Below are 57,671 nucleotides of genomic sequence, written 5' to 3' on the forward strand. Positions count from 1 at the left end.
CTGAGTCACTACCGCCACCATTAATGATTGGTAAAATCTTATCTAAATCTTCTCCGAATGCTTCTGAGACAAATTGCTTCTCTCTAGCACGCATCCAGTTCACATTACCGCGCATCGTATTGATTTCCCCATTATGAATTAAATAACGATTTGGGTGTGCTCTTTCCCATGATGGGAACGTGTTCGTACTAAAGCGAGAGTGTACAAGTGAAAAAGCAGAAACAAAGTCTTCTTGTTGTAAATCTATATAGAATTTATCTACTTGGTCAGGTGTTAAGAGCCCTTTATACACGATCGTTCTATTTGAAAGACTTGGGAAATAAAAACGAAGCCCTTGTTCTTTTGCCCAGTTCTCTGCTTGTTTACGAATAATATATAATTTTCTCTCAAAAGATAGGTCATCTGTTAATTCATCATTTGCTTCAATAAACACTTGATGAACAGTTGGCAATGTTTCCACAGCACCTTTACCAATATGAGAGGAATCAGTAGGTACGTCTCTCCATCCGATCAACTTTTGACCTTCTTGTTCGATTAATTGATTAATTTTTTCTTTCGCTTGTTGTTGTTCGTTCTCGTCTTGCGATAAAAATAACATCCCAACGCCGTATCGACCGACATATGGAAGTTGAAAGTCATTACATACTCTTCTAAAATATTGATCAGGGATCTGTACCATTAAGCCAGAGCCATCACCAGTAAGTGGATCGCTCCCTTGTCCACCACGGTGTTCTAATTTACATAACATATCTAATGCTTTCGTTACAATTTCGTGTGTTTGTTTCCCCTTTATATGCGCATACAAACCGATACCACAAGCATCAGATTCAAAATCTGGATTATATAAACCTTGGGCACTCGGTAAATCTTGATATGTCATATATGTCGTCCCCCATTCTATATATTTTTAAGGTGTCTGTTTCTATTGTAAGTTTTCTTATTAATCGAAACAATATATAATAAATATAATATCATTCTATTATTGATATAAATTAATGAGGTGAGAAAATATGGAATTACGTCAATTGCGTTATTTTGTAGAAGTAGCTGAACGGGAGCATGTCTCTGCGGCAGCTGTAGAGTTACACGTAGCACAGTCTGCTATTAGTAGACAGATAGGAAATTTAGAGGATGAGCTCGGTGTGGAACTTTTCGAGAGAGAAGGAAGAAATGTTCGTTTAACCCATATAGGACGAATATTTTTAACTCATACTAAAACGGCATTAAAAGCAATCGATCACGCCAAAAAACAAGTAGATGAATATATTGATCCAGAAAGAGGTTCAATAAAAATCGGATTTCCAACAAGTATTGCTAGTAACCTGTTGCCGACAGTTGTTTCAGAGTTTAAGAAAAAACACCCTAAAATCGGTTTTCAACTAAGACAAGGTTCTTATAATTTTTTGATTGAATCGGTAAAAAATCGTGAACTAGATGTAGCTTTTTTAGGTCCTGTACCAATGGATCATCCAGACTTAATAGGTGATGTATTATTTAGAGAAAACTTCTATGCATTAGTACCTAAAACCCATCCACTTTCAGGGAAAAGCAGTGTAGACTTATCTGAGTTGCATGATGAAACATTTGTGGTATTTCCAGAAGGATTTATCTTACACCAACTGGTCATTGATGGTTGTTTAAAAGCTGGTTTTACACCTAATATTTCGTCTCAGGGGGAAGACTTAGATGCAATCAAAGGTTTGGTTGCAGCAGGTATCGGTGTTACTTTATTGCCGGAGAGTGCATTTAATGAGTTGAATCCTCATTATACAGCGAAAGTTGGTATTCAATACCCTGAATTAGAACGAACAGTGGGGATTATTATTCCCAAAAACAGACGACTAGCACCTTCTGAACAAGTATTCTATGAATTTATTAAAGAATTTTTTGCTAATATACAACAGGCTTGATGAATCGAGATGTGGGAGGTAACTACCTTTCACATCTTCCATAACTGTACGAATGGTTCGTAAGCAGACAATATCATTTGCTTATACCTCTGTTACTCATTCGCACCATTATCAAGAGCAGAGTTCGCTATATCTATCGCTTCATCTATGGTGAATTCATATCCATTATCTTGATTCTCGCCGTACTTTGTTAAAACTACATGGTGTAGTAAGTCCTTCTTAGTGGGGTTTTCCCATTGTACTAACTTGTCTAACCCTTCATCTCTATAATAAGCATGCATATTCTGTTTTAACATAATAGGATGCATTTTGCGAAAGGTAGTTTTTTCCTCCGGATATTTCCATACATTCACGCTTACATAATTACTATTTCCCATATAACTTAATCGAGCACTAGGTAAGTTTTGATCTCCACTCTCTTTATATGTAAGAGATATTTCTTCAACCTCAAAGGGAATATTTTCTAAACTAGGCACCACTATTTCTTCTTTAATTTCCTCTGGTATCTGATTATATTCTTTTTCTATTTCCGGATACAGATGAAATAATCGATCTAACTCAGACTCATCATTCTGACTTTCAGGCTGATCATATTGAAGTTCGTTATCGTTACAAGCAGTTATAAATACAATCATACTCAAAAATATTAACAGAAGGTATTTTTTGCTCATGTTTTTACACCCCAATCTTTGTAGTGATTTCCAATTAAAATCCATATTAACACACTATAACCAAGCGAGGTAGGAGAAAATAAGTTTTCTAGTGTTTGACTAACTGTTCTTCCCAGTTAGGTGATTATATCCTAAAGTTTACCCGTATCTCTCGAAGCACCTAAAAAAGCAACCCCTTCATCATATGTTGAAGGAATTGCTTCTTATCCTTATACGGTGTTTCTAATGATAGTTACCGAACCAAGTGAACTCGCTCAATCAGTTATTTCTTCAGCTAATTTAGCTAACCATCTATCTGGATGGGTAAATTCTAATTCATCGATTAAATAAGATTTTATTGTAGTAAAATCTTTATTCCACTCAGCTGTATCGATTGAGAATGTAAGTGGCACTTCTGTGTAGATAGCAGCTAGCTTGCGAGATATGTCTAAATCTTCAGCATACTGATCCAACTTTTTCTGCATACCTTTTGTTAGATTCTCTTTATCTGCTAACATATTATCAATTGTTTCATATTGCATCAGTAATTTTAAGGCTGTTTTCTCGCCTACACCTTTTACACCTGGGTAGTTATCTGCTGAATCTCCCATCAAGCCTTTTAGATCGATAATTTGCTTAGGCGTTAAACCTTTCTTTTCATAGAAATTATCTGAATTAAATACATCATAATTACCTTGACCTTTTTTCATAATGGCAATATTAATGTTATCGTCTACTAGTTGTAATAAGTCTTGATCACCTGTTACGACTGTTACTTCATGATCTTCATGTAATTCTCTTGCTAATGTACCAATGCAATCATCTGCTTCATAACCTGTCACACCAACATTCGGTACTTGGAACGCAGTAACGATTTCTTTTGCTAAATCAAATTGCGGAACAAGTTGTTCTGGCGGAGCATCACGATTTGATTTGTATCCATCATACATGTCATTCCGGAACGTTTTACTTCCCATATCCCAACAACAAATGACGTGTGTTGGTTCAAATGTTTCAACCGCATTCGTAAAATAGTTTAGAAATCCGAACAATCCGTTACGAGGTATTCCTTTACTATTTTCCATAAACTTACCTGTAAAGGCGGTTGCGAAAAAACCTCTAAATAATAATGCCATACCGTCAACGATAAGGACATGTGATCTATTTGTCATATTTACACCCTCTAAGTTAAATTGATTTACTTCTTTACACATAACTTGTATATTAAATGCTACAAGAGGAATTTGCAACATAAAGGAGAAACAAATCTAATGAAAAAATTTGAAAAAGCAACATTTGCAGGAGGTTGTTTCTGGTGTATGGTTAAGCCGTTCGACCAATGGGATGGTGTTGAAAGTGTCATTTCTGGTTATACAGGCGGAAACACAGAAAATCCAATTTACGAGGAAGTAAAAACTGGTACGACAGGTCATTTTGAATCAGTAGAAATTACGTATGAGCCGGAAAAAATTTCTTATCAACAAATATTAGATTTATACTGGCCACAAATTGACCCAACAGATGATGGTGGTCAATTCCATGATCGAGGTTCACAATACCGAACAGCGATCTTCTACCATAATGATGAGCAAAAGCAATTAGCGCTTGATTCATTAAAGAAAGTAGCAGATTCAGGTCGTTTCAAGAAAGAGATTGTGACACAAATCTTGCCTGCTACCACTTTCTATCCTGCAGAGGAATATCATCAAGACTTTTATAAAAAGAATGAAGATGAGTACTTAGAGGATCGCGAAAAATCAGGTAGAGACCAATTTATTGAAGAACACTGGGAACAAACAAAATAATTATGACAAAGAACAGCCCTTATTTTGTAGGCTGTTCTTTTTTCATGGGTTATTCATTGTACCCTACATTCCATTCCTGTAAGTAAATATCTCTTTATGCTTGACGTCTTCGCTCTTTTATCTGAGCTCTTAGATTTAGATAGATAGCATAGCCTCCTGCTACGCTTAGCAATATTTGTGCAAAACCGACATTCAGATTAAATTGATATGGAAATAATATGAAGAAGATAACCAAAATGAAGATGATAACAGCAATGTTTCGTATATATTTAGACATTTTTAAGCCTCCTTATATTATATATAATAGTTTGAAAACGTTTCTATTATAGTGAAACATCATTGGCCCTGAATTCGTACTTGTAAATTTATTAAAGAGAGAACACTAGCATACATACTCCATTTTTAAAAATTCAAATGTGCTGCCATTGGTATTCTGAATAAAAGTATGAACACTTTTAAAACCTAATTTTCTATATACCTTTATCGCCCTTTGGTTAAAGGTTGCTACAGATAATGTTAGCTTTTCTGGTTTATATTCATTTTTCACAAACTCGATGCCTGCATTAAAAAATTCAAATCCCTTCCCTTTACCAGTCAGATCTGGTCTCATGCCCACTCCAATATCGTACGTTTTATCATCTACTTTAGTAACGCTAACAAAACCAATTAATTCATTCTTATTAATAACACTATACATAGAGTCTCCCCGATTTTCAGGGTCTACAAACTCTTCTAAATCTTCTTTATCTGCTTCCATATCGTAAAATGAATATTCTCCGTCATAGTGCCAATTATACGCAATATCTTCTGCTTGTTCTTGCGTCATAACCTTAAATTCATAAGTCATAAAATATCTCCTTCATAAACCTAGTCAGCCAAAGCCTTTCAACTTCAATGTTTTGTTAAAAATTAGACTTTTAGGTTTGTTATTTCATCAAAGCATCTATTAGTGCACCATTACTATTGTTTTAATCTACCTTCTTAAAAAATAGAACTCTATCTTGATTAGAGCCATCATAATTAGAAAATACTGACACTCCATCATCTTCTTTGTTGCCCTTTTCAATCTGAAATCCCATTTTTGTATGATAAGCAATGGAAACCTTATTCACTGGTGAAGTTACAGCACGAACAACATTTCTATTATTCTTTTTTGCTACTGTAAAAAATTCATTATAAAGTTGTTTTCCAATTTGTTTTTTACGTTGTTTAGGATTTACACCAACAAAATGTATGTATGCTACTTCCTGTTGTGACTGAGACATAAAACCGATTAAAAAACCAATTATTTCTCCTTCTTGTTCGGCAACGAAACTTGTGTTGTTAAAATGATCGAAAAATAATTTAGGCAACATATCGGACATTTGCCTGCCTCCCCACCACTCGTTAATCAAAGGTGAAATGACATAATAATCAGAACTTTCCACATTTCGTATTTCCATTATTAAACTCCCTTTCTATATTACGATTTAATTATGTATACTATCGACTTTGTTACTAAAATATCTAGATATTGAAGCTATTAATGATTCAGCTCTATTCGTTACTAGATGTTCCTTGCATCCATACATCATTTCCAAAGCTTTCTATTGCATCCCTCTTTATTCATGATGGTTGTAGAAACAAAATAGATGAGATCATTCCTAGTTAAACCATACTTTAGATAATAACTTTATTCCTTCTTCAATCTCTGATTCTGTTAATCCACCAAAACCTAACAAAACCATTGGAGTTTGGTCTTTTTCATGCTTATTATAATAAATTGAAGTTGGATAGACTTTAACTTTTTGCTTTTTAGCAGTCTTGATCAGCTCTGTCTCTGACATATTGTTTTGTACTTTTAGCAAAATATGAAGTCCTGATTCCTCACCGATAATAGCAATTTTATCAGCCATGTGCTGCTTGATAGCTGATACCAGTACTTTTTGTTTCTTACGATATACAACTCTCATTTTGTTTAAGTGACTTTTCCAGTAACCTTTCTGCATAAATTGACTAAGTGTGTGTTGATGTAGTCGAGAAACAGTCTGCTTGTAGATATTGAAATGATCATCGTACTTTGCTAACAAAGTTCTCGGCAAGACAATATAACTTAGACGCATAGAAGGTATAAATGATTTAGAAAATGTACCTAAATAAATCACTCTCCCCTCAGAATCCAACCCTTGTAAAGAGGGAATAGGCTTTCCTTTATATCTGAATTCACCATCATAATCATCTTCAATTATATAGCCACTGTTTTGTTCAGCCCACTTCAATAACTCTGTACGGCGAGCAATTGGCATTATTTTTCCCGTTGGAAACTGATGAGATGGAGTTACATACACTACTCTTGCATTACTTTCTTTTAGCGATTTAATGCTAATTCCATCGACATCAAGAGGTATTTGAGTTATTTTAACATTTTGATCGTTAAATACAATTCTTGTACGATGAAATCCTGGGTCTTCCATAGCATATATAGGTTCGTTACCGATTAGTTTACATAACAATTCTATTAAATATTGTGTACCAGCTCCTATAATAATTTGGTCTGGTGAACTCCTTACTCCTCTTGATTGAAATAGGTATTTTGTGATCTCTTCTCGAAGTTCAAACTCACCTTTTGAATCACCATTTAAAAATAATTGACTATTATCGTAATACAGTGATTGAACAGTTAATTTCTTCCAACTTGAATATGGAAAATGTTCTAAATCCACCTTTCCATGACTAAAATCGATTTTATAAGGTTTCCCTTTTTTTTAACATTGTGTTTGTTGTGAGATAAATTGTAATTGACATAAGGATATAAATCACTCTCTAATTTCTTAACGAAAACTCCTTTTCTTAGCTCGGTTTCGACATATCCTTCAGCGCTTAATTGGTGATAAGCAGTTTCGATTGTGTTTTCGCTAATTCCAAGATGGGAAGATAATTTTCTCTTCGAAGGAAGCTTGATGCCTGGTTTAATTCTTCCACTCTGTATCTCATCTTTGATGTATCTATAAAGTTGAATATATAAAGGCTCTTTTTTTGCATGATCCAACATTGGCGTTATTTCTATCATTAAAGTTCATCCTCCTTACACAAACTGACCCCTATAATTTTATCACATCTGACACTTTTAATAGAATCAGTTTATGAATATAATTTAAATTAATTTATACAAGGAGGAGATAATATGACTGAAAACAAATCAATGTACATTAAGGAATTAACAACGATAAAAGAATGGACAGAGGCATTTCCGGTTATGAATCAATTACGCACACACCTTAATCTTAATACCTATCTAGAATTACTAACAGAAGCACAAGAAAAAGAGAATTATAAAATAAATGCTCTATACAATAAAGGAGACATTGTTGCAATTATAGGATTCATGCCTATGACCACCTTGTATTATGGTCGATTTATCTGGGTTTGTGATCTAGTAACTGATAGCGCTAAACGTTCAAGAGGATATGGTGAGCAACTTCTTACATATACTTATGAATGGGCAAAGGAAAATGGGTATGAATGTGTTGCTCTGTCATCTGGACTTCAACGGAAGGAAGCTCACCGTTTTTACGAAGGAAAAATGAATTACAAAAAAGGAAGTTACGTTTTTAAAAAGAATATTAATCATTAAGAAGACAGGACTTAATTAAATAGGAAGAACGAGAGTCTGAACAATTCTAAACTAAATGTAGGCAAAAAACATATAATTTTGCAGGGATAACACGATTTTCAGATAACTGTATGAAGCCTTTCTCTTCACACAGTTACCTGAAATCGTGCCTGAGAAAAGCGAAGTATTCTACTGAAATGCTATGTGTAGTCATATTTGAATGTTTGGATTTTCCTTGTTTAATTAATCTATTGTCATCCCTTAAATTTCTTCTATCTTTCTACATTTCGAGTGATAATATTTACAAGTTCAAGTATTGGTAATGTTCCATCCACAACAATATCTGAATTTGGTTTTATTGTTTGTAACATATTAAGATAACCTCGTCTTCCTCTTAATACATAATTATTCATATCTGCTAATATTTCTTTTACTGAACTATTTTTAAAATCTCTGGTAATCCTACGAACTATTGCAATATCTAAAGGAACATCAATAAACACTGTAAAATCAATGAACTCACTTATTTTAGAGTGCTTATAGGCAAATGGATAATCTAACAATATATAATCCAATGGTTCGTTACGTAATATGTCTAAATCCCTAATAAGTGGGAGTAACTTCCATTCATCAGGATTACCACCACTATCGATCCATTTTATGATGTCATCTGGACCCTCAAAGTCGTAATCATCAAAATAGAGAGCTTTAGCTTTTTGTAACTTTGCATGTAATTGTGAAGTGATGGTTGTTTTTCCTCCGCCGGAAACTGCAGAAATTGCAATTACCATCGGATACTTTCCTTTTTCCATAGAAACCTCCCATTTTCGACTTCTTTTCTTAAGAAAATGACACACCCTCATTCATTAAATCTAGCCAACAGTAAGGTATTATAGTAATTCCCATCTGATAATAACTTATCTTTCTTTAATACCCCTTCTTTTTCGAAACCATATTTTTTATATAGCGTTACGGCTTTTTCGTTGGTTTCGAGTACATTTAATGTTATTTTCTTGATTTGGTTTGTGTCAGCCCAACTTATTGTTTCTTTTAACAAATGTGTACCAATGCTATATCCCCAGAAATCCTTTAATACACAAACACCGAATTCAACTTTATGAGCCATTCTTCTCAGCAGACTGCCTTCACACCTTGAAAAACCAACAATATTTCCATTTGTTTCACAAACTAAAAACAGATTATGAGCAGCTTCAGTATCTTCTTTGATTATTTGTTTAAAACTTAATTCGTCTATGTATGCTTCACCTTTTTCTCTATCCATATATTCCGTTTCACCGTCTATTTGTATTCTTACTTTAGACAAAGTGTTTGCATCATTCTCAGTTGCTGATCTTATTGTATAAGCTAAATCACGTACATGAAAATTCTTTTCATCAATCCTCATTATAAGCACCCTTTTAAATTATCTTCTTAACATTCCAAGTTATTAATATAATACGTTTTACAAAAATAGCGTTAGTTCTTCTTGAATTAACGTATTATATAGTTGAATAGGCATTAATTAATCACCAAAAACATCAATTACTTTATTTCCGAATTCCCTTAAGTAATGAAGATAATTGTCGCCATTGTCGCCTCCGTAGTTATACATTTTGTTGTACATTTTTGCAACAACAAGATTATACTTAGGAATTACTAATAAAGTAGGTCCTGTTATCCCTAAAATTTGATATGAACCTTCAGGAACTCTTTCCCCAATTTCACTTCTCAATGATGGTTTATCTTGAACATACCAGAATAGTCCGTTTTTTGGTAAATTGTTATCTTTATAACTGGGACTTTGAATTGTTGTAGCCAATCGTATAACTTCCTTGGGAACAATTTGTTTCCCATTTATTAATCCATTATTTAAATGAAGGTTACCCCAAAAAGCAAATTCGCGAGTTGAGGTGTGTAAATTGGGTTCATTCCCATCAGTTGCTTTACCGAGTTTAAATGATGCAATCACCTCAGGATTTTCAATTACTTGAACCAATTGCTCATTGGGTTTCTCTTGCCAAAAAGTTTCCTTGAATCCAAGTTTTAAAAACACCCGTTCTTTAAGTAATAGAGGAAAACTTTTGCCATAAAGTTTGTTGATAAGCTTAGACATCATTAAGACGTTAATCGCTCTGTAAGCCCAATTTTCACCCGGATTAAATTCTCGGTAAATTGTTCCGTCTTCTTTCTGATTTAACCCATGGGAGTGCGTTACCAGATGTCTTATCTTTGTTTCACCCAGCAATTCCTCATCAAACTCTTCAAAATAATCAATTGCAAAATCGTCAATATTTTTTATTTTACCTTCAAATAAGGCGTAAGCCACTGATAAACCTAAGTAACTTTTCCGAGCGGATGCAATATTAAATTGCGAACTTTTAGTAATTGGGGCAGAACCCATTGAATTAGAATGATAACCACTATAGTGTTCTAATACAATTTTGTTATCCTTGAGTATTACTAATGAAGAAGCACTACTATTGTTCCGTTCTTTGATATCTTCAACATACGAAATTAATTGTTGATAATTGTAACACACGTTCTCCCCAACCCTTTCTCATCTAGACTTCCTCTTCTATTTCTAAACTGTTGTGAATTAATCCTTCTTCAACAAAACTGTTAACTAGCACAGGTTAAATGCGTATCTTTTCCAGAGATTTAAATGCTTTTAGCAAATCTTTCAAGTCACAAAATCCTCTTAATTAGATTAACACTTTCCCCATTATTACTTGTAAATGTTCCTTCGAAATAACAGGGGCATTATTCTTGATAATTTCCCATCCTTTCTTTCTATATAAATTAATGGCGGGATTATTCTCAATACTAGTTGTTAATACAGCGGTTTTAAGATTAACGTTCTTCAATAAATTATCGTGCAATTTACTTGCGATACCAAGACACTTATAAGAAGGATGTACTGCTAATTCAACCAATTCAAAACAATGGAATAACCAAGTACCTATTTCTACTTTTGATAATCGATTAGCAATTTTTTCTCTATAAAATTGTTCCGGTAAACTGGTGTATCCATATGTAAAGCCGATTATATCCCCTTTGTTATCTTTAGCTTTTAAACCGATAAATCCCTGATAATTTGTGTGCTTTTTTATATTTTTTATAGCATTTTCTTTATCTTTAATTGAAAAATTATCTGGTAAAAAAGTCACACAATATAGTTCTCCGATTTTTTCGATGTCAGGGTCATTACAGTAAAAATCAACTATTTCTATGTTTTCCATATTTAATCTACTCCAGTAAATGTACGCTTATGTTTCGTTATTCTAAAAAAAATAGCATTAATCTTTTCTGAATTAATCCTACTATTTGCTCCATAACTTACGGTTTAGTCTTCATTAGCCAATTCTTAATGCTATCAATCAATCTCTCAGAATCTCGATATGCTTTAGAAGAAGGTAAATTATCTTCAATTACTCTTGCATTACATTCTATATTCTCAGCTTCTATTAGTTGTACAAATTGTAGTTCCAATTGATTGAGAGCTTCATAATATCTTTGATGTGGCTCAATAATATCTATGTGTGTCTCAAAATTTCTCCGTTTTCTTGTCTTATCATTCTCTTTACGTTTCTTAAGATTATTTATACTTGTGTACAAATAAAAATATCTATCCGGGAACATTATTTTCCCTTTTCTTATCTCTGCTTGATAGAACTCGTAAATTGCATCTAAACTTTGTTCATATATTTTGAAATCAAAGCACCAGTTGTAACTTAATGGCTGAAATATATCGCCATCAAGAATTACTAATTCATAATCCTTTTGTTTTTCTCGTGCAATTTTCCAACGTTCTACTTGACGTTCTAAGTACCATGTATTTGTTGCAAATGTAGGACGTTCAAAAAGAAGGTTCACTTCAGGAACAATATATGTATTTCTCATTCTAGTCAGTTCATTAGATGTTGATGTTTTACCGACTGCGCTTGCTCCTTCCAAACAAATTATTGTCATATTACACCTCTTGTAACTTGATACTTATTTAACTAAACTGCTTGTTAGTTCAATATCTTTTATCCGCAAAAATTACCAAAGAGGAAAAGTTCAATTAATAATAGTCTTGTTCAATTCCTACATCCGCTTATTGTAGATGAAACCTCAATTTTTTTGTTTATTTTTGATATTAACAGGGATACGTGAAAGTAAATATTAGAAGCAACAATGCCGTATATTGAAAATAAAATTACTTCTACTTGATAAATATTTTGAATAAAAACAACAAGAAAAATAACACCAACAAGTGAACCAACTAATGAATATAAACCCAATCCGATAAAGTATTTTGGGCATCTTGTCTTTTCTGTAGATTTCTTAATTAATTTATCTATAAAGATTGAAAGTGGTAATCCGACCAGAAAATAAACTGGACCAGTATAAATAACCACAAAAGCAAACGTTTCTAAAAAAACAAAATAATAAACATTAGGTTCTCTTTGAGAACTTGGTACATAAGAAATCCAAGAGAAAACAGTCGCAAATATAATCACAGATAGTACTACTGTTAAAAACTTTGCCATCATTTCACACCCTTTATGCTGTTGAACTAAACTGCTCATTTATAAAAGAAAGCAACTGCCTTATTAAACAATCGTTCCATTTAGCTGAGCAATAAAGAGCTGCTTTCACAGCTAAATAAAATTTTTATTTCCTACTTACTATGATTAAGCTGTATTTAACTCAGTCTTATTTCTCTTAAATGTATCTTGTTGTCCCCTTGAAGATAGCTCATATACAAAAATCATACATTCTTTTAAAGTTAAAGCTTTCGTATATTTTAACAGAAATTAAAGATAATATAAGGTAAGCATCGTTCAAACTTTGTAGCATTATTCAGTCTCTTAACAATACCATAAATAAAGAACAAACCATTTACGTTTTAATGTAATTGAACAAAATTCAAGCCATGTTACATTAAACACACTTACGGAAGAAGCGCTTAATAATTACGATCCAAGGTATTGCAAGAAGCTTCTTTTTGTCGTCTATAATGCCGCTAACAGGCTAATGCAATACGTAATTGAAGCGGACAACACTATTAAAAATGATGAAGGATGTGATAAAAGATGACCAAAAATCGTAAAGGGCCGAAACAGCAGGAACAACCTAATTTACCTAAAAGTGTACAACAGCCTTACGGTGAACCATTAGCGGGATCTCATAAAGTGAAAAACAAAAATCATACCAGACAAAAACATGATGCATCACATGACATGTGAGAAGCCTATTCAATATACGGTCCTCTAATCGAAAATAGCTTCTCTTTTCCACTGCTCCGTTTCAGTAGATTTTTTTACTAAGATATTTATATTTTAACATAAATATCCAAAGATTATTTCATGTAAATACAGATATTTTTCTAATTTTAAAAAGGGAATCCAAATTATATAGAATTGGATTCCCTTCTTGTTATTTAACTATTATTTTTCCTTCTAACTACTATAATTGTTCCGCCAATCAGTAGCAGAAGCATACCTATTCCTAGGTAATTATAAAGATTTGTTGCTGTATTTGGAAGCTCATCATCACTAGGGTGCTCATCCTCTTTTCCTGAATTCTGCGTTTCGTTAGTACGATCCATTTCATTCTCATCTTCAGATGTTTCTTGATTTCTTGATTCTGATAATTCTTCACGTTCAGATTCAGGTGTTTCTTCATCCTGATCCTCTGTAGTATCTTCACTTTCTGGTTTGCCGTTATCATCAGATCCGGATTTGTCATTGTTCTCATCGTCTTGATTAGGTGGATCATCTTGTTCAGGTGTCACCTCATCACCATCCACTACTAGTGAGATATCACTAAATGTAATATCTGCATTTCGTGCAACGAACATACCTACATACACATAATCTGAATCAACTTGAGTAAGTTTAAAGTCAAACCCACCTGTGATCATTTCTTCGTCTCCGAACTTAACAGCATATCCATCAGAGTTACTTGTAATTGAAAGGTCCACCTTATCTCCCTTAGTAATTGCATGTTCTGCTTCTCCACCTTTGACAAGTGCTCCATTCTTTCGAGCAAAGCTATTCCAATACTCTCCTGTCTCAGCACCAGTAAGCATCAATGGTGCTGCTGCAACATAATCCCCCATAGGCGTTTTCATGTTAACATCGATATACATATCATCTCTTGCCATTAAACCGAAGGAAACTTGGTTATTTACATCAAAATGATTTATTTTAGCTTTAGCAGTTAAACTAAATGTACTGTCTGCCGGTACTTTGTAGTAGTACATTGCAATACCATCTTCTGCGCTAGCTATTTTTCCTTTATTGTTAGCTACTGCAATATGCATATTACCATCACTATCTGTTTCAACAGTGTGATTTGAGGTGCTTGGAGTACCACCAACAGAACCAAACACTGTACCTTTCCAAATACCGTGATCGTTCCATAAAGTACTTGGAGGTAAATCATTATCATATGTTGGTTCCTCATACTCTGGATTCACCACTAAAGTATCCTCTTTAGTTGGGGCTTCGCCACTTATTACATATTTAGCAAGCCCCTTCACCCCTAAATCTTTGATGGTTTTCGTAATAAGGTATGCATTATATGTCGCGCCCCAAATATTCGTGTGTGTATTATCTACCGTTACTGGATCAGAAGAGGTTCTTGCGTGCAAATTCAAGGTTTCTTCATGCCCTAGCTGATCATATAATTCTTTCGTTAACGTAGTCATATCGACAACCGGAAGTTGCAGTGTATCACCCAAATCTCGAATAGCTTGCGCATAATCTCCTCCATCATAACCGTCTGAATCTCCTGTAATATGAAGTTGGGAGTTACTCCACTTGTCTGTAGCTGTTCTTCTAACAATAGGAGTTGTAAGAATTACTTCTGTTCCTACCGCTTGAGCTGGTTTAATATAATTCTCATACAGCGAATGCGCAAAAGAGCCTTCATCCAAATAGCTTCCATTAGGATTAGTATATCTTTCTAACTCTCGTTTCTCATCATTGTGACCGAAACCGATTAATAAGTAATCTCCATCCTCCATACCTTCGATCAATGTCTGGTACTCAGGATCTCTTGTGTAGCTTTTTGAACTTCTTCCCGATAAAGCAATATTTTTTATCGTGAATGGTCCATCAATATAGTTCTCAATCTTAGTACCCCATCCGTATCTTGGATAATAATAACTATCATTAAATGAACTTACCGTTGAGTCTCCAACAATCCAAATCGTTGCGTCATCTGATTCAGCCGGTAAAAGGCTATCAATTGCTGCTTGTGTTTCATTTGTCCAATAATCATCTAATTCGCTAGTATAAACACCATTCTCATCAGAAACATACACACTTACGTTACTTTGTGAATCGACCTCAAATATTACATTGTTTGTACTATCTAATCCACCTACTCTTACTGGTGGAATAACGTAGTTCGAGATATTATAGTCAAGCTCCTGAATTTCTTTTGCAATTAAAGCACCATTATAAAAGCCACCAATTTTATTATTGTGTGTGGAATCTCCTTGATTCATGATTGCCCTTGCTATAGTAGAGTTTCCGTCACTTGCTGTATCATCATTCTGATAGGCTCTTTCATAAGTAGCTTTTGTTGCTTCAAGCATATCGATCACTTGAACATCCTGCTCCTCACCTAATTGTTCAACAGCTGTTACATAGGCATTATCAGAGCTTGTAACCGCTCCTGTTGTAGCATCTGTCGCGTCATGGTGAGGTTTTATTGTACCATCAGCATTAAAATATTGCCTTGCGATAGGTGTCACTAAAATAGGAGTTGCTCCTGCATCTTTCGCCACATCAATATATTGCTGTAAATACCACTTAAATGTACCACTTGTATATGGGTAAAAGTCTTCCCCATATTTTGTCGTGAGCACTTCAGGAGTTGTGTCTTTAACCGCTATATTTGAAGGATATATACCTTTTTTATCCGGTTCTCCCAATGAAACAAATCGTTCTGTCAGATATCCTTGTGAATTAGACGAATCATTATGACCAAATTGAATCAATAAATAGTCTCCGGCGTTTATGTCGGAAGCAATTTTATCCAGGCTTCCCTCATTGATAAAGCTTCTAGCACTTCTACCACCATTCGCATAATTAACAACATTTATTTTATTCGGCTGGAAAAAGTTTTGTAAATATTCTCCCCAACCGGCAGTATCTGAGGATGACCCATATGTCTTAACAGTTGAGTCACCTGCAACAAAAATATTGACACGTTGACCATCTGGAATTTCGTTATCATTGCCTGATGACCCTGCTTGAACTAGATTATCAAGCTTAATCGATTTCGGCGTACCCTTTAAACCATTAGTCGTTTCAGGTGTTACGACTGCTTTAATATAATGACCTACATCTTCTTTAGTAAGTTTATACGTTTTCGAAAGATGTGCGGACGTTGCTTTAATCAATGTTTCGCTTCCATCTGGACTGACTCTATACCACTGGATTAGTGAACTATCGTTTTGATTATCATCATCCAGCTCATAACCTAAACTAATAGTGTTACCTGTGTATGGTATATCATCATCGGTCGTGAAGGAAGGCTCTGTTTTAAATGTAGGCACTACTTCACTGTCAGCCGTATAATAGGACGGTGTCCAATCTCCAAAATAATCTTTCACATTAATTGCTGCAGCTTCTGCATCTGTTAAAACAGGAGCTCTTCTTTCCGACGTATCCACTACCTCACCGTTATACGTCGTATTGTATTCTGCATAATTCGCCTTTTCGGGTGGACCAGACATATCATGCCAACCACTTGGATCAATGATGTCATCATGCTCCAACTTTGTATTCAAAAATGTAACGGTTGCTTCAGCTCCCCATGGCCTTCCAAAATAACCTGGCGCACTTAATGCATCACTGCTGGTAGTGATTGTACTATTCCTAAATAGGTATCCGTGAGCTGCTTCATCCTTGCTAGCTGTAATATAACCACCTACTGCATTATCACTATACCCAGCAAAATTCAACGTTACGTTATCAAATACGACATTTCCATCACCGAAAATATAATCTGTATTACCTTCTATAAAAGAATTTTTAAAAAAGCTTCTATTCGTGCCATCTCCACCTGTATAAAGGGTGTCTTGACTCCCAAGAAAGTGACAATTAATAAATTCAGCCTTATCTGCCTCAATTAGAATAGCAGCCGCTCTTTCTGTTGCTTCTTTTGACGTAACGTCAGTAAAAATCTTTCTCTCTACATTTATATTGCTTCCATTAACATTCGCAAGCTCCACACCATCTGCTAACTCTTCTTCTGTAACATACTTGTTGAAGGAATTTTCAAAAGTGATACCGTCAGCCTTGAAATCTGTAGCATTACTCGTCAGATAAACGGTACCTCCCCATTTACTTGCTGTATTCTTTTCGTACTTATCAAATGCACGCTCTTCATCATAAAATCCATCTGCTCCAACACTATAATATTGATATCCAATACCATAATACCAAGTGATTTTCACTTGTGTACTAGGATCACTAGTTGGGGTGGGATGAGCATTTTTTAATGTAATGTATGGTGTATCGATGATAACCTGCTCTCTATATACACCTGGTGATATATGAATTGTAATCCGTTGTTCTTCATTTGAAGGATTCATTCTTTGTGCTGCATCGATTGCTTCATTCATGGTATCGTAATGGTGTTCTTTAGAATCATCCCCTACATATATATCAGGTACCCATTCTAAAGATTCTGGTTCCGTATTATTCGTAAACAAAATATCTTTCGTAGTGTTCTCTCCATCAATGACGACATTAGAACTTGTGTTGTAACCTTCCGTTGCGTCTGCACTAATACTGTATGCACCATCTCTAAGACTTACCGTATACTCGCCATCTGAAACTGTACCAGAATAAGTATAGTCATCATCAACATTAGTAAATGTAATATTCGACACTTCTGCTGTCGACGATAGTCCTAATAGCTTACCTGTTGCAGTATAAACTTCTTTTTTAGCAACTTTTATATCGTGTTCTGCGTCTTCTGTTAATTTCATGTTGCCTCCTTCTGCGATTTCATAGTCATTCACACCAGAAATAACGGTTGTATATTCTACTCCATCTTGCAAATCAGCTGTATAGGTCATTGTTTCCGTATCTACAGTAGCTGTAACTGCTGGCGCAAGGCTATCCTCCGGAGGAATAAATTCTACTTGTAACTCACTCGTTTTGTAATCGTTATCAAAACCGTCGATAGTACCTTTAAGAGTGACAAGTTGGTTTGCCACCACATCTAGGCTAATCTCTTTTCCTGATGGAATGTCAGCAACAGATGTACTAACAACCTTTGTTTCATCAGAAAATCTACTATCTGCTAAATCTTTAAAGGTTGCGATATATTCATAACCAGTTGCAAGAATAGTATCAAATGAATGGTCTTCATCTATTTCAACGGTTGTTTTATCACCTGTACGTTGATTAGTGAATTGAATGGTTTCACCTGGAGATATTTTACCGTCTTCCGCATCCACTTTACCAGTTACCTTTACCCCTGGTGTTCTCACTACTCGATGGAAACGAGGTTTTCCACCAGAATTAGCTGTTACATAAATTTGATAAGAACCAGAATATTGTGCAATAAAATCTATTTTTTGGTTAGTCGTCGTGAAAGGAGCTGAACTATCCTGTACCTCTTGTTCATCTGGGGCTACTGTTACCTTTTCGTCATCTATACTGACAGATGCGTGAACAAAGTGAATCGATTCATCTCCGTTATCTGTTCCACCATAAATACTGATTTTATCGCCGGCAGGTACATGATCAATAGTCAAAAACCTTCGATCAGTCCCACCTGTACCATTGGCATAATAAACACCATTAGCATGGTAGCCATCTTCATATCCATGATTCATACCACCCCAACTTCCAGAAGAATTTTCACCTGGGGTCGTACCATCCTCCTCATAGTAGTAGGAACGGTCGTTTGCATTAGGATTTCCTACGGTTAAATCGCCATATGTTGTATTATCAAAATTACCGGTAGTAATCGTAGTCTTACTGTTCAAAATATCCGTCGTAATATGATTATTATATAATTCCCCTGATTCTTGAATACCACCAAAATCCCAAATATCGATTTTTTGACTATTAGACGTCTCACTAGCATAAGCTGATATATCACCAATATGGTAAAATAATATGGTGAAAAGCATTATGTAAGTGAATTGTTTTCTTGTCGCTTTTTTTGACCTTCGATTCACTTTTACACTCCTCTCCACTAGATACATGTTTTGCCACACCTAATCAATGAGCCACAGGTAGAGAGTGAATGTATCATTACAACCTTTCCTCCCTTTTTTTCATTTTGTCTCCCTCTACAATTGTTAGTATAAAGGTTGACGTTATGTCACAGTCAATAAAGCGTTTACATTTTACAAATTGGAACACTTACTAAAATGTGCTGCATGTCTTGATTCTCTTCTACTACATTCGCAATGACAATACCGATAATATCACCTGCTAGTTTCCAGTTATGTTCTTTCATATATTGGAATGGTTCTTTTAACAGGGTTTCTTTCAAATTGATAGAAAGCTTATTTTTTTCTAGATTTACCGGTAGTTTAGCGAAGCTTAAAACGGATGTTTGTTCTTCATATCTTTCCGTATATGCACTATCATGCATATTAAACCGTTCTAAATCAGCCATTTTTATAGCCCAACCGGCGTTTAACGTGATTTGACCCTTTTCTACATCTTCTTGTCGGATTATATAAATTCTCTGTACTTCAGGTGAACGATATAAATAAGCTTGTACAGTAGCAAGTCGTTCTGGTTCATTTAATATTTCCTCACCACTTTGGTAGAGAACATATGAAAAAGCTACACTATTTCTTATATAACATTGCTGCGAGGAGCGGGCTACTTTTTTCATTAAGACTAAATCATCTTTCATTCTATGACTTAAGCCAGTTAAATAATCTATCTGCTCATCAATCTCTTTTGTTCTCGCTTCAAATGCTGAGATGAAACCTAACATATCGCTATTTTTCATACAAGCTATATCGGTATGGGTAAATCCGTACTTTCGTAGTAATCTTATGTTCATAAACTTTGCTATATCGGCTTCTCGATAATACCGATAATTATTTTTGGATCTTTTTGGTGTAATATAACCCATTTTCTCATATCTTCTGATTGTATTCGTTGAAACGTTGAGAAGAGTAGATAGTTCACTAATCGTATATTTCATAAGATCCTCCCACCTATATTTCGATTACTTTACGTTTTTTATATTATAGCTTTCATTTTAGTAAGTTGAAATAGGCGGTAAGTCGCTATTGTTAGCTTTATTTTAGCAGATGAATGGCTACTAATTCATGAACATTTAAGCCCATTACCTAAATAAATTTTATAAGAGAGACGATCTGGGCATTATGCGTCTTTTTTACTTACTAATCGGTTCCATAATTAATAAACAGTATCTTTGTACTATCAGCAAATAATAATAATTGTTCCTTTACGAATTAAAATTTCTAAAGTTAGAATCGGTTAGTGACAGGCGGCATCAAAACCATAACTTATGAAGGTAAGCTGCTATTAGTAGCTTTTTACCTTTATTAAAACTGTTTAGTTTCGATCTTTAAAAGAAGACGACAGCTAGTCCTATCGTCTTCTCCATAATCACTATTAATACCCGACTGCAGCTCCATCTCCACGTGGATCAGCTCCATCATGCTTAACTCCTGTATTTGGATCAATTAAAATAGCTCCAGCATGTCCCATTGTATCTGTGTAATCCTCCAGTTTGTTCACTGGATGACCGCGGTCGATTAAATCATTTAGAACGGTATCGTGAATTCTCCCTTCCATCTTAAGATCATTGGAGGAAGCACCCCATGTACGTCCGTGTAACCATCTAGGTGCTTCAATTGCATCTTGAACACTCATACCAAAGTCGATTATTCGAGTTGCGATTGCTGCTTGCGTTTGAGGCTGTCCTTCTCCTCCCATTGTTCCATAGACAAGATAAGGTTTTTCATCCTTAAATATCATTGCTGGAATTAAAGTATGGAAAGTACGTTTTCCAGGCTGTAAATGGTTAATATGCTCCTCATCTAATGAAAAGAAGCTTCCACGATTTTGAAGTAGTACCCCTGTATCTTTTGCAACAATTCCTGAACCATAATCGTGATAAATACTCTGGATAATAGAAACTGCATTACCCTCTTTATCAACAACACCGAACCAAACCGTGTCCCCTTTGGGATCAAGTGGTTTAACTTCTGTTGCCGCGACTTCCATGTCAATACGAGCTGCTAATTCCTCACCATGCTCTTTAGAGAGTAACTCACCTACAGGAATATCGACAAACTCTGGATCAGTTAACCACTCATCGCGATCTGCAAAAGCTTGCTTCGTTGCCTCAACTAGTAGGTGGTAATAATCCGCCGTTCCCTCTCCTAAGTTTTGAACATCATAATTGTTTAAGATATTTAATATAGAAAGAGCTGCAAATCCTTGTGTATTCGGAGGGAAATTGTATGCAGTATGGCCACGATAATCAACTGAAATAGGATCTACCCAGTCAGCTGTATGATTTTTAAAATCATCCATAGTCAATATTCCTTCGTTTTCTTCTAGGTCGGCTATAATATTTTCTGCAATTTGCCCTTTATAAAACTCATCAGCCCCGTTCTCAGCAATTATCTTCAAGGTTTTAGCGAGGTCAGACTGTGTAAGAACCTCTCCTTCCTGGTAAGATTCACCATTTTCTTTTAAGTAGATGTTAGAAAATTCATCAAAACGTTGAAGATTTCTGAATTCTTCATCATCTGGATCAATATTAATATTCGTCCAGTATTGTTGACTTGGTGTAACCGGAAAGCCTTCTTCTGCATATTTAATGGAATCTTCTAGCGCTCTTTCCCAAGAAAGACTGTTACTCATCGTAGATTGAGCATATTGGTAAGCCTGATCCCATCCCGAAATAGCCCCTGGAACCGTATTAGCCCCTAGATATCCTCTTGATGGGATTGATTCAAATCCTTGTTCTCTATAAAAATTAATCGTAGCTTTCTCACCAGCACGTCCACTTGCATTTAATGCTTGTAACTCCTCCGTTTCAGCATTATAGATTAACCAAAAATTGTCCCCTCCAATTCCGTTCATATGAGGATAGACAACCGCTAATGTTGACGCTGCCGCTACGGCCGCTTCAACCGCATTTCCTCCATCTTGCAATACATCTAATGCTGCTTGTGATGCTAAATAATGAGGTGTTGTCACCATGCCATCAACTCCCATTGTCGTTGGGCGCTTGGCAGAATCACTTGCTACAGAAACTTCCTCTCCCTCTTTAACCTCAACAGGTTCTGCGATAGTTTCTTCTTGATTCGTACAACCAACCAGTCCAAATACTACCAATAAAATTAATAAACATACTGTAATACACTTTTGCATTTCACTCATACGTAGCCTCTCCTCTGTGACAAGTTTTTACATTTTTATCCATCTAGATAAATTTGATTATAGTAAAATTTGAAAAAGTGAACATCTACCACGTGAGATTTTCTGACAAACTTTTTCTACAGATAGAAAGATACTAAAATCTTCGAGGAAGGATGTTTGGCTGAGATATGGATATAGACTGTATATTTTGTCGGAATATTACTTTGAAAGTAATCAGCTCTTAGATAGGTATTTTTTCAACAGTATATTTGTACTGAGCAGCAACTGGGTCTGTTGTTTTCCTTTTCTTATGGACTGGTATAAGGTGACCGATATAGTCTATATAATAGATGGTGATAATTCTCCTCAGCATGTTCAGGACTTTTTAGTAGAAATCGGGGAGCTAAATGTACCGCTAGTTAAATACGTCGTTATTACGCATGCACATTGGGACCATTTCCTAGGAATGAATTTGATACAATAATTATAGTTAATAGTCAAACAAACAAATTGATAAAAAATAGCAATGTCTATCCTATGACGATAGTTCACTACAAAAGTATGTGACTACTAATCAGATGAGCGCTATGTGTGTGGATTATACAAACTGATATGCCTAACAGGGACAGTTTTAAGTTGAAATTTCCGAATGTAATCTTTGAAAATAAATTAACTATTGATTTAGATAATATAGTTTGCATTCTTGAAAGTATCAATAGTACTTATACAGAAGACTCTACTATCATCTATATTCCTGATGAAAAAAGTTGTTTTTTTGAGTGATTGTGCATATGGTACAACCACAAATTCTTTATTTCATTACAAGCAATCACTGTTATTGCCTATGATTAAAGACATTCAAAAATATGATAATGAATTATTTTTCATAAAAGCATTTGTTAATGACCATATTATTCAGTCTCTATAATTCTATAGAATACATCATTCAAATATAAACAGTAGCCATCTCATTTAAATTTAAAATGAGATGGCTTTTAATTGCTTGATAAAGCTCTGTGTTTTTTAGTAAAATGCCTAGTTTTATTGTTCAAATACGCTCTAGAAACTCGCCTTCTTTTGTTCAACTAACCTGCCCATTCAATATCTTCACCATTAGATTTTAACATCATATTCCAATTACTCATCTACAAAAAAGACCACCAAATTTTAATAATAGTTTTGTTCAACTTTTGCATTCGTTAGCTTACAAGAAAAATAACAAGCACCCTGTTTCGGATGTCTACTACTATCATAAAACTTTGCCGAATATTTGTTCAACCCACTCAAGATTTTCTTCAATTTTCACTTTTTCACATAAACTTTTATGTACTTTTTTAAATTCAGGGACAATTTTTTTATTACCTCCATAATTTCACTCGGCTCTCTATTGCTTTGCCAATCTGCTAAAAGTGAAAGTTGCCAACTCTCCAACTTACTGCTCTTACCTTCATATTTTGCCCAGTCTCCAAATGTATTAGGTTGTAATCCTTTATCCATATACCAAGCAGTCACCATAGACATTCTTACATTATCCAAGCAACTTAGAGCATAATACAGTTCTTCTCTATTTACCCTCCGATAAACTTCATGAACATATGCAAAAAATTTAGTTCTCCATAAATCAACTTCTTGCACATTTGGACTATAATAAAGTTTCTTTGATTTTTCTAAAACTTCTTTCATAAATCCAGTCTTATCATAAATGATACTAATACTTTGTAACCATACAGATGGTTGAATATCTTTTGTTTTGTAATAAAATGTATCAACCTTTATAAAGGTATCATAATGAGCAACACTATAAGTTGTCGAAGGAAAATCTTCAAAATACAAAACTTCCCCCCATCTCTTAGCTCTCTCTTTTTTGTTCAACCTATATTCCTCAAACACTCCGTCTTTAACGATAATACGCAAATCAATATCAGAATATAAATCTGTATTTTGATTTGCTATCGACCCTCCATAAAAAACAGCTAATACATTTTTATCATTTAATAAGTCTTTTTCAATTTCCTTTAACATTACTTTACGATACTCAGGAAGTTGTATATCCCTCTCATAATGTTTATTTGGTAATCCCACACATAAAGACACCCACTCCTTTAATAAGTTTTGTCATAAGTGTAAAACCTTTTCTTCAATTCTACTGACCGTTAGTTTAAACGAATAACTTCATATTATCTCAAACCTCCATACTAAAATCATATCAGATGATAACGAATTATCGTTCATATTTTACACAATTATGAAAATTTTAGATTCGTAGTGATGGTCAATTAATCATCTTCTAGATGTTTATATTATTATAAGTACTCTTTAAGTGCCTTTCACTGGCAAACCTAACATATCAATCTCCTTTTAACCATTTAATCAGCTACAATCGGTAAATCCGCCCCATTCTTTAAAAACAACGGTATTCGTTCCAAAGGAGCTTCAACGGTGATATATTTTCCACCTTCATACGTTTGTCCAGAATACGGATCTATCCACTCTGCATCGCTTGGTAAATATACACTACGATTTCTTTGCCCTTCACTCAATACAGGAGCGACTAAGATATCTGGACCAAACATATATTGATCATCAACATCCCATGCTTGCTGATCGTTTGGAAAATCATAGAATAATGGGCGCATTGGAGGCGTTCCTTTTTCATGTGCTTGCTGCATTAGCTCTGAAATATAAGGACGAAGACGCTCACGTAAGTGTAAATACTCCTTAAAAATTTCGTATGCCTCTTCTCCGTAACTCCATACTTCGTTCGCCGCACCACTATGACATTGACCTCCACCAGTAGTTCCGATCGGTTTCTGCATGGGCATTCTATCGCCATGTAATCGGAATACAGGACAAAATACTCCATATTGGAACCAACGAACAATACATTCACGGAAAGAAGGGTCATCAGGATTCCCTCCATGGAAGCCTCCAATATCCGTTGTCCACCATGGGATACCTGCAATAGCCATATTTAACCCTGCGCGAACCTGATTACTTAGAACCTTAAAACTAGAGTGAATGTCACCAGACCAAGCAAGAGCGCCATAACGTTGGCTACCAGCCCATACGCAACGAACGAGATTCATAATATTTTCTTGACCTTCCGCCTTCATTCCATCATAGAATGTCTGGCTGTATTTACTAGGATAAATATTACCTACTTGTATGCTAGAGCCAAGATGATAACGATAAATATCGTGGTCATATACGGTAAACTCTGGTTCTGCCTCATCTAACCAGAATACTTTTATTCCTTTATCATAATAATTTTGTTTAATCTTACTCCATAAATATTTACGAGCTTCCGGGTTAGTTGCATCGAATATTGCATTTTGCCCTAAGAATTGAAATTGAGTGCGAACACCTCGATCCGAACGAACAAGATATCCTTTTTCAATCATTTCCTGATAATTTTCACTTTCAGTTTGCACTGTTGGCCATACGGATATCATCAGTTCAATCTCCATCTCCTTAAGCTCTTTTACCATTCCTTCTACGTCAGGCCAATATTCAGGGTCAAACTTCCAATCGCCTTGGTTTGTCCAGTGGAAGAAATCAACGACAATAACAGAGATAGGAAGTTTTCTTCTTTTATACTCTCGTGCAACTTCCAGTAACTCTTCTTGTGTTTGGTATCTCAATTTACATTGCCAGAAACCCATCCCATAGTCAGGCATCATAGGTACAGTTCCGGTAACAGATGCATATGATTCTTCTATTTCTGCTGGTGTATCTCCTGCGGTAATCCAATAATCCAATTGCTTAGTGGAATGTGCTGTCCATTCTGTAACATTTAGATTAAAGTTTACACGTCCCACTGCAGGATTATGCCAAAGCATACCATATCCTAAGCTAGACATAACAAATGGTACACTTGCTTGACTATTTCGGTGTGTTAACTCTAACATACAACCTTTAAGATTAAGAAAAGGCTGTTGGTATTGCCCCATTCCATATAGCTTTTCCTTTGGATCAGACTCCAGACGAAGCGTTAGTCGATAGTCGCTACTTCCTGGGTGTGGAATTAATTCCCTACCACCGTACTTTAATTGGTAAGTGTTTTCTGTTTCTCTTAATAACACTTTACCGTTTTGATTATAAAAAGTCACTTGACCATTACGCTTTATTTCTGCTTTTATTTTGCCATTTACAATCGTTGAAGCATCCTCATCAATCGTAATTTCTGTTTTTATGCCATCTGTAGGCAAAAGCGCCCAATCGGAATCTTCTATTGTCGTGTATGATGCACGTACTCGTAGAGAATTCTCTCCCCACGGCTCAATCCATAATTTTTCTGAATCAAATTCTCTAACAAGCCGATTTCCATTTACTTTGAACATAATACCATTCTCCTTCCTGACAAATAAGTATGTTTACTCCGAATGAAAAGCATATTACAATTTAATTATACTTAGCATAAAATGAATTATATACATAGGAGATTCTGAAATACTCGTACAATATTACGATTTTGGGGAGATTAAACAATGGAGTTTACATTATCAAAGAAAGAGCATACAGAAATACCTGACCAAATTTTTCCTATAAATATTTTTTATATTCATTATACTGGCCCTCATATCGTTCCACTTCATTGGCATGAACATCTAGAATGGATAATTATCGCTAAAGGATCGTTCCGTGTTCAAGTAGGTTCAACATTCGAGGACTTACAGGAAGGGGATCTCACCTTTATAAACAAAAAACAAATACATTCAGCTTTTCCAAAATCATCGGATAGTGAGCTATATGCAATCGTTTTTAATGAAGCATTGATTAGAAACACCGGGTTAGACAACACAGAAAATAAATACATATCCCCCTTGCTAACCAACGATGTAAGCATCCGCACCTATTTCAAAGCGGATGAACCTGAATCAGACATCATAAGAGAGTGTTTAATGAAATTAAAGAATGCCTATTCGGAAGGGCCATTCGGTTATGAATTGTTAGTGAAGGCAAGTCTACTGGAATCCATAGCCTATATTTTTCATAAGGCGGAACAAACTCCCCTTCTGAACCGGAATCAGGACAGAGGATCTATTGAACCGGTTCTCGTACATTTGAGCAATCATTTCCATGAGCCTCTTTCCGTTAAACAAGCAGCAAGCATGTGTTGTATTAGTCCTAATTACTTTTGTTCTCTCTTTAAGAAGGCGACTGGCAAAACATTAATAGAATACATGAACATGCTACGTATTCAAGAAGCAGAACGTTTACTTCGGACGCATAATTACACGGTGCAACAAGTAGCCTTCGCAGTTGGATATACAAACTTAACTTATTTTGGAAGGGTCTTTAAAAAATTGAAAAATGTATCCCCTAGCAATTATTTAAAAAACAATTGAAATGGGGTCTAACCTCGATATAGACATTAATCCATATAGAGTGTCAGACCCCATAGTTTACTTTGCTAAGCCTTTTTTAAAGAATTTCCCTACCTCTTCATGCGACATGACCTAAAAGTACCCTTGTCCCCAAATGACAATTGTTGCTTTGTAAGAAGATTTATTGTTGTTTATTTTCTGCTTCTTCAGTAATCACCTTAATAGCTAAACTATCTCCGAGTACAATGTATATATGTCAATGACAATATGTACATTTTTGATTGTTTTATAATGTACAATCCCCTCAGATATAAACTATCAATTATGCATTAGCTTTCCTTCTCATTTTCTAAATAGGGAGGGGAATGTTCCAATCCTAATAGTATAGATTCTTGCTAATATAGTCATTCGTGTTTTTTGACCAAAAGACTTCAATCTTACATTCTACGGTGCGTACTAGCTCAAGAAGACAATGTTCTTTGTATTAAAGCTATCCGAATTCATTCTACAATTTTAGTTGTCTTGGGTGTCCATCTATCATCAGGAAGCGGCTTACCAAAGATAGGATTCCCTTTATCGTCCCACTCGACTTTTTGCGCTCTTGCTTGACGGTTCGGATCGAATAAAGGTTCTCCAACCAATTCTGTATAGTTACGTGAATGATACACTAAAATTGTATCTTTACCATCTTCAGATTCTGTAAAGGAATTGTGTCCTGGCCCGTATTGTTCATTTTCAGGAGCACTTCGGAAAACAGGCTCCTGACTTTTTGACCAAGAGTTGGGATCTAATAAGTCACCATCAGCATCTGCAGTTAAAATTCCCATACAATAGTCTACACCAGTAGAACTACCTGAGAAGGTAATAAAAACCTTCTCACCTTTAGCTAAAAAGGCAGGACCTTCATTGACCCAATACCCCTTAATTTCCCAGGGTAATTCAGGTTTTGTCAGCATTACTGGCTGCGTTAATAGCGTCCATGGATTTTTCATTTTTGCAATGTACAAGTTTGAATGTCCCCTGATTTCTAAGTCTTGTTGAGCCCAGACATAGTATTGCTCTCCCTTGTGATTGAAGGTCGTAGCATCCAATGCGAACGTTGACATTCCAGTCTTTATTTCACCTTTTTCTGTCCATGTTCCTTCTAATGGATTATCTGATTCATTTTCGATCACATACATTCTATGATTAAACGTATTATCATCAATATTTCTATCAGGAGCTGCAGCAAAATAAATATACCATTTACCATCTATACGGTGGAGTTCAGGAGCCCAAATCAATTCACTTAATGGTCCTGTTTCATGTTTCCACCAAATTGTAACTTCTTCAGCATCATGCAATTCGTTTAGTGTTTTAGCTCTTCTCAACACAAGACGATCAAATAAGGGGTAAGAGCCCGTGAAATAGTAGTAACCGTCCGTATGTTTATGAATGAATGGGTCTGCTCGTTGTAATACAATTGGATTTAATATTTTTTCTGTCATATTAATACACTCTCCTTTTGTTTTTTAGTGACTGTTGTGATTTATACTAGTTTTGATACAGTTTTAATACTAATTAAACCATTAAACGCCTTTCTTCAGTCTGTAATTTTGCTATTCGTAAAGCTAAATTAGTTGCACAGCTCCTCACTAAGTTGGGGACTTACAATAAGGTTACTCGTGCTAGTTCCCTAATCCACTACTCACAATATAATTATCCATCACATATTCACCTCCTTAAAGAAAAAAGGCGCTTTAAATTAATCCCCACTTTAGGTAAGGATCAATTCAAAGCGCCATTGCTTTGTTTACTTATAAACTTGTCGTTTAGCGTGATAGAATAGTTTCAGCTAGTTTTATAAGAGGGATATGCCTTTCCATGCTTTCCCTCTGCATTTTACGATAGGCCTGTTCTTCTGTACAATCCAATTTTACCATTAAGATACCTTTTGCTTTTTCAATAACTTTCCGTTCGGTGATTTTCGATTCTAGTTTTCCAATTCTATCATGCAATTGTAACTCTTGTATTCGTTGGTTTAATGCAATTTCAACAGCTGGAATTAATTCTCTTTCCTTTAATGGTTTCAGGATAAATGCATTTATACCAAATTCCTTTGCATTTTGAATAATTTCATCATGACTATATGCAGTCAATAAAAGTATCGAACAGCTGGAGAATCCTCTTATAACTGAAGATGCTTTCAAGCCATCAACATTAGGCATTTTAACGTCCATAATAATTAAATCAGGATTTAGTTTGTATGCCCTTTCGATAGCCTCTTCGCCATTTCTAGCCTCTCCTACAACATGATAGTTTTTTTCGCACAATATCTCTTTAATATCTAATCTAGTAATGGGTTCATCATCAACTACTAAAATTTTAGGTTGATTCATTTTATCACCTTGCCTATTGGAAACGTTAGCGATATCTTTGTTCCTCGATTCGAATGAAATACAGAAATAATACCATCTAATTCTTCTTCTATTAAAGACTTCACAAGTTGTAATCCAAGGGAGGATGATTGGTTTGAAAATAAATTAGCGTCCATCCCACTTCCATTATCTGAAATAATCAAGTAAGCCATTTGTTTCCTACTTTTTATTATAATTTCAATCATCCCGTCATTACGAGAATGAAAAGCATGCTTTATACAATTTTGAATTAGTTCGCTTACTATAAGCGCAAGAGATGTTGCCTTATCAGATTGCAAGAATAGTGATTCACCCTCGACAGAGAAATGAATTCGTTGACTTTGTTGACTGGACAAAGAAATTAGTAGCCTAGCAATTTGCCCCATTACAAATTTAGCATCTACCTCTTCCAATCCATCTTTAGCCAAATAATCGTGTACCATTGCCATACTTGAAATCCTTGATAGGCTATCATTAATCACTTCCTTCACCTCGTTTGACGAAGAGCGCCTCATCTGCAAGCGAAGTAAGCTAGAAATAACCTGTAAATTATTTTTCACTCTATGATGTATTTCTTGTATCAAAAGTGACTGAATCAGTTTTTGTTTCTCCTTATTACCCTCGGGTTCCATAAGCGATTTTATCTTATGTTCATTTCGGATAATCTGTGAGATATCTTGCTCTTTGACTAATACAGCTATTGTTTTCCCTAACTTATCTGTGATCGGAACAATATCTTGCTGCATCACAATATTTTCCTGCGAAATCCCTCTAGAACCAATTACAGATTTGTTGTTTTTTAGACTGAATAAAACACCGGGTTCCGTTTCTTCAGATATAATCTGGCCTAATACACTTTGTTTATAGAGAGAAGCTGCCTCACCCGGATGTGCTTCTGCAACTACTATTGCTTTACCTTCAGGTAATAGACAATCAATGAATATATCTGCTTGAGAAATATCAGCTATTTTTTGTAAGTTTCTAACCATATCCAGAATGATATCGTAATGTTCTTGAGAGAGGTTAGAAACCGGATTCAAATTAAATGAAATCATATATTGGTTCCTCTCTTTATCTAAGAGATTAATACCTAATCTAATAACTTACTATAATAATAACACATTTAATTTATTTATTCAATACATTAAACAAAAATATAATGTAATTAATGAATTTATTAATGTTACACCAAACACAAATGGTTCCAGTACTCCGATAACAATAAAAACAAGAGGAAAATTCAGTCTTTAATGTTTCCATCTACCCAATTATAAATGACATTCAATTAACATTTACATTAATAAATGATGTAGAATGTCATTATTCCCTTATTTAATATTCTTTAGTTCAAGAGACTTTTATTTTCTTCACCTGTGAACAAAATAAAAATCCCTATCTTAACTATAGTAGATTGCTATTGCTATGTCTTCAGCCTTCTTTTTTCTTTTGCTAGACTTTTATCTACATTCTTCTGATTGTCTAGCACAGTAAGCGACAAATACATTGAAGACAATCTAATTAAAAAGAATTATCTGCGTAATTTTCAATAGTATTTTATACTACACATCAACAGACAGAGCTTGCTCAACCCATGCTCCCGTTAATTTAACTACATTCTTTCATAAAATTAGTACGATTGATATGTTTTAATACGCAGTATCTTTGTACTATGCAGCAAAAGATCAGCTGCATAGGATAGTTTTTCTTCAACTAAAGCCCCTGTTACTTTAAGTACAATTCTTCACAATGAGTAATAACTTGAAAAAGAAATGGGTGATACCTTTTCGAAGTATCACCCATAGCTTTATTATTATTTTAAAGCGATGTTCCACGCTTCATAAAATTCTTTAACAGTTGAGTAACGATTATCTCGCTCTTTTTCGACAGCTTTAATTGCTACCTCATATAATTTCTTGTCAGCTTCCCACTTTGAAAATGAGTGATCTATTTCGCCACCTAACAACCCAAATGCTATTGCTCCCATTGTAAAAACATTGGTCTTTGAATCAATAGGACTTCCTAGAGTAAACTCTTCTGGAGATTTAGATCTTGTAGCACCCCAAAAATGCTCCCCTAAATCATTTACAGAAGGTGTTTTACGATAAAAATCTATATCACATATTTTTGTTTGATGATTTTTAAAATCGTATAAAATACTTCCATCATAAAAATCTACGGCAACATATCCTTGTGATTCTACATAAATATGAAAAGCAAAAATTGTATTAAGGGCATCAATTCGTTTTTTAATTTCAAGATTCTTAAAACGATAGAACGGTGACTGTGGGTGAGTATATTTAGGTATTTCAGCAAAAGACCAGTGAGAATGCAGGCATTCACCTTCAAACCATTCAAATACTGCTGCATATCCATTTTCAATGGGGAAATGGTCAATTAGTTTTATTAAATTTGGATGTTCCAATTTTTTATAAACTGGTATTGCCTTTATCAAACGGTCAACTGCATCTTTTGGATTACCAGAAAAGTCCATTGGTTTTGCTCCAGCATATTTGACGAAGAACTTTTTGTTGTTTTTTTCTAATCCGAAACTAATATTTCCTGAATCTTGTTCATCGAATACGCAAAAAACATCCCCTAAACTATTTACTTTGTCGATTGCAATTGTAATTAAATTCTTTTGCTCTACATTTTCCACGATTATGATCCTCCTATTGATAGGGATCGCGTAGTTTATAGGGGCAATGATACGTTCACCCTTTTAATTGAATGCAACCCATTAAGTATCATTGTCTTTTTCATAAAACAACGCCTCCTTCCAATCGCTTAAAGTAAATTATACCATTTTTTAGTCATATGTAGTTTAGATTATTAAGTAAATTCAATCTATTGCAATTCTTTTCTTATTAAGCTAACCTGCCTCGTTGAAGTGAATAAATTCACAATGTCACATATCTTCACTCTTAAATCATACCAGAAGATAAAGAGTAATTCTTCTGATTTCCAATTTTGTTGGAAATACTTACTTTATTGCGCAGTATAGGTCAAATATGAAAGACGACCACCCAAAAAGTGATCAAGATTCACCGATTAGATTTAATTACTGTAAGACACACATTTATTACTATGTTCTGTAGAAAAGCATTCCTTTAAGAAAGCTTTAGAATTTTTACCATGTGATTAAAAATAAGGAAAATTCAATAAAATGGATAATATGTTAAAAAAGTTACATCATACTATATCAATCCAATAGATTTTTTGTTACAATAATAATGTAAGCGATTTAATTTTATTTATAAGGAGGTGAATCTAGTTTTATCATAACAAATTAAAACGGAGGGAAGGATAATGATGAAAAAATGGGTTAGACAATTTTTTGTGTTGACGTTTATTATTTCTATTTTCGTTGTGGGAATTCCAATTGTCAGTGCTGCTACACCATCTGTTCAAAACGCAGATTTTAACACACCGTTGGGATATGCCTCAATGAATGGGGGTACAACAGGTGGACAAGGTGGTAGAGTGGAATATGCTAGGACGGGTTCACAGCTTCAACAAATCATTGATAATCGTAGTAGAAGTAGTAACCCAGATGAACCTCTTACCATCTATGTAACAGATACGATTACGTTACAAAACTCTTCGATGGATAAAATCGAAGTGAAAAATCATCGTGGGCAAGCTCATCCAATACGTAATATTTCTATTATTGGACAAGGAACAAGTGGAGAATTTGATGGTATTGGTCTCAGATTAATCAATGCTCATAATGTCATTGTTCAAAATTTAAATATACACCATGTACTTACAAGTTCAGGAGAAGGAACAGCTATTGAGGTTACAGAAGGTAGTAGAAATATATGGATTGACCATAATGAGTTTCATAGTGAAATTGACGGCAATAACAATCGAGATTTATACGATGGGCTTGTTGATATCAAACGAAATTCTGAATACATTACTGTATCTTGGAATAAATTTGAGAATCACTGGAAAACAATGCTTGTTGGTCACACGGATAGCTCATCACTAGCACCAGATAAAATCACCTACCACCACAACTTTTTCCATAATCTTAATTCTAGGGTGCCACTAATACGCTTTGCTGATGTTCATATGGTAAATAATTACTTTAAAGATATTCGTGATTCAGCGATCAATAGTCGTATGGGGGCAAGAGTGTTTGTGGAGAATAACTATTTTGACAATGTTGGCTCTGGTCAAACAGACCCTACTACAGGGCATATCAAGACAGCTGTTGGCTGGTTTTATGGTAGTCCACAGACTGGTTATTGGAATTTAAGTGGCAACCAATATGTTAACACGCCTAACAGTCATCTAACTTCTACAACAAATTTTGTACCTTCTTATCACTTCAATGCTCAATCAGCTAGCGATGCAAAACAAGCAGTAGAACAGTATTCGGGAGTAGGAGTTGTGAACCGTTAAAGACAGTCATATCTGAGAATGATAAAATATCATTAATCCCAACTAAGATTATGGGTCGTAAAGAAATAAGCCAGATGACATTTTTTAATTTCGTATCTGCCATTGGCATTGGTTCCATTGTTGAAGAACCTTGATTACCTCTTAAATTTTATTGCATTTTTGGTGGCTACAAATTAAAGGTTACTGCCTTTTATCGCAGAAAAGGTACCCGTTAGTTCAATATAAAAACTTACAAAGTTTATTTTCTATTACTATTCCTTTTAAGTATTTTAATTATTATTAGCGATGGGATACCTATCAAAATACAATATCTCACCAAAAGTTCTTTCAACAGGAAAACTCTTTCGAATAACAGATAACAGATACAAATAATCAAATCTCTTCTGAGTTCTACCAAATAATTCTTTTATGTCGCAAAAAATAAAATGCGTTCTTGTTTATTATGACAAGAACGCACCGATATGAAATGGTAGGTTATTTGGTATACTCATTTTTAGTATAGCATGTGTTTTTTAAGATTTTCATTGAAAAATCTTGACAAACTATTAGCTGGTTTAGCATTCCTGTAGTGCCTTAATTTCGAGTTTGATAAAAATAGAGCCCCTCAGTAAGATGAGAGTATAGATACCACTCTAAAACTCAAAATCTAAGGAGGAAGCTCTTATATGAAGTTTAAAATGCAAGACAAACAAAATCAACTAATTGAAAGAATCTCAACACTTCACAATACCGGAAATTTCTATACAAAAATCATACCAGAAGATAGTAAGGATTTGGGTTTTTTCAAAAATTATTTGCTACGCAGTATTTAGTCAACTAAGAAAGACGACCACCCAAAAAGTGATCGCCTTCTAGATGTTTATATTATTACAGTATCCTTGTACTACGCAACAACAAATTCCATTTAAAATTATAGCTTTTGAATAACTAAAGCACTCATTACTTTAATCATCCAAAATTAATCTTTATACGCTTTATACCAATGATATGGTTGTATTTCTCGTAATGTTTTAAATTCCAATTTACTATTCAAATTCGTTACAGCAGCTTTTACGTTTTCTCCCCAGTAAAATAACCTTTCTTGACATACACCACAAGGAGTTAAAACGGTAAATGCAGCATTCTCACCTTCCCTAACAACACAAATAGTATGAGTCACCTTGGTATTTAGTTTATGTGCTTCAAGAATTGCACCGGTTTCAATACATAATTCTGTCGAGGCATTAATAACGTCTGGCGCTACACTGGTTAAGATTTGCCCGTCTTCTGTAAATATTGCTGCAGCTCCTCCCCAACCAGAAGGATATCTCTTTTCTATCAAATCTATTGCTACCTGATAAAGTTTTTGTTCGATGTCCATTTTCATCTCTCCCTATTTTCCTCTATTATGATATCTTAGCAGAATTTAGCTTCTTCAACACACTCCTGTACTTTTTATATCTCATTTACAAAATAGAAAGAGGCTTTTTGATTGTTCTCTTATCTTTAACTCTTACCATTCTAGCTCAATATAACTTTCTTATTTGTTTTAACCTTTAAATGAATAAGAAGGGCTACCTTTTCTTGACATAATATCACTACTACCAAGAAATATCTTGAAATCTTTTTCTACTTGTTCTGGAAGATAACAGGAGGATGATTAACCCAGCCCGCACTTAAAGATTCAATAATTCTTCTTCCCATTATATGGTCGGGGTGCCAGTGTGAATAGATAATCCCTTTGACATCATCAATAGTAGAACGATTGATTTGATGGTAAATATCTTCAGGTGTATCAATCAATAAATTAGGACCATGAACAAATATACTTGGACCCATTCTACTAAATGGTATCCCTTTATCTCTCGCCTCTAAGCAAACATGACAATCACAAAGTGGTCGGGGTATCGTTATGGCACCACCAGTTCCAAGAAATTAAATTGTTAAAGACAAAGTAACATCTGTTAAAATATAAAAAAACGTTTAATTATAATTATTGAAGTTCGGTACTTTTAAAAGTAGTGAATAACTAATAATCAGTAAGGTTATAGGTAAAGCCATATGCAACGTTATTGAATTAGCCATAATTGTACTGTAAAGAATAAGTCCTACTATACTTAGAAAGAAAATTACATTTGATAACGTATTTAAAACCTTGAATGTTTTAGTGGAAATCTTCCCCATCTATAATACCTCCTCTGTACTATTTGTATTTAAATAAGTCGTTCAAATAATAATACTTTTCAACAGGAAAAATGCCTCAAATTTTCTATTGTCTTGAAGTCATTATTTCAACTAACCTGCCACTTTAGCATTCCTGTAGAACGTTAATTTTCATGTTTGATAAAAAAGCCCATCGCTAAGATGATAAGAGTCAGATAAACAAATTCTTAGGAGGAACACTTATAGGAAGTATATATTTATAAGCCACAGTTTAAGATTGGAATATTGCGGTGTTTAATGCAACTAATACTGTTGCGACTATGATGTTGTCTAAGCGTTCCACGGTAGAAATCGTAAGCTTCTTTTTAAATAATGGTTATTTAATGAGAGAAACCTTAATATTTCCTATATCATTTTTATTATCAAGTAATGTAGCTTCTTCCCCACCAACCATCATCAGTTTCTTATTAATATAAAAAATATTATCCATCACCTTTATTTCAAAAATTACTTCATTTGTTCCAAGGGTTTCTTTTGTTCCAGAAACCATCACAACTCTCCCAATTTGATTTTCTTTGCCTTTTTCAGATAGAACAATATCCCAATTTCTTTTTTGTCAATTTTTTTAGCTTCCATTAAGCTTACATCATTACCTTTGTAATTAACTTTAAATGAGTTTCTACCTATTAAATAAGCAAATGGTTTAGTTGCCGCTAAATAACCCACATGCTCTTTCTTCACATATATTTTTTGTTTAAAAAAAGTGGGCTGCATTGGTGAGTTTATAGTGAACTCCATTAATAATAGCTCCTTTTCATAATTAGTAATGTTAACCCGAAAAATAATATATGATATTAGGAAGTTCCTGTTGAGTATGTAACATATCTACTAAATCAACGTTTTTAATAAATAGAAAATCATTTACTATAAATGCTTATCTGGTGAAAAATTTTATTAAAGCAAACGTATAATTATTTGGTTATGAATCCTCATTCACTACCGTAAAACAGTCATATACCACAATTTGTAACGTACCTTCATGACTTCTTCCCCAACAAAGTCACAATGCCTAAGGCAATTCCCCAAAGAATAAGACCTACTCCAAAGAATAATAGAAACACCACTAAGTAGTCGCTTATTGTATTCATTTCAAACCACCCACTGACTACTAAAATGGGATAGATGGTGATGAGCATCACGAGAAAATGAATCAAACTTCTTTTAAAGACACTCCATTGGTCAAGGTCATAAATAATTGATGCGGCACTAACTAGTGTAAATATAATAGTAGCAATAAATGTATTTTGTGCTGTTTCTATATCTCCATCAATATAAAGGAATAATGCCATCACACCAAAAATAATAAAGGGAATGCTTCCTCTTAGTATTGCGTTTTTAACCATTGAATCACCTGCTTTCACTAAGTGCTTTTTTATTAATAAACTACGAACCGATCTCAATGAAAGAAAAAATGAAGGTTTTAATCTATTATCTTAAAATCAAGTATTCAACAATAATGATGTTAATCTTTCATGCAGTATGATCCACCAAAAATCATTTTCCTCTGTTTTTAAAGTTGTAGACGATTAGAATTGGAATTCCCCGTTCTTTATTAGCAAGACTTCAGCTCCATTTTCTTTAATGCCAACTACTTTCATATCATTAGTACCAAAGGTCACATTGACTAACAAAAGTGAAGCATTCAGACCCGCTGCCTTCAACTCTTGCTCTGATAGATCAGTGCCATTTTGAATATTGGAAGGAGATGCATTGCCGATTCCAATGTGACTGGCCGTATTTTCATCAAACAAGGTATTGTAAAAAAGAGTATCTGTCTGAGCAAGCGGGGATTTATTGGAAACCAATGCAATTTCACCTAGATAATGTGAACCTTCATCTGTTTCAATTAGATTTTTTAATACTTCTTGTCCCTTTGTGGCATAATAGTCAGTAATTCGTCCATCTTCAAAAATTAGATAAAAATCATCGATGATACTTCCCTCATAAATAAGAGGTTTACTACCTACCAATTTGCCATTCACCTTATTTTTATGAGGAGCAGTAAATATTTCTTCCGTAGGAATGTTCGGGAAGAAAGGTATACCATTTTTATCTGTGACACCTCCACCAATATAGAGATGATTTTTTGGTAGACCAACTAATAAATCAGTTCCACGACTATTTGTAAAATGTAGTGCCTCAAATTGGCTCTCGTTTAAGGCTTTTTTTCTAGACTTAAAGCCTTCATTGTGACTCATCCAATCTTTTATAGGATTTTCTCCATCTGCCCGAGCTCCTTTTAAAATTAATTTCCATAATGCTTGTAAAGCTTCTTCTTTACTTAGGTCAGGAAATACTTTAATTGCCCATTCAACGTGTGGGACAGTTAGAATACACCAGCGTACCTCATGAGCTCTAATTTTCGCATAATAACTACTTAATTTGGTTCGAGAAGCTTTCTGGAAACGACTCATCCTTTCCGGAGAAACCTCATTAAAGACATCTAAGTTTTCAGATTTAATATGGATATAGGCAGCACCTGCATTGTCCCACTTCTCAAAGCGGGCAGCCTGCCAATCAGGGAAATGATCAATGACATTATCTGCTGCATTTAGGTAAAATTCTTTAGTAGATTGCTCATCTGTCCAATCTATAAATACATTTGAAGCTCCTGTCTCATAAGCTATCGTTTGAATGAGACGCGCAAACGTAGCATCTTGTATATCACTATGAATAATTAACAATTGATTTTTTTGCAGATTCACACCAGCACGCACTGCAAGCTCTGCATACTTTTTTAGCTGGGCTTCACTTATAAAATCATATATTTCTTGAATCATTTAATATCTCCCCTATGATGTTCTTGTATAATTCTTACTACACTTTCATTTAAATAAATAGCTTTACTATACTTTCAATTGTAAATCCAATAACTATACTATAAGTCAACAAATTTTGCTCAGTTTTTAGATACCACTGATAATCATTACTGCTCAGTACATTTTTCTACGTCATTTCCTAATAACTCATTATGTATTCTAATTTTTATAGAATAAATAGTTTTGAATATTCCGAAAATAGATACGTGTAACGTGAGACTTATCAAGAAGTTAGCGTTCGTTTATCCCCCCACTTAACTTTCTTGTTTTAACTCGAAGTATGAAGTGTATTACAGACTCTTACAGCGTGATAAATCGTTTCACCTATTATTAATATAGTATGTATCGTATGCTTTTTCATAAACATACCCTAATCGTTTTGCTAATTTGGCAGACTCAGGGTTAGCTCCATCCCAACTTGGGTACATTCCTTTTGATAAACAGTCCAGTATCAAGGCGGATGAAACTACTAGTGCTAAACCTTTCCTTCTATAATTTGGGTGTGTCCCAACTTCAATTTCAATTCCATCATCATAGATACTAAATGATGATGCACCACATACTACTTGTCCATGATGTAAAATTGCAAACCCAGAACCTCTATCTAGATAATCTTCTATTGAATCAAACTGACATGTAAAATCTTCTGAAATTTCATGTAAAGATGGATCATTAGCTATAGTTGTGTCGATTCTCTTCAGTTCATATTCTTCTGGAAGTTTTAACAATAGCGTTTCTAGATAACTAGTATTTAAATCGGAAGCTTTCTTTCTAAATTTATATCTTGAAAATTTGTCATAAGCACCTTTATGAATAGTTTCTAAACGTTTTTTCCACTCATCATCTTTAACTATCACTAAAATATCCTCAGGAAGATTATCTAGTAACTCTTCAGCTTCTGTGGCATGAGAATTTCCAGCATAAAATGAAAAAATCCCCACTGTAATTTGTGCAACTGTAGGATTTTCCAAATCATTGACCCAAGCAGTCCCCATATGTCCTTGAAGACATGAAAGAATAATTGTGCTATCGAAACCTTCAAACATTGTTTTTAATCGTTTTTTCGTTTTAATATCTGCCTTATATATCAAAAAATTCCTTCTTTCTATACCAATTTTTAATTGTTAATTAAATGGATTTTGATCTTAATTAACAACTGAATTTCTCTTAAATCCTCTAGCTATGTCGAAGATGCTAATAATACTAATAACAGTACCTATAATACCTATACACATTATCCAAAAACCACCATCAGAGATTGAAACATTAAAACCATTAGAGAAAATAAAACCAAGGAGAATAATACCTAAAAAAACAAGACCCAGGAAACATTGATAAATTACAAAGATAATTTTGACTGAATGATTGTTAAAAAAAGATAAAATTAATGGTGGTACAAAAAGCGATACTAGTTTTCCAATAGATGACCAGGATGTAGCAGGTTGATCGAAATCAGGAGCGCCAGAACCTGAAGGAACGTAAGCAACTATGAATAAAGTAATAATTGCTAATATCATCGTAATTAACACCATTAAAAATCTTTTAGCCATAAAGTCCACCTCTCATTTTTATATGTGATTGCTTAAAGGTTTTCATTTCTGATCCTTTGATTACTACGTGACTACGAGCACTAATCTTTTTACAAAATTCAAATTAAGCAAGATTGCCATACTACTTATATTTTTTCATATAAGTATTCATGGCTTGTACTTCCTTTAAAGAAGTCTGCATCTTTTATGAGGTCTATACACTTAAAGTCCAACTTTTCTAGAAGCTTCTTAGATCTAAAGTTTCGAGTGTCTGTATAAGCTTGATATCGATAATTCTTATATTCTCTATCTAAGCTCTTTAACATGAGATTAAGCGCTTCTACTCCATATCCTTTTCCCCAATATTTTGAGTTAATTAGATAAGCAACCAAAATAACTCTTTCTCTTGTTAAAACTGTAGCTTGAAGAGTTCCTATATAAACTTTCTCCTTTAAAATGAATACTGCATAATTTAACCATAATTCTTCTTCTCTTAATGAACCATTTTCAAGCATAGTGTATTTATCTTGTAATGTAGTCAATGAAGGTGGAGGATCATCCGGTATGTAGTTATACATATTCTTATCTAACATCATTTCGTATAAATGATTCGCGTGATGTGGTTTTAATTTTTCTAAGCTTAATCTTTCTTTTGAGTTTTTAAGCGCTATCATTAACTACACAACTTTTCTAGTAATTTTATTAAACTTTCTCCCTTCTTTAACAAAATAAATTAACTTATAAACTGGCTTTAGCAGATAAGTATACATATTTGCAAGTCAAAAAAGCTAAAGTTTTTTTCTATTTCTTGCTTTCATTGCCTTCCTAATCCTTTTTGTTTCCTGAAGGTTTTCATTTCTGCTCCTTATTCTTTCCTTTCTATCAGCCACTTTTAACTCTTCATGTCTTACTTCTCTTTTAAGCTTCCTAAAACTTTGTAATCTTGAATTTGAAATTTCTCCCTGACTAATTGCTCGCTTCACTTCGCAACCCGGTTCACTATTATGCTGACAATCATTAAACTTACACTTCATAGCTAACTCTTCAATATCCGCGAATGACCTTGACAAATCAATACTTTGTACTCCTAACTCCCGCATTCCTGGAGTATCAATGACAACACCATGACCCGGCACCAAAAATAGTTCACGTCTCGTTGTCGCATGCTTCCCTTTACCATCACTTCTAATATCTCGTGTTTTGATATAGTCTTCACCAAGTAAAGAATTTATTAAAGTTGATTTACCAACACCGGATGACCCAATAAAGGCAACTGTTTGACCATTCCATAAGGTGTTTTTTAACTCCTCAGCACCTTCACTATTAATATATGAAGTAACTAGTACATCTACCCCCATAGAAATTTGTGTTATTTTCTCTAGCATTTCTTCAATATTCTGACATAAATCAGCCTTCGTTAACACTATTATCGGTATTGCGCCGCTATCCCAAGCAATAGAAAGATATCGTTCTAACCTTCTTATGTTAAAATCATTATTTAATGACATACAAATAAAAATTTTATCAACGTTAGCAGCAATTAACTGGGTTTCATGAGTCATTCCTGCTTCTTTTCTTATTATTAAGCTTTTTCGTGGTAGTACTTGGTGAATTAAACTATTGCCATCAGTTTCAGTAAACATAACAAAATCACCTACAGTAGGATAATCACTAGCTCCAGTCACTGTATAGCGAAACTTCCCTGACACTACAGCATTCAATTCACCTTTACTAGTAATTAATTTATAAATACCTTTGGACAATGAATACACTCTACCAACATCATACTCCTTAAATTTGGTTACCTCTCGTTGAAAAAAATCATTAAAACCCAAGTCCTGCAATAAATCAGTCAACTTACCAATCCTCCAAATATTAAAATTATTTCATATAAGATTTTTAAAACTTCTATAGAATAATAGACAAATGAATACACTATATAGATGCTCTAGGTAAAACTTCATCTCTTATATCACCTTATTTTAACTGTAGATTCCTTAAATTTATTAAAAAGCCACTAGACCGATACATGTGAATTTGTAATCAGACTTCCTTGAAATTGTTATTGAGATAATTTAAATATTTTAATCAACAGAATATATAACAAGAATGTTTTTACTTTCAACAAACTCGAATGATCTCGTGATATGCAAAGGAACTGTTATAACTTCTAAGAAGGTGTATAATACTTGTTTATTTTCATTCCTACCTTGCAGATAAGAGCATTCTTTATTTTTTTCGTATATTTATAAAATCCAGCTATTAATATTGCCAAACCAACTATAAACAACACAAGAAAAAAGGTGCTAAACTAGTCACAATCTCAAGGCTTTTCTTAAAAGGAACTGCTAAAGGATAAGCAAGGACTGAAAGCTTGAGAACAAGAGGTAGTATAACAACCCCTTCTGGTTCGTATTTTTGTATATATTATCCAATAATAACATATTTAATCACCTATATCTATTCTAATTGCTTAAGAGCAAAGAAATAGACGTTAGACTTTTAAAAAATCCGTATGTTCAGAATTGAATGTTGAAAAATTTAAAAGGTTTATTATGAGTACAACTATATTGGATTCATCTCTTATGTCTGACCCATGATTTTCCAAAATCAACTTGTATTGTTCACGAACAAATTCAAGCTGTAAAGCTTCTCCCTAGAAAGATTTCCTATCATAGCTTGAAAACTACTTATTAATCATTTTGTTGTAACTGATAATGCAACCTGTCTATCCGTCTATTTCTTCTTTCAATAATCTTTTGAGTCATAAGGTTGTTCTTGGATAATCCCATTGGTTATTTTCACTAACGTTTTTTGTAGTAACACCTTAATTGTATATATTGTAAATCCTACTATGATAAACATTACTATATATTTAATTATTTTTACTGGAATAAAACTAATGAACCAATTTCCACCATAATAAATGATTGTAGTGGCTAATCCGATATATAGAATAAAACTAAGTATAACGCCAATAATTTGCAATAAAGACAGAGCTTTTATTAAACGTTTATTGTCCCATATTTGATACAGTATAAATAAAACTGCTAAAATAGAACTAAAAATCTCCATAACTTTTTCACTTCCTTAGTAAATATACTCTGACAGACATTGTTTTTGCTTTATCACAAGCAAACGTCATACCACTTTCAATAAATATGTAAACCTGCTTGAAGATAAGCTAAACTAATTAAATTCTTTCTTTGTTCATTTTTTATTTTGTTCAAAATGTATCTTTTTTGCTCATACTGATCCTATCAGTTTAAAGCGATTTTCTAAAGTATCATTTAACTTAATAAATACAAACTTCCTAAAATGATAAACGTAACAAATAAATTAGGAATTGAAATACAAACTAAATTCTTTATCCACTGATGCTTCTCGTCTCTATCTTCTCTTGATTCGGTATGATAATTAGCTCGTATCTTATCTCCCCTATTAAATACACCAGTTAGTAACGCTACTAAAAAAAGAGGTGCTAGAAAAGCAATACCTGAAATAGCGATAGTCATCTGCCAATCGTTTAATAACAAACCGATCACTAGAGAACAGAGAGCAATAGTCGTACCGAACAACCAACTATATTTAGTCACAAAATGTCATCCTTTCCAATTAGAAAGTTATTAAAATATATACGAATTATAGTCAAAAATGTTTCAAATTTTCACATAATAATCGTGTGTACTATATCCAATTTTTACCTCCTATATAACAAGTGCTTCTTTATTCTTATAATAGGAATTGAGGAATAGTGATAAAACCTAATGCTAAAAGAGCAAGGAGAATTTTTAATATTCTGAACATATTCTCTAATTTCTCCGATTTTAGTTCGCCGATGATGGAAATTAACCATAATACAATCGTAATTATTGGGAAAATTATCATGACGGAAGGAGCGAAAATTAAAAAGCCCATTATAAGAAGCAAGCTAACTCCACATACGATTATCCCTGTTATAATATTAGTGATTATAATAGCTTTTCGTTTTTGAACACTTAAAATAGTTAACTTTCTTGATACTGGCTGATAAAATGCACCTAAATAAATTTGAGTGATTGAAATCACAAAACAACTTAATACTAAAATGATTAAGATTATATACAAATATACATTCGTCATGACTCCATCCATTAAAAATAAACTAAAGAAATACAGGATATTTAAGAAAAGTAAAAGAGTGATTAACATTAGGCGATTGTTTGCAGATCTGGCTGGTTGATAAATAAAAATGCAAATAGGAATAGTTGAAGTTACAGTTAGAATGAACCACAACAAAGGAAAGTGGTCTTGGTATATAAACAGTGTAATAGATAGGGAAAATGCAAACAGGACGGTTAGTAAACTCAATAATAATAATGATTGTTTTCTATAAGGAAAAAAAGCTTCATTTAATTCGGCACCTATCTCTTTTGCATTACCAAAATCTTTAATTGATTGTTTTACAGCAGATTCTTTATCTTTTCCTTGTTGTTCATAGTATGAGGTTTTATCTGATAAATGGCCTATTAATTCCTTCTTTAGGTCCTTTTTATTCTCTTCATTCAGTTCTATATAACTGATCACTTTATTTACATATTGTTCTATTTTCATTTGATCCCCTCCTCGTTAATCTTTCTTATAATCTCACTAATCAATATCCAGCTTGAGAATTTTTCTTCATGCATATGTTCTCCTGTATCAGTGATAGTATAATACTTCCGTCTCCCACCTTGTGATTCATTCCCCCAGTAAGAATTTATTAATTTTTTCCGCTCTAATCGTTTGAGAACTGAATATAAGGTACCTTCACTTATTTTATATTTACTTTCACTTATGTTACTTACTGTGTTAATTATTTGAAACCCATACATATCTTCATGTTTAAGTAACGATAATATGAGAAGATCCATATTCCCTTTCCATTGTTCTTTATCCATAAAATCCCTCCTTATCCAACACCCTAACACAAAGTACCTCGTTATACAAGGTACTTAACAAAGTGATGGTTATTGTTTTTTATATTACTTCTTTTATATACTTAATAACTTGGAAACAAGAGCCGGAAATAATCAGAAAGTATGAACACTTTATAATTTAAAAATGGTTGAAACTATATGGCATAACAAAAGCTGGTGTTTTATTTCACCAGCTTTTGTTAATAATTGATGTATTCTTGTAATTTATTAAAAAAAAGATATAATTTCATATAAATTAGAACGTACTTAATAACGTCAATTAATATGATAGCATTAATATTTATTTTTTTATCTACCAGAATCTTTTACTTTAAATTTCTCTTTTCTTTTTTCTATCTATATAGACCATAGTTAAAATTAAATAGAAAAACCAAAAAAAGATAATCGTTAAAATAATAGGTGTTAAATTATCAGTATTCACCCCTAAAGTTGTATATAAATCCCAGTCTTCCGTATTTTCCTCGACTTTTACAAATAACGAATTAAAAAATGAAGTTGTATATCCAACTTCGTCATGAGTAAACATCAGCTTGATCAAACTAATTACTAAGATTACTACCGTACTTATCACAGCTGATACTAGAGTTCCAATGATAATATTAACTATCTTCATGTAAAAACTCCTCCTTTAGCTTTTTTAATCCCAAACAACTTATGTATATAACGAAAATATATAAAATCATCATTACTATGCTATTGTACAGTTTTGATAAATTTAAGAATTGTAATATTAATGATATAAATCCTGAAATTACTACGATTATTAAAAATCCAATAAAAGGTGAGAATGGATTGTCCTTTTTTACAGGAAATAGAATTCCAATCAAAGTTGAAAGTATAATTATTAAAACTAATTGACCAAAAATAATTAGAGTATCATAAAGATTAACGTTACCTTTATTTATAATAAGCCCTAATATCAATATTGGTAATGAAGTTATTAATATGTATAGATACTGACTGATAATTAGATTAATATAATCTTTAATTGCACTATAGTTAAATCTATAGTAATTTATTCTAATTGAATCAGTTTGAGTATAAATATACAGTCCTGATGTAGTAATTAAAAACATGGCATATAAGGGATTCAGTATATCTAGAATAAGCAAAGAAATGGATAAAAAATATGCAATTATAAGAGTTGTTATGTTTTCCACTCTTCTCGATATTTGTAAAATATACAAATTAAACATAGTTAGTCTAAGTTTAGTAGGCTTTTTAATTTTTACATAATGATTATCTTCTGATCCGAAATTATTAGGAATATAAAGAATGATCATTAATAGTAAAAAAATGATTATTACAAAAATTAAGGATGTAACAATAAATCCATAATTACTGTACAATTCTATGTAAAATTGGGACCAGTGATTAAATTCACCAATTTTATAATTTATATTATTTATAGATTGCACTATATCTAGATATAATATTGCCAACATAACAATAAAACTTAGAATTGAAACGAGTGCACTTACTTTTTCTAATTTAATTAAATTTAATAGGTATATGATGATGGAATTAATCAATTGTAATAATAAATACCCTGTTAAACTCGTAAAAAAAACTGTGCAAATTAGTAAAGGAATATAGTGAAAGTTAGTGCGTAATACTACTGCAATAATAACGGCGATACTAATTAGAAAAATAATACTTAAAGACATAAGCAATTCAAAAATAATAAATGAACTATTTCTTTCATTATGTGTAATTGGCAACTGATTTGTTATTTTTAAGAAATCTCCTTTTTTCAAGAAAATAATTCTAGTAAAAACGAATATAACCGTCGTCCAAACGATAATATTTACACCTTGCATTCTAATAATAAAATACATAAAGTTAATTTGTTCGGAAACATCGGTGTCATCTAAAAACTTATATAGAAAAACTGTGGTTACCGTAATAGTTACTACTGTAGCAATAAAGATGAAAACTTTAAATATTTTCTCTTTTAATATACCCGCACTTAGAATTCTTCTTAAAATAAATAAGAAATATAGCTTTTGTAAATTAAAAATATTTTTCAATTTCATTTTTCATGCCCTCATAATCTATAAGCTCTTTAAAAACATTTGTTAAATTAGAACCAGTCTTGAGAATGTTTTCAATAAGATCATCTATGTATATTACACCATTATTTATAAGTAACACTCTATATCCTAGCTCTTCAACTAATTCTAAATCATGGGTACACATTATTATGGAACCACCACGTCGTTTGTATTGTTCAAATAATAGTTTGGTTGCTTCTTTTGCTTCTACATCGATACCATTCAATGTTTCATCTATAATAATATATTTATTGTTAATCATAAATGCACTAACTAATTGAATCTTTTTCCTCATTCCATGAGAGTAACTTTCTATCAATTGATCTAATTTAGAATCTAAAGAATAATACCCTACTAAGCGAGATAACTTTTCTTTATCCAATGGTGTATCATAAAAATCACATATCATTTCTATGTATTCTTTACCTGTTAAAAAATCCGGTAAAAAATCTTCACTCGATAAATATATAATTTCTTTTTTAACCGATGGATTATCATGGGAAGTTTTATTAACGGAAATAGACCCTTCTTGAATTTTCAGTAAATCTACTATTAACTTAATAAGTGTTGTTTTTCCACTTCCATTAGGGCCAGCAATTGTTAATATTTCTCCTTTATTTAAATTAAAACTTACGTTGTTTAGAACCGTATTTTTTTTGGTATAATAATAAACAACATTCTGAATATTAAGCATATATTCCTCCTATAAGATCAATTATAAATAGTAATTTGTACGAATAGATTTTGATAAAGTCCATATTGACTGCCTTTTTGTTACAATGTTCTTAACCACAAAAACTTTTCCTGGAGGCAGATCAATAAGGCCCACATCCATTTCACATTGAAAACAAAAGAAATACAACATCTAATTGAAAAATGTGTTCAAGATGATTTTCCTAAAAACATCTTACAAGGCGTTTAACTAACTGATGGAAAGAATACATTCAGGCAACAGATTGAACGATCTAGTGAGTGAATCAGCTAATCGATTAATCGGAACTGTCCTTATTGGCATTCATGAAGATTGGCCTAGCTCCTCATGAAAATATAGTCAATTTTAAGAAAAGTTCTTTTGGGGTACCCCAAAAGAATTGTTAGGCTATTTTACATAAGATTGTGGACTTGACTCCTTATACTTTTTAGTACATAGATTATGTACTGATACCAACGTAACAAACAACCCTATTAGTGTAAATATCTGTTAATAGGTTTTTGTGCGACAAAATACGACAACTACCTCTCACTTAGTGAAGGAAGCTCCTCAATATTAAATTCAGCTAAACTCTTTTGATATGGAAGTGCTGCCCATTTCAAGTGCTTTTCTATCATTTTTTCTTGTCGACGCTTTTCTTTCTATGAAAGCATCTCTCGAAGAAACTCTTGATAGGTCCATGAACATAATGATTACTGCCATTAGATCTTACCAGCCTTGCCAAGTTTTTTACCACTAAATGACAAATATTTTACCACTCATTGCCATTGTGTTTACCAATAAATATTGGAAAGCCCTACAGACATCATTTCTAATGAGCTGTTGTAGCTTTAAAGTAAAGTTGTGACATTTAAGATGTTTAAAACAAAGTCACGAAATTTTCACCCTTTGGATTTGAGTTGTCCAAAGGGATTTTTACAGTTACAATAAAATCAAGAATTATTCCGTTATCAGGCCATATTGTTGAACAACATCATTAATATCCCAATATTAATCACGTAAAGGCTAAGATAATCAGCATTTGTGTGTAAATATCGATTGATTAGAGGAGATTACACACCAAAGTTAAGGGCCAGGGTATTATAATTTCCACATTAACGCAGGGATTTTTTTTGCTATGGAGAAATAATAAAATACAACTATATTAAATTGAATATTCACTTACTAAGGTTGTAAAACTTCAAGCTAGCTATAACACAAAGGGGTGAAAAATATGAACGTAAAGTTCAAAGAGGCTTATGATATAGTCGTCTCTGAGTTATCAGAAATGAAGGAGGTTACGGGTGTTTTATTCTTTGGTTCTGTTCAACGAGGTGAAGAAACGGAAACCTCTGATTTAGATTTTTACGCAACAGTGAGTGGAAAAGAAGGCTGGAACTACAAGAAAATTGTAAAAGGAATTCCGGTAGAGATTTATTTTTTTCCATCAAACTACTGGAATAATGCATTACAGAGGAATCACCAAATTATGATAGCCTTTGCAGAAGGTACTGTAGTGCTAAATCGACATATAGAAATAAATGAACTATGTAATAAGGCAAGGAGTTTATTTGAAAAGGGGCCAAAAAGTTTAACCAATTTGGAGATTAATAATTGGCGGATTAAACTGACCGAACTGGCTTTAGATCTTGAGGGGATATCAGATAATCAATCATTAGAATCGAAGGTTTATATTGGAATAGCTGTTTCGGAAGCTTTACAGGCGTATTTTGCATTTAATAAGATGTGGTACCACAAGCTAGGTAGAATCCCTGAGTCTATAATAAATCAAGATCGTGTATTATCAAAGTTAATTTCTGATTTATCAAGTTCGGGGGAAAATGATATTGAAAACATCATTACTCTTATCGATCACATATTACAAAGTAATGGTGGAAGGCTAGAAGAATATAATGGACCACGAGTCTCAGTAGAAGTGGACACATAATAACCAGTATCTCACGTTATGGAATTTAATGCACTCAAGATTTTTGCATCTTCCAGAAGAGTGCTCCTATCTTGAATAAGATGGATGTGTGTCTGCCTTAAAAAGTCTCTTATCTTTAGTAATAGGGCGCGATTGTTGAAGATCAAAGGTAGAAAATAACCAAACTTTTTTATAAAAACCTTATGGAATGAAATATACTGCGAGCCTGTTTTGATTAATCTTTTTTCCAAAACAGGCTCTTTCTGAGTTGCTAAATCAAGCTTTATCGACTCATTTTAATCAAACTTTATTTTAAATCAACAACCGTAGGACTTTTGTAATTGATTAATTTACTTTAAAATAATCGAAAATGATTTTTCTAGAACCTTCATAAATATCCTGTGTGGTCCAACTGTATGGAAAAGGTTCCTGACCATACATACTTAAAAGTTTTATTTGTAATTCTTTAGGAAAGGGGTACCATTATTTGTAACCCACCCAGTAATAGTATTCTTCCATTTCTTTTAGGTCATTTTCTGTCATTATTGCCATATCAGGATTCTCCACTTAGGCCATGACTTTCACGCATAGAAATCTCTCCATCTATCAGAATTTGATAGGAGTCATGGATAATACGATCTAATATTGCTTCCGCAATTGTTTCGTTGCCCAATTTTAAATGCCATCCATTGGGGTCGATTTGTGAACAGAAAACTGTCGACGCTACCTTATGACGAGCTTCCGTGATTTCTAATAGAATTGCTGCTTCATCCGTTGTTAAATCCGTAAGTAACCATTCATCTAGTATTAGTAAATCAACTTTTGTATATTTCTTAAAGCATTTCCTGTAACTTCCGTCAGCTGCTAGTTTTGCTAGCGACAATTCATCTAGTAACTCTGGTAAGCGAATATATTTTACTTTGTAGTATTGTCTACAAGCAGAAACCCTGAATGCAGTAGCTAAAAATGTTTTTCCTGAACCAGTCGGACCCTTTAATATAATATTATGATTATCATGGATATAGGTACCACTAGCCAATTTCAATATCAAATCTTTCTCCAGTTTACGATCCTCATGATATTCAATATCTTCGATTGACGCTTTTGAATTTATAAAAGTAGCTGATTTTATCAACCGTTGAAGTTTATTGGTTTGACGACGGGATTGTTCTACATCGACGAGTAAAGAAAAGCGATCTTCAAAACTCATCTTTTGAAATTCTCTGTTCAATGCCTGCTCTTTATACGCTTCAGCCTTACCACTTAATTTCATTTCATGTAATTTGGTTAATGTTTGTTCATTCATCATTTTTTCTTACCTCCATAATATGCAGCTCCACGTGTGAAACCAAAGTTATCTTCGTTTATTTCTGTTGTGCGTTTTAACTCTTGCTCAGCATCATTCTTTTTATTATTCTTTAATATGGTTTGAATACTTTTAACGGTTGACCGTTTAGTCATAGAAAAAACCATCTTACATGCTCGTTCAATTTCTTATTTTGAGTAACGTCTTTCAGACTTTTTTAATGAAAATATAGATTGTAATGCTAGTTTCTCAGTTTGAGAGGTAGCAAGAATATATTGAACAACGTTCCATGTTGACGATCCAATACTCTGTCCCCACTCAATCGCAGCTTCGGGTGTTTGGTCTACAAATAATTTATGGTTATCTGGCATATGGTCACGAATAGTGGATAATTGACCATACTTCCCATATAATCGTTTGTGAGAAGTTATTCGCATATGATTAAAATAAACCTCTACTAGGTCATCTGAAAGCCTTACTTCAACCTGTCGATTGATGTATTCGTATGGGACTGAATAAAACATGCTTTCGACAGAAATATGATAATCTGGACGTACTTTTACAGTTCTCCATTCAGACATTTTGTAAGGCAACATCGGAAGAGGAGAAAGGGCGAATTTCTCCTCTTCTTCAAATGCTGATAACCAACAGCCTTTCTTACGAGTAAAAGGTCGTTGGTTAAATTCCTCTAATTTTATCCCAACTTCCTCATTCAATTCTTCCATACTGAAGCATTGTTTGTTTCTCAGCGCTGCGATGATCCATGTAGAAATAATTCCAACTGACCCTTCCACACTTGGTTTATCTTTTGGTGCACGGACTCGTGCTGGCATTACTACGGTGTTATAATAATCTGCCATTTCTCTATAGGTAGGATTTAAGATCAATTCTCGTGAAGTATGTTTTGTCACACTTGCCTTAAGATTGTCCGGTACAATAATTTGTGTGACACCGCCAAAATACTTATATGCATGATTATGGGCAGTGATCCAGGAATGTAAATCCATGGATAAGGTAGCCTCCGCATAGGATAATTGACTACATGGCAATGTCGCCACGAAAACATAGGCTTTGTCCAGTATCTCTATCAATGATGAAAGCTGTGGAACCAGCCCAATCTACTTCCATGATTTCACCTGGTTTTCTCCGAATACGTAAAGTAGCTTTATATTTATCGGCATACTTACTGTAGTATCGTGCAAAACTACGATAGGAATAGGGAATTCTTTGGTTCGCACGGCATTCAGCTTCATATTCATGGTGAAGAAGTGAGAGTGTCACATTAGGCTTTGCTAATTCTTCATGAATATAGTCAAAGTTCATCGGTTGTCTTCCGGACCCTTCCATAGTTTTTTCAGGGAAGAGAAATTCCTCCATCCATTGATCCGTCATTTCCTCCTCCAAAGGACATACTAATCCCTTCTTTTCAGCCAATTCAATGACTTCTGTTACTTTTTGTCGAGAGTTTCCCGTACTTACGGCAATGCCTCTTCGACTGATTCCCTCATGGTGTAATTCCAAAATCCTTCGATAGTGAATCAAATTAAAAACCTCCTATATAAAAAGTGTCACACTATAAGTGTGCTCACTAATTTATAGGAGGTTTGAGGTGGTAAACAGCCGGGCACTCTGTGGTAAAATCGATGTCATTTGGTGGTAAATAATTTGGCAGAGGTGGTACATTACAATGGCAGTAATCACATAATTCGACTTTTTTTAAAAAGGCCGGGAGTTCTTTCGGCGTTTTAGATTTTTTCATGGGGTCATCAACCACACAAGCTGTTGCACATAAAATGAACCGTCGTTATCTTGGGGTCGAACAGATAGATTACATAAATACAGTTTCAGTTCCACGTCTTCATAAAGTAATCGAAGTTGAACAAGGTGGAATTTCCAAAGATATTGACTGGCAAGGTGGCGGTATTTTTGTCTATGTAGAATTGATGGAAAAAACAGGGTTTCCTTGAAATCGATTCAGAATGCGAAAACACAAACAGAACTACACAATGTCCTTGAATTCATGTTAGAAAAAGCCGAGATTGACTTCCGTGTAGATTTAAAAGCGGTTAAAGACAATTTAAATGAATTATCATTTAGTGATCAAAAGAAACTGCTTATTAAAATCATTGATAAAAATCAACTCTACTACAACTATTCTGAAATTGATGATGAAATGTTCGTGATTTAATTTCTGATAGTGATTATGCATTTAACAAAAACTTCTATGATGAAGGGGCTGAATAATTGTGGCAAAGAGAAGAAAACAACTTCATATTCATGGTGAAATTAATTATATAGGAGGCTTGAGCTGGTAAACAGTCTGGCACTCGGTGGTAAAGTTGATGGCATTTGGTGGTAAATAATATGTCAGTAGTGGTACTTTTCAGTGGCGGTAATCAACACTCTCTAGAGTCATATCTTTCACTTCTCTTCCATCCATGTGAGAGTTAATATAGGTCAAATAAATATGTCTAACCTGTTCATCAGTCGGAAGTAAATAATTTAGAACTTCATCGTAAGTTGTCGTCCTTCATTTATCTACTAAAAAGGAAATAACAATAATTAGCAATAAACCAATAATTAACGATAATACGCTATTTTGCTTCAATGTTAATCCAACCTTCTGTTATTTACATGTAAGTAGTTTTTATAGTAACGCTTCCCTCTTTATTTTCTGCATGATTCCATTCAACCTGTATTTCAAATGCCCCTTCTTCAAAGAATAAAGGGAATCTTCTTCGAATAGAGTTCTGCATCGGAAGATTATATGCTTCCTTAACATCTACCCAAACTGCCCTTCCTTCTGGTGCATCTTCAAGTAGCTCTCCTTTAAAATCTTTTGTTATAATTAATAATCATGTATCTATCCATAGCAACTGGATTTACATATTCAAATAGAGACCTTTAAATTTAAGGTTACTAACTTCTAATCCTGTTTCTTCTTTTGCTTCTCGAATTGCACATTCTACTATACTTTCAGGAAAGTCAACTTTACCACCAGACGGAATATACCCTTTGAAATTATCGTGTTATCTATCAAATAGTAATACCTTATCTCCTTTTGAATCATGCAAACAGTCCACATTTTATAATTTACAGAATTACTCATTGGTTTTCCCATCCCTTTTCTACTAAACTGTCCGTTAATGTAAGTGAAAGTTCCCACAATTCCATACATCAATTTATTGAAATTATACCCAAAACAACAAATTATTACCTTCATTTTCTGCACAAGAATTGTTGCTACACAGTATCAGTCATCAGTCAACAAAAAAAGACGACCACCCAAAAAGTGATCGTATTCTAGATGTTTATATTATTACAGTATCGTTGTACCGTGTAGCAAATTACTGTTTAAAATCATAGCTCTTGTTCAATTAAAGCACCCTTTAGCACAAGAAGCCTAACCTTTATTTATTTCCTTCCATTCATTCTCTAAAATACTCATTTCCCATAAACTCCAGTATTCGTCACCAATCTTTCTTGAGTCTCTAAGTAACCCTTCTTTTAAAAATCCCGCCTTTTCATAACAAGCAATTGCTGAAGCGTTAAAATCAAATACACCGAGACTAACTCTATGTAGGTTAAGTTCATCAAATGAAACTTTTAGAATTTCTTTCATCATTCGTAAACCAATTCCTTTACCTCTGACATTTTTATCTCCTACCAATACTTTCCCTATTCTTGCTGACTTGTTGTTTTTATCAATATTGCCTAATGATATATGTCCTATTATATATCCAGTTTCCTCTTCTATAACACTGTATACCAAAACAGGAGAATTATCAGTGTTCGCATCTTTAAGATAATTCTCCAACTGTTGTTCAGTTAATGGGAAACTAAAATTAGGACCTCCCCATTGGAGTAAAAATTCTGGTGTTTCAATCCAATTTATAAGTTGTTGAAAATCTGATCGTTCAAAAAATCTTAATTTAATCATAAAAAACGTTTTCCTCGTTTCTATATCTAATATTTGAATTGAAGCTATTAACAGTGTACCTCTTGTTCAGGATTCGCACCCGTTAATTTAAGTATACCATTTCACAAATATTGTATGATTTTACAAAGGTTTTGGAATTACTACTGCATTGCAAGCTTTTTCATAAAATTCAATTGGTCCTGCTTCTCCAATAACAGCATATTCATAACCTATTTCATTCATTTCACTTAAACACAAATGAAGCAAAGTATACCCTATACCTTGTACCCGTTTTAAATAAGTTGTTCCCATCGGACCAAATACCCCTTTTTTATTTCGCACAACATCAAAACAAGCAAAACCAATAATTTCTTCATCATCTAGAGCAATAAAAATAGGAATATCTTCTATTGAAAACCCGTTTTCAATAGAGTCTAACCATCCATTTCCAAATTCCTTTTCTACAAAGGTTTTTAACGATATAGCATCAATTTGCTCTGCTTTTCTAAAAGTTATATTGGATGTCGGTATATTTGGGAATGAATAATCCTTTAAAGAAACAATCATATCTCTCGGATATGACACTATTTCAAGAACACGTGAAACATCCAATCCATCAAATATTGCACTTGTTAAGTAGTCATTGTTTCTAAAAATTGCATCCACTAGATGTCCTTCATTTAAATAAATCTGTTTGAATCGTTTCATTCGATTATTTGCAATCTCTAGTACCTGTTTAGTGAACAGCGAAATATTTATTGTAAAAGGTTCATAACTAATCCCTTGTTCGTCATTATTGGCATATATTTTCTTAACTCGTTCATTTAATATATCCCTAAGTTTTGGGTAAGTAATATATAGTTCAGCGCCCAGAGCAGTTCTTTCGAGCAACATACCTAATAGTAAATGAACTGGATAAACAATCTTGGTTGTTTTTTCGGCTTCCTTTTCTGCATTTTTAAGAACTCTTAAAGTACGTTCAGTGAATCTCAAGACCATCATCCCTCTTTCTAATTGTTTATAAATTCTATAAAGTGACTGAAAAGTCTTTTAAAATAAGGCATTATTTATGTAGTTCTTATTCAACTCTAGCACCCTATAGTTGAATAAGTAAAGCGACGTTTATTCAACTATCGTGCCCTTTGCTTAAGGTCTATGTTATTTATAAAAATACTAAAAATGATTTTCATAGTTTGTCACTCTGTAAAGGTAGCTAGATTCTCCAGTGTGGAGATTAACCCCTCGTCATGATCCGCCTTTCTTACTCCTTCAGGTACGTTTTCACAAACGATAGTGACCTTTGTGCCTTCTGAAACGGCCTCCAAGTACCACGTCTGTATCATCTCGCCTGAAAATGCAGGATGATTCGAATCGAATTTTACTGATAGTACAATTTTCTTGTCTGGAACTAACTCCAAAAACATCCCTTGGGAAACATCAGTGTTTTCCGAAGTCTTTCCAGGTGTTGAATGGTCTAATTCGTACGTGAGGGTCATACTATAATTTCCACCTTTGCGAGGCTCAAACATGTCAATATGACCCAACATTCCTTTAGGTGGAAGCCATAAAACTAATGATTCTGGATTCAAGAATGCCTGATAGATGGTTTGTGGTGATGCCAGAATCACTTTTGAAGCAGAGTCTATTCTTCCATTAGTTGACCTATTTGTCATAATAAAACTCCCTTTTCTCTTTTGACGTTTCTGCCACTAAGTCTTTTTTTAAGTTTATTACGTATGAATGCTAATAGTTTCTTCCAGATTGCTAAATATACGTATTTTAACGTTCCCTT

The 57,671-nt window shown here is 33.6% G+C and carries 51 protein-coding genes and 4 pseudogenes (1 of these 55 only partly in view); 10 read left to right on the forward strand and 45 right to left on the reverse strand.

Translation table 11 applies throughout. The annotated features are described in order from the left end of the window. Positions 1–880 carry the 5' end (the start) of a glutamate synthase large subunit gene (gltB, locus tag SH601_RS09595; RefSeq protein WP_319958070.1) on the reverse strand. Its footprint begins 3,674 nt before the window's first position, so only the first 880 of its 4,554 coding nucleotides appear in the window; it begins with the start codon at positions 878–880; its stop codon lies off the left edge, out of view. Positions 881–1,010: 130 nt separating this feature from the next. Between gltB and gltC the strand changes: the two genes are divergently transcribed. Next, positions 1,011–1,910, forward strand: coding sequence for a glutamate biosynthesis transcriptional regulator GltC (gene gltC, locus SH601_RS09600; RefSeq protein ID WP_319958071.1), 900 nt, complete (start codon positions 1,011–1,013; stop codon positions 1,908–1,910). 92 nt (positions 1,911–2,002) lie between these two features. Here the strand turns inward: gltC and SH601_RS09605 are convergent, their stop codons facing one another. Together SH601_RS09605 and SH601_RS09610 are read right to left on the reverse strand one after the other, a co-directional pair. Further along, positions 2,003–2,581, reverse strand: a complete 579-nt coding sequence (locus SH601_RS09605) for a hypothetical protein (RefSeq protein ID WP_319958072.1) — start codon at positions 2,579–2,581, stop codon at positions 2,003–2,005. A gap of 254 nt (positions 2,582–2,835) precedes the next feature. After that, positions 2,836–3,732, reverse strand: coding sequence for a 5'-3' exonuclease (locus tag SH601_RS09610; protein ID WP_319958073.1), 897 nt, complete (start codon positions 3,730–3,732; stop codon positions 2,836–2,838). Positions 3,733–3,831: 99 nt separating this feature from the next. Here SH601_RS09610 and msrA point away from each other — a divergent pair, with 99 nt between their 5' ends. Then, positions 3,832–4,365 (forward strand): peptide-methionine (S)-S-oxide reductase MsrA, encoded by a 534-nt coding sequence (msrA, locus tag SH601_RS09615; RefSeq protein WP_319958074.1) that lies wholly within the window; start codon positions 3,832–3,834, stop codon positions 4,363–4,365. A gap of 94 nt (positions 4,366–4,459) precedes the next feature. Here msrA and SH601_RS09620 read toward each other — a convergent pair whose 3' ends face one another. The 4 genes and pseudogenes from SH601_RS09620 to pdxR all read right to left on the reverse strand — a co-directional run bounded on the left by SH601_RS09620 (position 4,460) and on the right by pdxR (position 7,414). After that, positions 4,460–4,642 (reverse strand): hypothetical protein, encoded by a 183-nt coding sequence (locus tag SH601_RS09620; RefSeq protein WP_319958075.1) that lies wholly within the window; start codon positions 4,640–4,642, stop codon positions 4,460–4,462. 105 nt (positions 4,643–4,747) lie between these two features. Further along, entirely contained in the window at positions 4,748–5,212 is a 465-nt protein-coding gene (locus SH601_RS09625) for a GNAT family N-acetyltransferase (protein WP_319958076.1), read from the reverse strand. A 121-nt stretch (positions 5,213–5,333) separates the two neighbouring features. Further along, positions 5,334–5,807, reverse strand: a complete 474-nt coding sequence (locus SH601_RS09630; protein ID WP_319958077.1) for a GNAT family N-acetyltransferase — start codon at positions 5,805–5,807, stop codon at positions 5,334–5,336. Between the two features lie 201 nt (positions 5,808–6,008). Further along, a pseudogene (pdxR, locus tag SH601_RS09635) lies at positions 6,009–7,414 on the reverse strand (MocR-like pyridoxine biosynthesis transcription factor PdxR). Between the two features lie 114 nt (positions 7,415–7,528). Between pdxR and SH601_RS09645 the strand changes: the two are divergent. Further along, entirely contained in the window at positions 7,529–7,978 is a 450-nt protein-coding gene (locus tag SH601_RS09645; RefSeq protein ID WP_319958081.1) for a GNAT family N-acetyltransferase, read from the forward strand. Positions 7,979–8,229: 251 nt separating this feature from the next. On the opposite strand, the gene SH601_RS09650 is transcribed toward SH601_RS09645, so the two are convergent. The 6 genes from SH601_RS09650 to SH601_RS09675 all read right to left on the reverse strand — a co-directional run bounded on the left by SH601_RS09650 (position 8,230) and on the right by SH601_RS09675 (position 12,489). Next, positions 8,230–8,769: a nucleoside/nucleotide kinase family protein gene (locus SH601_RS09650; RefSeq protein WP_319958082.1), complete on the reverse strand. Its 540-nt coding sequence runs from the start codon at positions 8,767–8,769 to the stop codon at positions 8,230–8,232. 47 nt (positions 8,770–8,816) lie between these two features. Then, complete coding sequence (locus SH601_RS09655; protein ID WP_319958083.1) at positions 8,817–9,362, reverse strand: GNAT family N-acetyltransferase; 546 nt, start codon at positions 9,360–9,362, stop codon at positions 8,817–8,819. A 117-nt stretch (positions 9,363–9,479) separates the two neighbouring features. Then, positions 9,480–10,496, reverse strand: coding sequence for a serine hydrolase domain-containing protein (locus SH601_RS09660; protein WP_319958084.1), 1,017 nt, complete (start codon positions 10,494–10,496; stop codon positions 9,480–9,482). 163 nt (positions 10,497–10,659) lie between these two features. Next, a complete protein-coding gene (locus SH601_RS09665) occupies positions 10,660–11,196 on the reverse strand; it encodes a GNAT family N-acetyltransferase (RefSeq protein WP_319958085.1) in 537 nt (178 codons plus the stop codon). 97 nt (positions 11,197–11,293) lie between these two features. Next, positions 11,294–11,926, reverse strand: a complete 633-nt coding sequence (locus tag SH601_RS09670; RefSeq protein ID WP_319958086.1) for an AAA family ATPase — start codon at positions 11,924–11,926, stop codon at positions 11,294–11,296. Positions 11,927–12,036: 110 nt separating this feature from the next. Then, positions 12,037–12,489 (reverse strand): hypothetical protein, encoded by a 453-nt coding sequence (locus SH601_RS09675; protein WP_319958087.1) that lies wholly within the window; start codon positions 12,487–12,489, stop codon positions 12,037–12,039. 546 nt (positions 12,490–13,035) lie between these two features. On the opposite strand from SH601_RS09675, the gene SH601_RS09680 reads away from it, so the two are divergent. Beyond that, a complete protein-coding gene (locus SH601_RS09680; protein WP_319958088.1) occupies positions 13,036–13,188 on the forward strand; it encodes a small acid-soluble spore protein P in 153 nt (50 codons plus the stop codon). Between the two features lie 194 nt (positions 13,189–13,382). Here SH601_RS09680 and SH601_RS09685 read toward each other — a convergent pair whose 3' ends face one another. The 5 genes from SH601_RS09685 to SH601_RS09705 all read right to left on the reverse strand — a co-directional run bounded on the left by SH601_RS09685 (position 13,383) and on the right by SH601_RS09705 (position 26,684). Further along, positions 13,383–19,157, reverse strand: coding sequence for a pectinesterase family protein (locus SH601_RS09685; RefSeq protein ID WP_319958089.1), 5,775 nt, complete (start codon positions 19,155–19,157; stop codon positions 13,383–13,385). A 164-nt stretch (positions 19,158–19,321) separates the two neighbouring features. Then, positions 19,322–20,146: a MerR family transcriptional regulator gene (locus SH601_RS09690; protein ID WP_319958090.1), complete on the reverse strand. Its 825-nt coding sequence runs from the start codon at positions 20,144–20,146 to the stop codon at positions 19,322–19,324. Between the two features lie 437 nt (positions 20,147–20,583). After that, complete coding sequence (gene ggt / locus SH601_RS09695) at positions 20,584–22,200, reverse strand: gamma-glutamyltransferase (RefSeq protein WP_319958138.1); 1,617 nt, start codon at positions 22,198–22,200, stop codon at positions 20,584–20,586. A 1,446-nt stretch (positions 22,201–23,646) separates the two neighbouring features. Further along, positions 23,647–24,426: an aminoglycoside 6-adenylyltransferase gene (locus SH601_RS09700; RefSeq protein ID WP_319958091.1), complete on the reverse strand. Its 780-nt coding sequence runs from the start codon at positions 24,424–24,426 to the stop codon at positions 23,647–23,649. Positions 24,427–24,710: 284 nt separating this feature from the next. Beyond that, positions 24,711–26,684 (reverse strand): glycoside hydrolase family 31 protein, encoded by a 1,974-nt coding sequence (locus SH601_RS09705; protein ID WP_319958092.1) that lies wholly within the window; start codon positions 26,682–26,684, stop codon positions 24,711–24,713. Positions 26,685–26,831: 147 nt separating this feature from the next. Here SH601_RS09705 and SH601_RS09710 point away from each other — a divergent pair, with 147 nt between their 5' ends. Next, a complete protein-coding gene (locus SH601_RS09710) occupies positions 26,832–27,692 on the forward strand; it encodes an AraC family transcriptional regulator (RefSeq protein ID WP_319958093.1) in 861 nt (286 codons plus the stop codon). 479 nt (positions 27,693–28,171) lie between these two features. On the opposite strand, the gene SH601_RS09715 is transcribed toward SH601_RS09710, so the two are convergent. The 4 genes from SH601_RS09715 to SH601_RS09730 form a co-directional block, all read right to left on the reverse strand. Then, positions 28,172–29,158 carry a glycoside hydrolase family 43 protein gene (locus SH601_RS09715; protein ID WP_319958094.1) on the reverse strand — a complete coding sequence of 329 codons (987 nt, stop codon included), beginning with the start codon at positions 29,156–29,158 and terminating at the stop codon, positions 28,172–28,174. A 324-nt stretch (positions 29,159–29,482) separates the two neighbouring features. Continuing rightward, positions 29,483–30,049 carry an ANTAR domain-containing response regulator gene (locus SH601_RS09720; RefSeq protein WP_319958095.1) on the reverse strand — a complete coding sequence of 189 codons (567 nt, stop codon included), beginning with the start codon at positions 30,047–30,049 and terminating at the stop codon, positions 29,483–29,485. After that, a complete protein-coding gene (locus SH601_RS09725) occupies positions 30,046–31,122 on the reverse strand; it encodes a sensor histidine kinase (protein WP_319958096.1) in 1,077 nt (358 codons plus the stop codon). The genes SH601_RS09720 and SH601_RS09725 overlap by 4 nt, the downstream gene beginning before the upstream one ends. A 755-nt stretch (positions 31,123–31,877) precedes the next feature. Next, positions 31,878–32,723: a protein kinase domain-containing protein gene (locus SH601_RS09730; protein ID WP_319958097.1), complete on the reverse strand. Its 846-nt coding sequence runs from the start codon at positions 32,721–32,723 to the stop codon at positions 31,878–31,880. A gap of 650 nt (positions 32,724–33,373) precedes the next feature. Between SH601_RS09730 and SH601_RS09735 the strand changes: the two genes are divergently transcribed. Both SH601_RS09735 and SH601_RS09740 read left to right on the forward strand, forming a co-directional pair. Next, on the forward strand, positions 33,374–34,474 hold the full coding sequence (locus tag SH601_RS09735; protein WP_319958098.1) for a pectate lyase family protein: 1,101 nt from the start codon (positions 33,374–33,376) through the stop codon (positions 34,472–34,474). Between the two features lie 665 nt (positions 34,475–35,139). Next, the gene (locus SH601_RS09740) at positions 35,140–35,286 is read left to right on the forward strand and encodes a hypothetical protein (protein ID WP_319958099.1); all 147 of its coding nucleotides are present in this window, start codon (positions 35,140–35,142) and stop codon (positions 35,284–35,286) included. Positions 35,287–35,432: 146 nt separating this feature from the next. On the opposite strand, the gene SH601_RS09745 is transcribed toward SH601_RS09740, so the two are convergent. The 17 genes from SH601_RS09745 to SH601_RS09825 all read right to left on the reverse strand — a co-directional run bounded on the left by SH601_RS09745 (position 35,433) and on the right by SH601_RS09825 (position 48,730). Next, positions 35,433–35,834, reverse strand: coding sequence for a cytidine deaminase (locus SH601_RS09745; protein WP_319958100.1), 402 nt, complete (start codon positions 35,832–35,834; stop codon positions 35,433–35,435). A 248-nt stretch (positions 35,835–36,082) separates the two neighbouring features. Next, positions 36,083–36,292: an MBL fold metallo-hydrolase gene (locus tag SH601_RS09750; protein ID WP_319958101.1), complete on the reverse strand. Its 210-nt coding sequence runs from the start codon at positions 36,290–36,292 to the stop codon at positions 36,083–36,085. A 700-nt stretch (positions 36,293–36,992) separates the two neighbouring features. Then, on the reverse strand, positions 36,993–37,166 hold the full coding sequence (locus SH601_RS09755; protein WP_319958102.1) for a hypothetical protein: 174 nt from the start codon (positions 37,164–37,166) through the stop codon (positions 36,993–36,995). Continuing rightward, the gene (locus tag SH601_RS09760; protein WP_319958103.1) at positions 37,166–37,414 is read right to left on the reverse strand and encodes a hypothetical protein; all 249 of its coding nucleotides are present in this window, start codon (positions 37,412–37,414) and stop codon (positions 37,166–37,168) included. The genes SH601_RS09755 and SH601_RS09760 overlap by 1 nt, the downstream gene beginning before the upstream one ends. A gap of 239 nt (positions 37,415–37,653) precedes the next feature. Then, positions 37,654–38,019, reverse strand: coding sequence for a DUF3021 family protein (locus SH601_RS09765; RefSeq protein ID WP_319958104.1), 366 nt, complete (start codon positions 38,017–38,019; stop codon positions 37,654–37,656). Positions 38,020–38,202: 183 nt separating this feature from the next. After that, positions 38,203–39,456 (reverse strand): aminopeptidase, encoded by a 1,254-nt coding sequence (locus SH601_RS09770; RefSeq protein WP_319958105.1) that lies wholly within the window; start codon positions 39,454–39,456, stop codon positions 38,203–38,205. Positions 39,457–39,815: 359 nt separating this feature from the next. Beyond that, positions 39,816–40,586: a GNAT family N-acetyltransferase gene (locus tag SH601_RS09775; RefSeq protein ID WP_319958106.1), complete on the reverse strand. Its 771-nt coding sequence runs from the start codon at positions 40,584–40,586 to the stop codon at positions 39,816–39,818. Between the two features lie 54 nt (positions 40,587–40,640). Further along, positions 40,641–41,045, reverse strand: coding sequence for a hypothetical protein (locus SH601_RS09780; RefSeq protein WP_319958107.1), 405 nt, complete (start codon positions 41,043–41,045; stop codon positions 40,641–40,643). Between the two features lie 125 nt (positions 41,046–41,170). Next, positions 41,171–41,698 carry a GNAT family N-acetyltransferase gene (locus tag SH601_RS09785; RefSeq protein WP_319958108.1) on the reverse strand — a complete coding sequence of 176 codons (528 nt, stop codon included), beginning with the start codon at positions 41,696–41,698 and terminating at the stop codon, positions 41,171–41,173. 114 nt (positions 41,699–41,812) lie between these two features. Continuing rightward, positions 41,813–42,880, reverse strand: a complete 1,068-nt coding sequence (gene rsgA / locus SH601_RS09790; RefSeq protein ID WP_319958109.1) for a ribosome small subunit-dependent GTPase A — start codon at positions 42,878–42,880, stop codon at positions 41,813–41,815. A gap of 892 nt (positions 42,881–43,772) precedes the next feature. Then, positions 43,773–44,099 carry a hypothetical protein gene (locus tag SH601_RS09795; protein ID WP_319958110.1) on the reverse strand — a complete coding sequence of 109 codons (327 nt, stop codon included), beginning with the start codon at positions 44,097–44,099 and terminating at the stop codon, positions 43,773–43,775. Between the two features lie 215 nt (positions 44,100–44,314). Continuing rightward, positions 44,315–44,620: a DUF5316 domain-containing protein gene (locus SH601_RS09800; RefSeq protein WP_319958111.1), complete on the reverse strand. Its 306-nt coding sequence runs from the start codon at positions 44,618–44,620 to the stop codon at positions 44,315–44,317. A gap of 136 nt (positions 44,621–44,756) precedes the next feature. Continuing rightward, entirely contained in the window at positions 44,757–45,617 is an 861-nt protein-coding gene (locus tag SH601_RS09805; RefSeq protein WP_319958112.1) for a permease prefix domain 1-containing protein, read from the reverse strand. Beyond that, complete coding sequence (locus tag SH601_RS09810; RefSeq protein ID WP_319958113.1) at positions 45,614–45,943, reverse strand: PadR family transcriptional regulator; 330 nt, start codon at positions 45,941–45,943, stop codon at positions 45,614–45,616. Before SH601_RS09810 ends, SH601_RS09805 begins: the two co-directional genes overlap by 4 nt. A gap of 349 nt (positions 45,944–46,292) precedes the next feature. Further along, positions 46,293–46,595, reverse strand: a complete 303-nt coding sequence (locus SH601_RS09815) for a hypothetical protein (RefSeq protein ID WP_319958114.1) — start codon at positions 46,593–46,595, stop codon at positions 46,293–46,295. Continuing rightward, positions 46,582–48,018 carry a hypothetical protein gene (locus SH601_RS09820; protein WP_319958115.1) on the reverse strand — a complete coding sequence of 479 codons (1,437 nt, stop codon included), beginning with the start codon at positions 48,016–48,018 and terminating at the stop codon, positions 46,582–46,584. Before SH601_RS09820 ends, SH601_RS09815 begins: the two co-directional genes overlap by 14 nt. Continuing rightward, positions 47,996–48,730, reverse strand: a complete 735-nt coding sequence (locus tag SH601_RS09825) for an ABC transporter ATP-binding protein (protein ID WP_319958116.1) — start codon at positions 48,728–48,730, stop codon at positions 47,996–47,998. Before SH601_RS09825 ends, SH601_RS09820 begins: the two co-directional genes overlap by 23 nt. 1,231 nt (positions 48,731–49,961) lie before the next feature. On the opposite strand from SH601_RS09825, the gene SH601_RS09830 reads away from it, so the two are divergent. Further along, on the forward strand, positions 49,962–50,675 hold the full coding sequence (locus tag SH601_RS09830; protein WP_319958117.1) for a nucleotidyltransferase domain-containing protein: 714 nt from the start codon (positions 49,962–49,964) through the stop codon (positions 50,673–50,675). Positions 50,676–51,207: 532 nt separating this feature from the next. Here SH601_RS09830 and istB read toward each other — a convergent pair. Then, complete coding sequence (gene istB, locus SH601_RS09835; RefSeq protein WP_319958118.1) at positions 51,208–51,963, reverse strand: IS21-like element helper ATPase IstB; 756 nt, start codon at positions 51,961–51,963, stop codon at positions 51,208–51,210. Further along, positions 51,960–53,502, reverse strand: a pseudogene (gene istA / locus SH601_RS09840) (IS21 family transposase). Before istA ends, istB begins: the two are co-directional and overlap by 4 nt. Before the next feature lie 200 nt (positions 53,503–53,702). Here istA and SH601_RS09845 point away from each other — a divergent pair. Beyond that, positions 53,703–53,909 (forward strand): annotated as a pseudogene (locus SH601_RS09845) (DNA methyltransferase); the annotation flags it as partial. A 14-nt stretch (positions 53,910–53,923) separates the two neighbouring features. Then, on the forward strand, positions 53,924–54,148 hold the full coding sequence (locus tag SH601_RS09850; RefSeq protein ID WP_319958120.1) for a hypothetical protein: 225 nt from the start codon (positions 53,924–53,926) through the stop codon (positions 54,146–54,148). A 442-nt stretch (positions 54,149–54,590) separates the two neighbouring features. Here SH601_RS09850 and SH601_RS09855 read toward each other — a convergent pair. The 4 genes and pseudogenes from SH601_RS09855 to SH601_RS09870 form a co-directional block, all read right to left on the reverse strand. Continuing rightward, positions 54,591–55,069, reverse strand: a pseudogene (locus SH601_RS09855) (NUDIX domain-containing protein). A 294-nt stretch (positions 55,070–55,363) separates the two neighbouring features. Further along, positions 55,364–55,900 carry a GNAT family N-acetyltransferase gene (locus SH601_RS09860; protein WP_319958121.1) on the reverse strand — a complete coding sequence of 179 codons (537 nt, stop codon included), beginning with the start codon at positions 55,898–55,900 and terminating at the stop codon, positions 55,364–55,366. A gap of 120 nt (positions 55,901–56,020) precedes the next feature. After that, positions 56,021–56,872 (reverse strand): GNAT family N-acetyltransferase, encoded by an 852-nt coding sequence (locus SH601_RS09865; RefSeq protein ID WP_319958122.1) that lies wholly within the window; start codon positions 56,870–56,872, stop codon positions 56,021–56,023. Between the two features lie 203 nt (positions 56,873–57,075). Further along, complete coding sequence (locus tag SH601_RS09870) at positions 57,076–57,552, reverse strand: SRPBCC domain-containing protein (protein ID WP_319958123.1); 477 nt, start codon at positions 57,550–57,552, stop codon at positions 57,076–57,078. Positions 57,553–57,671 lie beyond the last annotated feature (119 nt).

It is taken from the genome of Gracilibacillus pellucidus (genome assembly GCF_033949965.1).
In the GTDB taxonomy this organism is placed as follows: Bacteria; Bacillota; Bacilli; order Bacillales; family Amphibacillaceae; genus Gracilibacillus; species Gracilibacillus pellucidus.

What these genes read in the sequence shown, in the direction of transcription:
- gltC (WP_319958071.1), top strand. Translation starts at nt 1,011, where the DNA reads ATGGAATTACGTCAATTGCGTTATTTTGTAGAAGTAGCTGAACGGGAG.
- SH601_RS09605 (WP_319958072.1), bottom strand. Translation starts at nt 2,581, where the DNA reads ATGAGCAAAAAATACCTTCTGTTAATATTTTTGAGTATGATTGTATTT.
- SH601_RS09610 (WP_319958073.1), bottom strand. Translation starts at nt 3,732, where the DNA reads ATGACAAATAGATCACATGTCCTTATCGTTGACGGTATGGCATTATTA.
- msrA (WP_319958074.1), top strand. Translation starts at nt 3,832, where the DNA reads ATGAAAAAATTTGAAAAAGCAACATTTGCAGGAGGTTGTTTCTGGTGT.
- SH601_RS09620 (WP_319958075.1), bottom strand. Translation starts at nt 4,642, where the DNA reads ATGTCTAAATATATACGAAACATTGCTGTTATCATCTTCATTTTGGTT.
- SH601_RS09625 (WP_319958076.1), bottom strand. Translation starts at nt 5,212, where the DNA reads ATGACTTATGAATTTAAGGTTATGACGCAAGAACAAGCAGAAGATATT.
- SH601_RS09630 (WP_319958077.1), bottom strand. Translation starts at nt 5,807, where the DNA reads ATGGAAATACGAAATGTGGAAAGTTCTGATTATTATGTCATTTCACCT.
- SH601_RS09645 (WP_319958081.1), top strand. Translation starts at nt 7,529, where the DNA reads ATGACTGAAAACAAATCAATGTACATTAAGGAATTAACAACGATAAAA.
- SH601_RS09650 (WP_319958082.1), bottom strand. Translation starts at nt 8,769, where the DNA reads ATGGAAAAAGGAAAGTATCCGATGGTAATTGCAATTTCTGCAGTTTCC.
- SH601_RS09655 (WP_319958083.1), bottom strand. Translation starts at nt 9,362, where the DNA reads ATGAGGATTGATGAAAAGAATTTTCATGTACGTGATTTAGCTTATACA.
- SH601_RS09665 (WP_319958085.1), bottom strand. Translation starts at nt 11,196, where the DNA reads ATGGAAAACATAGAAATAGTTGATTTTTACTGTAATGACCCTGACATC.
- SH601_RS09670 (WP_319958086.1), bottom strand. Translation starts at nt 11,926, where the DNA reads ATGACAATAATTTGTTTGGAAGGAGCAAGCGCAGTCGGTAAAACATCA.
- SH601_RS09675 (WP_319958087.1), bottom strand. Translation starts at nt 12,489, where the DNA reads ATGGCAAAGTTTTTAACAGTAGTACTATCTGTGATTATATTTGCGACT.
- SH601_RS09680 (WP_319958088.1), top strand. Translation starts at nt 13,036, where the DNA reads ATGACCAAAAATCGTAAAGGGCCGAAACAGCAGGAACAACCTAATTTA.
- SH601_RS09690 (WP_319958090.1), bottom strand. Translation starts at nt 20,146, where the DNA reads ATGAAATATACGATTAGTGAACTATCTACTCTTCTCAACGTTTCAACG.
- ggt (WP_319958138.1), bottom strand. Translation starts at nt 22,200, where the DNA reads ATGGGAGTTGATGGCATGGTGACAACACCTCATTATTTAGCATCACAA.
- SH601_RS09705 (WP_319958092.1), bottom strand. Translation starts at nt 26,684, where the DNA reads ATGTTCAAAGTAAATGGAAATCGGCTTGTTAGAGAATTTGATTCAGAA.
- SH601_RS09710 (WP_319958093.1), top strand. Translation starts at nt 26,832, where the DNA reads ATGGAGTTTACATTATCAAAGAAAGAGCATACAGAAATACCTGACCAA.
- SH601_RS09715 (WP_319958094.1), bottom strand. Translation starts at nt 29,158, where the DNA reads ATGACAGAAAAAATATTAAATCCAATTGTATTACAACGAGCAGACCCA.
- SH601_RS09720 (WP_319958095.1), bottom strand. Translation starts at nt 30,049, where the DNA reads ATGAATCAACCTAAAATTTTAGTAGTTGATGATGAACCCATTACTAGA.
- SH601_RS09725 (WP_319958096.1), bottom strand. Translation starts at nt 31,122, where the DNA reads ATGATTTCATTTAATTTGAATCCGGTTTCTAACCTCTCTCAAGAACAT.
- SH601_RS09735 (WP_319958098.1), top strand. Translation starts at nt 33,374, where the DNA reads ATGATGAAAAAATGGGTTAGACAATTTTTTGTGTTGACGTTTATTATT.
- SH601_RS09740 (WP_319958099.1), top strand. Translation starts at nt 35,140, where the DNA reads ATGAAGTTTAAAATGCAAGACAAACAAAATCAACTAATTGAAAGAATC.
- SH601_RS09745 (WP_319958100.1), bottom strand. Translation starts at nt 35,834, where the DNA reads ATGGACATCGAACAAAAACTTTATCAGGTAGCAATAGATTTGATAGAA.
- SH601_RS09750 (WP_319958101.1), bottom strand. Translation starts at nt 36,292, where the DNA reads ATGGGTCCAAGTATATTTGTTCATGGTCCTAATTTATTGATTGATACA.
- SH601_RS09755 (WP_319958102.1), bottom strand. Translation starts at nt 37,166, where the DNA reads ATGGTTTCTGGAACAAAAGAAACCCTTGGAACAAATGAAGTAATTTTT.
- SH601_RS09760 (WP_319958103.1), bottom strand. Translation starts at nt 37,414, where the DNA reads ATGGAGTTCACTATAAACTCACCAATGCAGCCCACTTTTTTTAAACAA.
- SH601_RS09765 (WP_319958104.1), bottom strand. Translation starts at nt 38,019, where the DNA reads ATGGTTAAAAACGCAATACTAAGAGGAAGCATTCCCTTTATTATTTTT.
- SH601_RS09770 (WP_319958105.1), bottom strand. Translation starts at nt 39,456, where the DNA reads ATGATTCAAGAAATATATGATTTTATAAGTGAAGCCCAGCTAAAAAAG.
- SH601_RS09780 (WP_319958107.1), bottom strand. Translation starts at nt 41,045, where the DNA reads ATGGCTAAAAGATTTTTAATGGTGTTAATTACGATGATATTAGCAATT.
- SH601_RS09785 (WP_319958108.1), bottom strand. Translation starts at nt 41,698, where the DNA reads ATGATAGCGCTTAAAAACTCAAAAGAAAGATTAAGCTTAGAAAAATTA.
- SH601_RS09795 (WP_319958110.1), bottom strand. Translation starts at nt 44,099, where the DNA reads ATGGAGATTTTTAGTTCTATTTTAGCAGTTTTATTTATACTGTATCAA.
- SH601_RS09805 (WP_319958112.1), bottom strand. Translation starts at nt 45,617, where the DNA reads ATGAAAATAGAACAATATGTAAATAAAGTGATCAGTTATATAGAACTG.
- SH601_RS09810 (WP_319958113.1), bottom strand. Translation starts at nt 45,943, where the DNA reads ATGGATAAAGAACAATGGAAAGGGAATATGGATCTTCTCATATTATCG.
- SH601_RS09815 (WP_319958114.1), bottom strand. Translation starts at nt 46,595, where the DNA reads ATGAAGATAGTTAATATTATCATTGGAACTCTAGTATCAGCTGTGATA.
- SH601_RS09820 (WP_319958115.1), bottom strand. Translation starts at nt 48,018, where the DNA reads ATGAAATTGAAAAATATTTTTAATTTACAAAAGCTATATTTCTTATTT.
- SH601_RS09825 (WP_319958116.1), bottom strand. Translation starts at nt 48,730, where the DNA reads ATGCTTAATATTCAGAATGTTGTTTATTATTATACCAAAAAAAATACG.
- SH601_RS09830 (WP_319958117.1), top strand. Translation starts at nt 49,962, where the DNA reads ATGAACGTAAAGTTCAAAGAGGCTTATGATATAGTCGTCTCTGAGTTA.
- istB (WP_319958118.1), bottom strand. Translation starts at nt 51,963, where the DNA reads ATGATGAATGAACAAACATTAACCAAATTACATGAAATGAAATTAAGT.
- SH601_RS09860 (WP_319958121.1), bottom strand. Translation starts at nt 55,900, where the DNA reads ATGATTAAATTAAGATTTTTTGAACGATCAGATTTTCAACAACTTATA.
- SH601_RS09870 (WP_319958123.1), bottom strand. Translation starts at nt 57,552, where the DNA reads ATGACAAATAGGTCAACTAATGGAAGAATAGACTCTGCTTCAAAAGTG.